54 protein-coding genes (1 of these 54 cut by a window edge) are annotated in these 50412 nt (G+C 41.2%); 39 read left to right on the top strand and 15 right to left on the bottom strand.

Features of this window, described 5'->3' with window-relative positions; all coding sequences use genetic code 11:
* The first annotated feature begins 312 nt into the window (after positions 1-312).
* The 6 genes from ACXADT_RS21395 to ACXADT_RS21370 all read left to right on the top strand — a co-directional run bounded on the left by ACXADT_RS21395 (position 313) and on the right by ACXADT_RS21370 (position 7250).
* A complete protein-coding gene (locus ACXADT_RS21395) occupies positions 313-1737 on the top strand; it encodes a cryptochrome/photolyase family protein (RefSeq protein WP_474832813.1) in 1425 nt (474 codons plus the stop codon).
* Between the two features lie 55 nt (positions 1738-1792).
* Positions 1793-3322, top strand: coding sequence for a spore germination protein (locus ACXADT_RS21390; RefSeq protein WP_474832811.1), 1530 nt, complete (start codon positions 1793-1795; stop codon positions 3320-3322).
* Between the two features lie 12 nt (positions 3323-3334).
* On the top strand, positions 3335-4420 hold the full coding sequence (locus tag ACXADT_RS21385) for a GerAB/ArcD/ProY family transporter (protein ID WP_474832809.1): 1086 nt from the start codon (positions 3335-3337) through the stop codon (positions 4418-4420).
* Positions 4417-5484 carry a Ger(x)C family spore germination protein gene (locus ACXADT_RS21380; protein WP_474832808.1) on the top strand — a complete coding sequence of 356 codons (1068 nt, stop codon included), beginning with the start codon at positions 4417-4419 and terminating at the stop codon, positions 5482-5484. The genes ACXADT_RS21385 and ACXADT_RS21380 overlap by 4 nt, the downstream gene beginning before the upstream one ends.
* 96 nt (positions 5485-5580) lie before the next feature.
* Positions 5581-6075 (top strand): Lrp/AsnC family transcriptional regulator, encoded by a 495-nt coding sequence (locus ACXADT_RS21375; protein ID WP_270180654.1) that lies wholly within the window; start codon positions 5581-5583, stop codon positions 6073-6075.
* A complete protein-coding gene (locus tag ACXADT_RS21370; RefSeq protein ID WP_474832806.1) occupies positions 6072-7250 on the top strand; it encodes an aminotransferase in 1179 nt (392 codons plus the stop codon). Before ACXADT_RS21375 ends, ACXADT_RS21370 begins: the two co-directional genes overlap by 4 nt.
* An 80-nt stretch (positions 7251-7330) precedes the next feature.
* Here the strand turns inward: ACXADT_RS21370 and ACXADT_RS21365 are convergent, their stop codons facing one another.
* Positions 7331-7561, bottom strand: a complete 231-nt coding sequence (locus tag ACXADT_RS21365; protein ID WP_270180656.1) for a hypothetical protein — start codon at positions 7559-7561, stop codon at positions 7331-7333.
* Positions 7562-7844: 283 nt separating this feature from the next.
* On the opposite strand from ACXADT_RS21365, the gene queD reads away from it, so the two are divergent.
* From queD to queC, 3 genes are read left to right on the top strand one after another with little or no spacing between them, the layout of a single operon-like run.
* Positions 7845-8318: a 6-carboxytetrahydropterin synthase QueD gene (gene queD, locus ACXADT_RS21360; protein ID WP_474832805.1), complete on the top strand. Its 474-nt coding sequence runs from the start codon at positions 7845-7847 to the stop codon at positions 8316-8318.
* Positions 8315-9043, top strand: coding sequence for a 7-carboxy-7-deazaguanine synthase QueE (locus tag ACXADT_RS21355; protein WP_474832803.1), 729 nt, complete (start codon positions 8315-8317; stop codon positions 9041-9043). Before queD ends, ACXADT_RS21355 begins: the two co-directional genes overlap by 4 nt.
* A gap of 2 nt (positions 9044-9045) precedes the next feature.
* Positions 9046-9720 (top strand): 7-cyano-7-deazaguanine synthase QueC, encoded by a 675-nt coding sequence (gene queC, locus ACXADT_RS21350; RefSeq protein ID WP_270180659.1) that lies wholly within the window; start codon positions 9046-9048, stop codon positions 9718-9720.
* A gap of 91 nt (positions 9721-9811) precedes the next feature.
* On the opposite strand, the gene ACXADT_RS21345 is transcribed toward queC, so the two are convergent.
* A complete protein-coding gene (locus ACXADT_RS21345) occupies positions 9812-10900 on the bottom strand; it encodes a citrate synthase (protein WP_474832801.1) in 1089 nt (362 codons plus the stop codon).
* A 115-nt stretch (positions 10901-11015) separates the two neighbouring features.
* On the opposite strand from ACXADT_RS21345, the gene ACXADT_RS21340 reads away from it, so the two are divergent.
* A complete protein-coding gene (locus ACXADT_RS21340; RefSeq protein WP_270180661.1) occupies positions 11016-11894 on the top strand; it encodes a LysR family transcriptional regulator in 879 nt (292 codons plus the stop codon).
* 52 nt (positions 11895-11946) lie between these two features.
* On the opposite strand, the gene ACXADT_RS21335 is transcribed toward ACXADT_RS21340, so the two are convergent.
* Positions 11947-12360 carry a hypothetical protein gene (locus ACXADT_RS21335; RefSeq protein ID WP_474814005.1) on the bottom strand — a complete coding sequence of 138 codons (414 nt, stop codon included), beginning with the start codon at positions 12358-12360 and terminating at the stop codon, positions 11947-11949.
* Positions 12361-12456: 96 nt separating this feature from the next.
* On the opposite strand from ACXADT_RS21335, the gene ACXADT_RS21330 reads away from it, so the two are divergent.
* Positions 12457-13281, top strand: coding sequence for an SPL family radical SAM protein (locus ACXADT_RS21330; protein ID WP_474814003.1), 825 nt, complete (start codon positions 12457-12459; stop codon positions 13279-13281).
* A 343-nt stretch (positions 13282-13624) separates the two neighbouring features.
* Here the strand turns inward: ACXADT_RS21330 and ACXADT_RS21325 are convergent, their stop codons facing one another.
* The gene (locus tag ACXADT_RS21325; RefSeq protein ID WP_474832800.1) at positions 13625-14785 is read right to left on the bottom strand and encodes a S1C family serine protease; all 1161 of its coding nucleotides are present in this window, start codon (positions 14783-14785) and stop codon (positions 13625-13627) included.
* Positions 14786-14807: 22 nt separating this feature from the next.
* On the bottom strand, positions 14808-15959 hold the full coding sequence (locus tag ACXADT_RS21320) for a zinc ribbon domain-containing protein (RefSeq protein WP_474832798.1): 1152 nt from the start codon (positions 15957-15959) through the stop codon (positions 14808-14810).
* Positions 15960-16431: 472 nt separating this feature from the next.
* On the opposite strand from ACXADT_RS21320, the gene ACXADT_RS21315 reads away from it, so the two are divergent.
* From ACXADT_RS21315 to ACXADT_RS21280, 8 genes are all read left to right on the top strand, one after another.
* On the top strand, positions 16432-17016 hold the full coding sequence (locus tag ACXADT_RS21315; RefSeq protein WP_474813998.1) for a TetR/AcrR family transcriptional regulator: 585 nt from the start codon (positions 16432-16434) through the stop codon (positions 17014-17016).
* A gap of 1 nt (position 17017) precedes the next feature.
* The gene (locus ACXADT_RS21310) at positions 17018-17347 is read left to right on the top strand and encodes a DMT family transporter (RefSeq protein WP_474813996.1); all 330 of its coding nucleotides are present in this window, start codon (positions 17018-17020) and stop codon (positions 17345-17347) included.
* A gap of 12 nt (positions 17348-17359) precedes the next feature.
* On the top strand, positions 17360-17677 hold the full coding sequence (locus tag ACXADT_RS21305; protein WP_270180668.1) for a DMT family transporter: 318 nt from the start codon (positions 17360-17362) through the stop codon (positions 17675-17677).
* A 57-nt stretch (positions 17678-17734) separates the two neighbouring features.
* Entirely contained in the window at positions 17735-17848 is a 114-nt protein-coding gene (locus ACXADT_RS21300; RefSeq protein WP_474832797.1) for an RAxF-45 family protein, read from the top strand.
* 162 nt (positions 17849-18010) lie between these two features.
* On the top strand, positions 18011-19876 hold the full coding sequence (abc-f, locus tag ACXADT_RS21295; protein WP_474832795.1) for a ribosomal protection-like ABC-F family protein: 1866 nt from the start codon (positions 18011-18013) through the stop codon (positions 19874-19876).
* Positions 19873-20679 (top strand): AAC(3) family N-acetyltransferase, encoded by an 807-nt coding sequence (locus ACXADT_RS21290; RefSeq protein WP_474832794.1) that lies wholly within the window; start codon positions 19873-19875, stop codon positions 20677-20679. The genes abc-f (ACXADT_RS21295) and ACXADT_RS21290 overlap by 4 nt, the downstream gene beginning before the upstream one ends.
* Positions 20680-20766: 87 nt before the next feature.
* Positions 20767-22353: an amidohydrolase gene (locus ACXADT_RS21285; RefSeq protein WP_474832792.1), complete on the top strand. Its 1587-nt coding sequence runs from the start codon at positions 20767-20769 to the stop codon at positions 22351-22353.
* A 141-nt stretch (positions 22354-22494) separates the two neighbouring features.
* On the top strand, positions 22495-24363 hold the full coding sequence (locus ACXADT_RS21280; protein ID WP_474832791.1) for a PAS domain S-box protein: 1869 nt from the start codon (positions 22495-22497) through the stop codon (positions 24361-24363).
* A 79-nt stretch (positions 24364-24442) separates the two neighbouring features.
* On the opposite strand, the gene ACXADT_RS21275 is transcribed toward ACXADT_RS21280, so the two are convergent.
* The gene (locus ACXADT_RS21275) at positions 24443-25546 is read right to left on the bottom strand and encodes a diguanylate cyclase (RefSeq protein ID WP_474832789.1); all 1104 of its coding nucleotides are present in this window, start codon (positions 25544-25546) and stop codon (positions 24443-24445) included.
* A 158-nt stretch (positions 25547-25704) separates the two neighbouring features.
* On the opposite strand from ACXADT_RS21275, the gene ACXADT_RS21270 reads away from it, so the two are divergent.
* The 3 genes from ACXADT_RS21270 to ACXADT_RS21260 all read left to right on the top strand — a co-directional run bounded on the left by ACXADT_RS21270 (position 25705) and on the right by ACXADT_RS21260 (position 27696).
* Positions 25705-26205: a carboxymuconolactone decarboxylase family protein gene (locus ACXADT_RS21270; RefSeq protein WP_474832788.1), complete on the top strand. Its 501-nt coding sequence runs from the start codon at positions 25705-25707 to the stop codon at positions 26203-26205.
* Between the two features lie 496 nt (positions 26206-26701).
* The gene (locus ACXADT_RS21265) at positions 26702-27271 is read left to right on the top strand and encodes a TetR/AcrR family transcriptional regulator (RefSeq protein WP_270180676.1); all 570 of its coding nucleotides are present in this window, start codon (positions 26702-26704) and stop codon (positions 27269-27271) included.
* On the top strand, positions 27268-27696 hold the full coding sequence (locus ACXADT_RS21260) for an OsmC family protein (protein ID WP_270180677.1): 429 nt from the start codon (positions 27268-27270) through the stop codon (positions 27694-27696). Before ACXADT_RS21265 ends, ACXADT_RS21260 begins: the two co-directional genes overlap by 4 nt.
* Before the next feature lie 46 nt (positions 27697-27742).
* Here the strand turns inward: ACXADT_RS21260 and ACXADT_RS21255 are convergent, their stop codons facing one another.
* Entirely contained in the window at positions 27743-29488 is a 1746-nt protein-coding gene (locus ACXADT_RS21255; protein WP_474832787.1) for an N-acetylmuramoyl-L-alanine amidase, read from the bottom strand.
* A 467-nt stretch (positions 29489-29955) separates the two neighbouring features.
* Between ACXADT_RS21255 and abc-f (ACXADT_RS21250) the strand changes: the two genes are divergently transcribed.
* Positions 29956-31617 (top strand): ribosomal protection-like ABC-F family protein, encoded by a 1662-nt coding sequence (gene abc-f / locus ACXADT_RS21250; RefSeq protein WP_474832785.1) that lies wholly within the window; start codon positions 29956-29958, stop codon positions 31615-31617.
* Here abc-f (ACXADT_RS21250) and ACXADT_RS21245 read toward each other — a convergent pair.
* Positions 31614-31796, bottom strand: a complete 183-nt coding sequence (locus ACXADT_RS21245) for a hypothetical protein (protein ID WP_270180680.1) — start codon at positions 31794-31796, stop codon at positions 31614-31616. The genes abc-f (ACXADT_RS21250) and ACXADT_RS21245 overlap by 4 nt on opposite strands.
* A 130-nt stretch (positions 31797-31926) precedes the next feature.
* Between ACXADT_RS21245 and ACXADT_RS21240 the strand changes: the two genes are divergently transcribed.
* From ACXADT_RS21240 to ACXADT_RS21230, 3 genes are all read left to right on the top strand, one after another.
* On the top strand, positions 31927-32658 hold the full coding sequence (locus ACXADT_RS21240; protein ID WP_474832784.1) for an MOSC domain-containing protein: 732 nt from the start codon (positions 31927-31929) through the stop codon (positions 32656-32658).
* A gap of 21 nt (positions 32659-32679) precedes the next feature.
* Positions 32680-33603 carry a DMT family transporter gene (locus tag ACXADT_RS21235; protein WP_270180682.1) on the top strand — a complete coding sequence of 308 codons (924 nt, stop codon included), beginning with the start codon at positions 32680-32682 and terminating at the stop codon, positions 33601-33603.
* Between the two features lie 222 nt (positions 33604-33825).
* On the top strand, positions 33826-35520 hold the full coding sequence (locus tag ACXADT_RS21230) for a M3 family oligoendopeptidase (protein ID WP_474832782.1): 1695 nt from the start codon (positions 33826-33828) through the stop codon (positions 35518-35520).
* A 31-nt stretch (positions 35521-35551) separates the two neighbouring features.
* On the opposite strand, the gene ACXADT_RS21225 is transcribed toward ACXADT_RS21230, so the two are convergent.
* Positions 35552-35836 (bottom strand): hypothetical protein, encoded by a 285-nt coding sequence (locus ACXADT_RS21225; RefSeq protein WP_474832781.1) that lies wholly within the window; start codon positions 35834-35836, stop codon positions 35552-35554.
* Positions 35837-35961: 125 nt separating this feature from the next.
* On the opposite strand from ACXADT_RS21225, the gene ACXADT_RS21220 reads away from it, so the two are divergent.
* Genes ACXADT_RS21220 through ACXADT_RS21210 form a run of 3 tightly spaced genes read left to right on the top strand, consistent with a single transcriptional unit; the run spans position 35962 to position 37409 of the window.
* A complete protein-coding gene (locus ACXADT_RS21220) occupies positions 35962-36450 on the top strand; it encodes an 8-oxo-dGTP diphosphatase (RefSeq protein WP_270180685.1) in 489 nt (162 codons plus the stop codon).
* Between the two features lie 13 nt (positions 36451-36463).
* Positions 36464-36871, top strand: a complete 408-nt coding sequence (locus ACXADT_RS21215) for a GNAT family N-acetyltransferase (protein ID WP_270180686.1) — start codon at positions 36464-36466, stop codon at positions 36869-36871.
* Between the two features lie 13 nt (positions 36872-36884).
* A complete protein-coding gene (locus ACXADT_RS21210; protein WP_474832779.1) occupies positions 36885-37409 on the top strand; it encodes a GNAT family N-acetyltransferase in 525 nt (174 codons plus the stop codon).
* Here the strand turns inward: ACXADT_RS21210 and uptA are convergent.
* Positions 37406-38002: an undecaprenyl phosphate transporter UptA gene (gene uptA / locus ACXADT_RS21205; RefSeq protein ID WP_474832778.1), complete on the bottom strand. Its 597-nt coding sequence runs from the start codon at positions 38000-38002 to the stop codon at positions 37406-37408. The genes ACXADT_RS21210 and uptA overlap by 4 nt on opposite strands.
* Positions 38003-38213: 211 nt before the next feature.
* On the opposite strand from uptA, the gene ACXADT_RS21200 reads away from it, so the two are divergent.
* The 6 genes from ACXADT_RS21200 (at position 38214) to ACXADT_RS21175 (ending at position 43244) form a co-directional block, all read left to right on the top strand.
* Positions 38214-38999 (top strand): hypothetical protein, encoded by a 786-nt coding sequence (locus ACXADT_RS21200; RefSeq protein WP_270180689.1) that lies wholly within the window; start codon positions 38214-38216, stop codon positions 38997-38999.
* A gap of 142 nt (positions 39000-39141) precedes the next feature.
* Entirely contained in the window at positions 39142-40269 is a 1128-nt protein-coding gene (gene sat, locus ACXADT_RS21195; protein WP_474832776.1) for a sulfate adenylyltransferase, read from the top strand.
* 51 nt (positions 40270-40320) lie between these two features.
* On the top strand, positions 40321-40920 hold the full coding sequence (gene cysC / locus ACXADT_RS21190; RefSeq protein ID WP_474832774.1) for an adenylyl-sulfate kinase: 600 nt from the start codon (positions 40321-40323) through the stop codon (positions 40918-40920).
* Positions 40921-41006: 86 nt separating this feature from the next.
* The gene (locus tag ACXADT_RS21185; RefSeq protein ID WP_270180692.1) at positions 41007-41579 is read left to right on the top strand and encodes a DNA-3-methyladenine glycosylase I; all 573 of its coding nucleotides are present in this window, start codon (positions 41007-41009) and stop codon (positions 41577-41579) included.
* Positions 41576-41935: a YdbC family protein gene (locus ACXADT_RS21180; protein ID WP_474832772.1), complete on the top strand. Its 360-nt coding sequence runs from the start codon at positions 41576-41578 to the stop codon at positions 41933-41935. Before ACXADT_RS21185 ends, ACXADT_RS21180 begins: the two co-directional genes overlap by 4 nt.
* Positions 41936-42014: 79 nt before the next feature.
* The gene (locus ACXADT_RS21175; protein WP_270180694.1) at positions 42015-43244 is read left to right on the top strand and encodes an MFS transporter; all 1230 of its coding nucleotides are present in this window, start codon (positions 42015-42017) and stop codon (positions 43242-43244) included.
* Here ACXADT_RS21175 and ACXADT_RS21170 read toward each other — a convergent pair.
* The 3 genes from ACXADT_RS21170 to ACXADT_RS21160 all read right to left on the bottom strand — a co-directional run bounded on the left by ACXADT_RS21170 (position 43188) and on the right by ACXADT_RS21160 (position 45075).
* On the bottom strand, positions 43188-43979 hold the full coding sequence (locus ACXADT_RS21170; protein WP_474832770.1) for an AraC family transcriptional regulator: 792 nt from the start codon (positions 43977-43979) through the stop codon (positions 43188-43190). The genes ACXADT_RS21175 and ACXADT_RS21170 overlap by 57 nt on opposite strands.
* Positions 43980-44008: 29 nt before the next feature.
* On the bottom strand, positions 44009-44626 hold the full coding sequence (locus ACXADT_RS21165; RefSeq protein WP_474832768.1) for an NUDIX hydrolase: 618 nt from the start codon (positions 44624-44626) through the stop codon (positions 44009-44011).
* 71 nt (positions 44627-44697) lie between these two features.
* Entirely contained in the window at positions 44698-45075 is a 378-nt protein-coding gene (locus tag ACXADT_RS21160; protein ID WP_270180697.1) for a thiol-disulfide oxidoreductase DCC family protein, read from the bottom strand.
* A 160-nt stretch (positions 45076-45235) separates the two neighbouring features.
* Between ACXADT_RS21160 and ACXADT_RS21155 the strand changes: the two genes are divergently transcribed.
* Together ACXADT_RS21155 and ACXADT_RS21150 are read left to right on the top strand one after the other, a co-directional pair.
* Positions 45236-46957 (top strand): pyruvate oxidase, encoded by a 1722-nt coding sequence (locus tag ACXADT_RS21155; RefSeq protein ID WP_474832767.1) that lies wholly within the window; start codon positions 45236-45238, stop codon positions 46955-46957.
* 41 nt (positions 46958-46998) lie between these two features.
* Entirely contained in the window at positions 46999-47379 is a 381-nt protein-coding gene (locus tag ACXADT_RS21150) for a gamma-glutamylcyclotransferase family protein (protein ID WP_270180699.1), read from the top strand.
* A gap of 33 nt (positions 47380-47412) precedes the next feature.
* Here the strand turns inward: ACXADT_RS21150 and ACXADT_RS21145 are convergent, their stop codons facing one another.
* A complete protein-coding gene (locus tag ACXADT_RS21145; RefSeq protein ID WP_270180700.1) occupies positions 47413-48297 on the bottom strand; it encodes a DMT family transporter in 885 nt (294 codons plus the stop codon).
* A gap of 243 nt (positions 48298-48540) precedes the next feature.
* On the opposite strand from ACXADT_RS21145, the gene ACXADT_RS21140 reads away from it, so the two are divergent.
* Together ACXADT_RS21140 and ACXADT_RS21135 are read left to right on the top strand one after the other, a co-directional pair.
* Positions 48541-49365: a DUF368 domain-containing protein gene (locus ACXADT_RS21140; protein WP_474832765.1), complete on the top strand. Its 825-nt coding sequence runs from the start codon at positions 48541-48543 to the stop codon at positions 49363-49365.
* Between the two features lie 150 nt (positions 49366-49515).
* Positions 49516-50037, top strand: a complete 522-nt coding sequence (locus ACXADT_RS21135; RefSeq protein WP_270180702.1) for a GNAT family N-acetyltransferase — start codon at positions 49516-49518, stop codon at positions 50035-50037.
* 44 nt (positions 50038-50081) lie between these two features.
* Here ACXADT_RS21135 and ACXADT_RS21130 read toward each other — a convergent pair whose 3' ends face one another.
* Positions 50082-50412, bottom strand: partial view of a GtrA family protein gene (locus ACXADT_RS21130; RefSeq protein WP_474832764.1) — the 3' portion only. 128 nt of this gene lie beyond the right edge of the window; 331 of the gene's 459 nt are visible here — the last part of the coding sequence; its start codon lies beyond the right edge, outside the window; its stop codon occupies positions 50082-50084.

Genomic DNA, 50412 nt, shown 5'->3' with positions numbered 1-50412 from the left:
GATTCCAGCCCCTAAAAGGTTTTATCTGATTGTGCTTTTGACTAATCAATCCCTATCACAACCGTTTCGCTGATAAAATTAAAATTTCGCTGATTAATGTCCCTGTTTCGCTGATAAAACGAAAAATTCGCTGATATCTCCCCCGATTTCGCCGATAAATCAAATATTTCGCTGATATCCGCTAAAAATCCCCCATCTCAACAACACAATTCCACCATACCCTTTCACATTCACACGCAAAAACACACAAAGCCTATTAGAATTTCACTTTTAGGGAATAAAAACGGTACGATAACAAAGAGAGGTGAGAAAATGAATGATATCGTGATCGTTTGGTTTCGACGGGATTTTAGATTAGAGGACAATACAGCATTACATAGAGCGATCGAATATTGTGAGGAACATGATGCACGTTGGGTTGGGGTGTTTCAATTGGATCCTCATTTTACACAGACGATCGACTCGCATCATGATTATTTTTTCCAGACGGTGAAGCAATTTCAAGAACGCTGTTTAGATATGAAGCTGCCATTTCAGGTTGTGTATGGAGAGGCAGTTGATGTATTCAAAAAAGTAACGAACGAGTTAGAAGAGGTAAAAGCTGTTTTCTTCAATCGAGATGGTGTGGGCTATGGAGCAAAGAGAGATGAAAAGGTGAGAGAATGGCTTGAGAGTGAAGGGATTGAGGCGCATGATTTTCAAGACTATCACTTGCATACAGGAGAGGAAGTTAAGAAGGATGACGGGACGATGTATAAGGTTTTCTCCCCTTATTACAAACAATGGAGTAAGCAGAAGAAACCTGAGGTCGTAAAAATCGACGGAGAAATGCTGAAGAAGTATGCACGATCATTTAATGAGAAACTTGATGAAAAGTCTTCAGAAAAGTTTTCTTCCTTGCTGAGTCAATGCGACCGAGAGTGGCAGGGCATAGGGGAAGAAAACGCTCGGAAGCGTGCCAAGGCGTTTGTAAGTGATCGATTAAAGGATTATGACAACAATCGGGACCTTCCTTATGTGGTTGGTACGAGTAGACTATCTCCTTATTTAAAAACAGGTTGTCTGTCGATACGTACGTTATATCACTTAGTTGCAGAAAAAGATAATACAGGAGTAGAAGCATATTTACAAGAGCTTGCATGGAGAGACTTTTATGGGATGGTTCATTATCACTTTCCTACGTTACGAGAAGAAGAGTTTCACTCAAAATATCGTGACCTTCCTTGGAATAATAATGATGAAGAACGGCTTCAAAAGTGGAAAGAAGGGAAAACTGGTTTTCCAATCGTTGATGCTGGGATGAGGCAATTAAACAATGAAGGATGGATGCACAATCGTCTTCGGATGATAACGGCTTCGTTTCTAACCAAAGATTATATGATCGACTGGAGACTTGGAGATCAGCATTTTGAAATGAAACTGATCGATCATGATGAGTCTTCAAATGCAGGCGGCTGGCAGTGGGCAGCATCGACTGGAACCGATGCTGTTCCTTACTTCAGAGTGTTTAATCCGACTACACAAGGTGAGCGTTTTGATCCGGATGGAACGTTTATTAAGAAATATGTCGAAGAGTTAAGAGATGTTCCCTCGGCTTATATTCATAACCCATCAAAGATGTCTCATGAGGAGCAGGTTGAAAGTAACTGCATGATTGGCAAAGACTATCCAGAGCCATCGGTGGATCATAAAGAGCAAAGAAAAAAAGTTTTAGCAGTTTATAAAGAACTTTCTTGAGCCAGGCATTTAGGTGCCTGGCTTTTGTATTTGGATAACGTAGATAGAAATGCGCATGCTACCTAAAAGAGACTTAGCAGCGGAGCTGATCGAAGTGAAGTGGTTTCAGAAAGCACCATTCAAAAAAGAGATGACATTAGATGAAATGTTAGAGGACTTAAGTAAGTCTTCGGATTTTGTGACTTATCATAACAAGAGAAGTGCAATTTCTTATACGATCATTTATTTTGCTTCCATTATTGATCCAGCACAGCTTCATCGAAATGTGCTGCCGAAGCTTAATGAATGCGAGATGAAATCACTTGAAGAGCTAGAGTCTAAGATTCCAATCCAGAACCTAGAGATCACATCGGATGCAAAGAAAATACAAGAGCGCTTGATGAATGGTTATTTAGCTGTACGCTTATCCAACGATTCAAATGTATTGTTGATGGATTTAAGTCTTACAAAATCTAGAGACTTATCTGCTCCTGAGATCGAGTTCAGTGTCATGGGACCAAAAGAGGGCTTAATCGAAGACCTTCAAACAAATATGAACTTGATTAGGAGACGAATCCCTCATCCCAAACTAAGAATGAAGCAGGTAACGATTGGAACTGTTTCAAAGACCAAAGTAATTGTTATCTACATTGAAGATATTGCATCAGAACAAAATGTGAATACAGTCATGCAACGACTTGAGGATATAGATTTCGATATCATAGCAGACTCATCCTTCCTCGGACAAATGTTAGAAGACAACTCTTTTTCCGTTTTTCCACAAATGATCGATACGGAACGGACAGACAGAATAACTGGGCACCTGAATTACGGAGCAATTACGATTCTTGCAGAGGGATCATCCAATGCATTGATCGGTCCGATTAATTTTGGACAACTTCTAGTATCATTCGAGGATTATTATTTAGGATGGAACATTGCATCATTCTTTAGAATTATCAGGATGTTTTCTATTATAATGTCGATCGTTGCAACTCCTTTGTATGTAGCTGTGTTAACGTACCATTTTGAATTGTTCCCTTCTAAACTTCTTGCAACGTTGATTTCTTCAAGGAGTGACATTCCATTTATCCCTGTTATCGAGGTGCTGTTCCTTGAGATCACCATCGACCTCTTGCGTGAAGCAGGAGCGAGAATGCCTTCTAAAGTCGGACAGACTCTCGGTATCGTGGGAGGTATCGTCATTGGAACGGCAGCTGTAGAAGCATCCCTTACAAGTAATATCCTTCTTATTATTGTAGCGCTGTCTGCGCTTGCGTCATTTACAACCCCTGTATATCGAATGACGAATACGATTAGATTCTTAAGGTACCCATTGATTCTATTTGCACATTTTCTTGGCTTGATAGGAATTGCTTTATTCAGTTTATTTGTTCTGGTTCATTTAATTAGACTTACTTCATTCGGAAGTCCATATCTTGCTCCGCTATATCCGCCGAGGCTTATGGATTGGTATGATTCGTTCTTTCGCTTACCGTATGTAATGCAAAAAAAGAGGGCTCATTTCTTTCGAACAGAAAAAGTTTCGAGGTTTCTTGATAAGAAGGAAAAAAAACGGAATTCACTGGACTTCGATGAGCAGTAGAGGGTGAGTATTTTGGAAAATAACCGTAAAAAAGATCTTCTTGTTTCCTCTTTTCTAGTGATGTTTATCATTCATAGCAATCAAGTTGGCGTTGGTATCCTTGGTTTTCCAAGGTATATCACACAATATACAGAGCAGGATGCATGGATCGTTGTCATTATCACGGGGCTCATTTTTCATGTGTTTGTGTGGATGATGTACGTCATACTAGGTGATGATAACGAAGATATCATCGATCTGCATAAGAAGTGGTTTGGGAGTTGGATTGGGGGCTTCCTCAATATCCTCTTTATGTTATATATGTTACTTGGTGCTGTCATCGTTCTGAGAACGTTTATTGAAGTGATACAAGCATGGATGTTTCCCGAACTGCAAACATGGATTCCAGCAATCATGTATTTGTTGTTAACCTATTATGTGCTGGCGGGTGGGTTTCGCACAGTAGTCGGCGTATCTTTTTTTGGTGTGATCTTACCTATATGGTTAATCACGACAGCGGTGTCGCCAGCGAAATTTTCATCTTTTACGAATTTACTCCCTGTTTTTGATCATTCTTTGAAAGAATTCGCAATGGGAATAAAGCAAATGACGTTGAGCTATCTAGGAGCTGAGATCCTATTGTTTGCTTACCCTTTCCTTAAAAATCCTAAGAAATCAAGGATTTGGGCTCATTTAGGCATTATGGGGACTACGGTCATCTACTTGATCGTGATGGTGATTTCCATCGCATTCTATAGCGATGAACAGCTGCAGCAGACGATTTGGTCTACGTTGGTTTCTTGGAAAATGGTTGAGCTTCCTTTCGTAGAGAGGTTTGAGTATATAGGGATTACGTTTTGGTGCTTTGTTATTTTTCCCAATCTCTGTTTATACATTTGGGCAGCAACAAGAATCGGTAAAAAAACGTTACATATCAAACAAAAACATTTTTCGATTGTCTTGCTGTTCCTCGTCTTCCTAGCATGTGTCATGATTGCAACGCGTGAACAGATCGACATGTTAAACACAGTTACTGCCTCGATCGGTACGTACTTTTTCTACATCTATGTCCCGATCATCTTCTTATATAGTGTCATTCGAAGGAGGGTGACGAGGTGAAAAAAAGGTTAGCTGTTTCACTCATGCTGTGTCTCTTACTAACATCTTGTGTTTCAACTGAAATCATCGATGAAGTACCCGTGGTATTTATTGCAGGATTCGATAAAGGAAGCGAAGGAAAGATTAAAGGAACCATTTCTCTTCAAAGATTCAAACCAAATCAGGAAGTGGAGACGAGAACTTTCCAGGCAGAAGCACATACATCTAAAGGACTCAGAAACAAGTTGAGTGGGGTGCCAAAGCCGATAACGATTGGAAAGATGGCTGTGATGCTATTTGGGGAAGAGGAAGCAGAGAGAGGCGTTCTAAGGGTACTGGACAGTTTCTTACGTGATCCTGCATCTGGGCGTTTAATGTATATAGGTGTAGTGGAAGGAAGCGCAGGGGACTTGATTACAGAAGAGTTCGAATACCTTCAAGGAATTGGACCGTTTCTGCAAATATTGATCAGACAGTCGATAGAGTACGGGAATATGCCACAAAACAATCTTCACTTATTCGATTATAAATATTATGGTAAAGGCATGGATCCTTATATGCCTCTTTTAAAAAAGAACGAGGATGAAATCATTGTCTCGGGTTTAGCTCTCTTTAAAGGTGAGAAGATGGTGGGGAAGCTAGATTTAGAAGAGATGTTTATGTTTACATTAATTAACAAAAATCATAAAGCAGGGTTATTTGAAGTTGCCCTTTCAGACGGTAATTTTGCGACGCTCCACAAAGTGAAATCTCATGTTGATTATACGATTGATAATGGAAACACTTCTCCTGAGGTCTCGATCAAAGTGGATATAAAAGCAAATATCGCACAGTATACTGGAGATAAACTAGACGACAAAATTAAGAAGATGATTGCGAAAGAGTTTGAAGAGAAAATTCAGAAAGACAGCTTGAAACTCATAAAGAAGTTTCAAGACTTACAGATCGACCCTCTAGCACTTGGGGATCGGGCTAGGAGCCAGACGAGGCAATTCAACTTTTCCAATTGGGAAGATCAATATACAGGTCTCGATATCAAGATTAAACCAACTGTTGGAATTTTAGAGTCAGGTATTATCGATTAACCGTCATGCTTATGAGTTTAACGCATTGCATCACTGATGAAATTACTTTTCAAGCATGATATAGTAGAAAAAATGCAGTGAACTGGGGGAACTAACGTGAATGAAAAAGAAATTGAAATCCTAGAAATTCTTGAAGATAATGCTCGCATCCCGTTGGAGGTGCTTGCTGATATGGTTGACTTACCCGTAGAGGAAGTGGAAAAGAGTATTCTTTCTCTAGAGGAACAAGACATTATTTTAAACTATTCATCCGTTATCAATTGGGATAAAGCGGCAGGAAAAGATGGTGTCGTTGCGATGATCGATGTCAAGGTAACGCCAAAAAGAGACGTTGGGTTCGATGATGTAGCTGAACGTATTTATCGCTTTCCTGAAGTGAAGACTGTCTACTTGATGTCGGGTGCTTATGATCTTTCCGTTCAAATCGAAGGAAAAACAATGAAAGAAGTAGCGTTTTTTGTTTCAAATAAGCTGTCAACGCTTGATTCTGTTCTTTCGACCACGACTCATTTTCTGTTGAAAAAATATAAGCATGATGGTGTTATTTTTGAGCCTGAACAGAAAGATAAGCGAATTGTGGTGTCACCATGAGTCAGGTTCAAAGCGACTATGTTTCAAAAAATGCTGCGAAGCTAAAACCTTCTGGCATTCGTAAGTTCTTTGATCTCGCATCTCAAATGGATAATGTCATTTCTCTTGGTGTTGGTGAGCCAGATTTTGTAACACCATGGAATGTTTGTGAAGCTGGCTATGCTTCCTTAGAAAATGGCTATACGGCTTATACCCCTAATGCGGGTTTGTTGAATTTACGTCAAGAGATTTCTTCTTACTTAAAAGAACAGTTCGCACTTTCGTATTCTGCTGAGACAGAAATCATCTGCACGGTTGGGGCAAGTCAGGCAATCGATTTAGCATTTCGTTCCATACTGGACGCTGGCGATGAGGTAATTATCGTGGAGCCTGGATTCGTTGCGTATTCACCTGCAGTTACCCTTGCAGGAGGGACACCTGTGCCTCTTGAAACGGTGGAGGAAGATGAATTTAAGCTTACACCTGAGAAGTTGAAGTCAGCGATTACAGAGCGGACGAAGGCAGTGCTCATCTGTTTCCCAAGTAACCCAACAGGCGCAACGATGATAGAAGATGAATTGAAGGATGTAGCCAAAGTTATTGAAGATCACGACTTACTCGTGTTATCTGATGAGATTTATGCTGAGCTTACGTATGATCAACCACATTACAGTATCGCTAGAATACCTGGAATGAGAGAAAGAACGATTTTGATTTCAGGGTTTTCAAAAGCCTTTGCGATGACCGGGTGGAGGCTCGGTTACGTGACTGGGCCTGAAGAAATTTTGAAGGTAATGCTTACGATTCATCAATATACGATGATGTGTGCTCCAACGATCGCGCAGCATGGCGCACTTGAAGCACTACGTAATGGTCGTGAAGATTTAGAGCGTATGAAGCGTAGTTATCGTCAGCGAAGGAACTTTATTGTGAAATCATTTAACAGGATGGGGTTATCTTGCCGCATGCCAGGAGGTGCATTCTATGCATTTCCATCTATTCAATCAACAGGAATGACTTCGGATGAGTTCGCGGAGAAACTGCTGCATGAAGAACGCGTAGCGGTTGTACCTGGTCATGTATTTGGAGAGGGGGGCGAAGGGTATGTCAGATGCTCTTACGCAACATCCCTTGAATCCCTTCAAGAAGCTGTGAAACGAATCGAGCGGTTCGTAGATAAATACGCGAGCAATTAGCGAAAGCCGTCCAATAAGGACGGCTTTAACTATTGCTTTTGACAAACAAAACCCTCCCTATTTAAAGGTGGGCTAACACATTAATGACCTGTTGAATCATGGTCATGCGTCTTCGCTTGCTTTGAAACGAGCTGTCGAAGTAGTTCGTTTTGTTCCTGGTCAGACGCAGTTTTTCGCTTCATGAATCCCATTGCTTTAAAGATAAAGACGATCGTTAAGATCACGATAAATAAAATGATTGCCATGTAAAGGAAACCGAATAAACCGAAAAGGATACCCATTCCTTCCATCATACCTTGGTTTTGGTTCATGATATGTCACCTCCTATAGATAGTTGTCCATCTACAAGTTTACATGATTGCAATTCATTTGTAATGCAATTGCTTTTACCTGCTATATTTCTTATAAGGGAGAGATTTACCAGAAGCTTTTCTCAAAAAACGTGTTATGATATTATTATCAGGTTGGAGAGTTCGGAATTCCCTCCTCTCGTAAAACAAAACTAGGGACCCATGAAATGTAGCATGCCTTCTCGTTGAAAGAAGGTTTTTTCATGCGTCTCCCTCTAATGAATAAAAGAAGGGAGCTTTTTTTATGTCTTTTATGATTCCTAAGAAAGTTGAATTGCTTGGAGAAGATATTCAAAAAAGCGAATTAAAATATCACAATAAGCGTGTGGCTGTCACAAAGGAATTTACGTTCGACGCAGCACACCACCTACACTGTTATGAAGGCAAGTGTAAAAGTATGCACGGTCATACGTATAAATTAGTTATTACGATTAGCGGGTATGTCAACGAAATCGGTATTTCAGTAGATTTCGGTGAGATCAAAGCATTATTTAAAGATGTGATCGATTCAAAGCTTGATCACCATTATTTAAATGAAGTTCTTCCAAACATGAATACAACAGCGGAGAACATGATCGTTTGGATTTGGGAACAGCTCGATACTGCTCTCGATAGCCGTAAAATGCGAGATAATGGCCAGCGTCTCGAAGAGCTCGTTCTGTATGAAACACCGACAAGTTACGCAACATTGAAGCGAGAATGGATGGAATCAGAATGATGAAGTGGACATTACCTGAACGATCAGAATATATGAATTGGAACCTTCCGATGGTTGAAGTGTTTGAAACAGTAGAAGGAGAAGGGACTAGGGCCGGATTTCCAACTGTTTTTGTAAGAGTGTTTCATTGTAACCTTCGCTGTACTTGGTGTGATACGCCTTATAGCTATGCACCTGATAAGGCTGAGTACACAGCTACGATTTCAGATATTATCGATCAAATCAAGCAGTATAAGAGCAGGCATATCTGTTTCACGGGCGGCGAACCGTTGATTCATCGTGAAAAGTCATATGCTCTGTTACAAGCGATGGTAGACCTTCCGCATATTGAAGATATTCACATCGAAACGAACGGTGCAATCGATCTTGCGCCATATGAACAAGTGAGAAGTGAAAATGAGGAGTGGGAAAGCAAGGTTCGCTTTGTGATGGACTATAAGCTTCCTGATTCCGGTGAGCAGCATCGTATGCTTCATGATAATTTCGCTCTGCTCGATGACCAGGATGAAATCAAGTTCGTTATTGGGTCTGACGAAGATTTCGATGTGGCGACAGAGGTTGTGGCTGAGCATCATGATAAAGGTCAGGTTCTTTATAGTCCTGTTTGGGAAACGATGCCACCGAATAAACTCGTTCAAAAGATACTCGATGCTGGACTGAGTAGAGTAAAGCTCAGCATGCAGCTTCATAAAATCATTTGGGATCCTAATAAAAGAGGTGTGTAGATTTGAGTAAAAAAGCAGTCATCGTATTGAGTGGTGGACTTGATAGTACGACCTGTATGGGAATGGCGAAGGAAAAAGGATATGAGCTTTATCCAATTACCTTCCACTATGGGCAAAAGCATAATCGTGAAGTGGAGCAGGCTAAGAAGGTGGCTGAGTACTATGAAGCACCAGACCATCGGATTGTAAACATTAGCTTTCTGAACCAAATCGGTGGGAGTGCATTAACAGATCAGTCGATCGATGTCCCAACTGACATGGATGAAGATGAGATCCCTGCAACGTATGTGCCTGCAAGGAATATGATCTTTCTTTCGCTAGCATCAGCTTATGCTGAAGTGATTGGAGCGGAGGCCATCTATATCGGGGTGTCAGCGGTCGATTATAGCGGTTATCCGGATTGTCGTCCTGAGTTTATCGAGAGTATGAATGAAACGGTAAACCTTGCAACAAAAGCAGGAGCAACTGGTAGTAACATGGTAATCGAGACGCCATTGATCGATTTAACGAAAGCTGAAACGGTTAAAGAAGGGTTAAGGTTAGATGTGCCTTATGAGTTGACCACTTCTTGTTACAACGGAGAAGAAGAAGCTTGTGGGGAATGTGATAGCTGTCGTCTTCGATTAAAAGGATTTGAAGAAGCAGGTTCAACTGATCCGATTCCTTATAAAGGGTAATAGATTAAAAGAAGCGCCTGGCTGGCGCTTCTTTTTGTTTCCCCCTTCGACAAATACCGGGCGGTGCCTGTCACTACGTAACTCCGGAAGGTCACTCCGCAGGGATTTCCCCAGTATAGGTGGAGGAAGGGCGGATGATGCTGTTGTTTTGGTTTTGTTCGTAGACATGTGCGACCCAGCCTGCACATCTTGCTGCGGTAAAGGTCGGAGTGAATAATTCTGTTGGAAGCTCGATCGAGCGCAGGATAGCAGCTGCATAGTATTCTACATTCGCATAAAGGTTTCTTCCTGGCTTATGCTCTTTTAGTAGTTCAACAGCTTTGTTCTCCACTTCATGAGCTAGCTTAAATTCCTCATCATCATAGAAATTTGAAGTGATGTCACTGAGCGCAGCAGCTCTTGGATCGCGTGTTTTATAGATTCGATGGCCGAAGCCCATTAGCTTTTCTTTATTTTCTAACTTCCTTTTTAAGACGCGATCTGCACTTCCTTCTTTCTTGATCTCTTCAAGTAAGTCGATTACTCCAGTAGGAGCACCACCATGCAATGGTCCTTTCATTGCACCGATCGCACCAGCAATTGCTGATACGAGATCACTTTCTGTTGAGGCGATAACACGGGCAGTAAAGGTTGAAGCGTTCAAACCATGTTCCATCGTTAAGACAAAATAAGCTGACAACGCCTTTACATGATTTTCATCAGGCGTTTTTCCTTTTAGCATGTACAAAAAGTTTGCAACATGCGAGAGCGAAGCATCTGGTTCAATGATCGGATCTCCTTGCAATGATCTGTAGCGATACGAAATAATCGTTGGGATGAGACCCACGATTTTGATTCCTTCTTGTTCGGTGGAAGGAAACGTGTCCGCCTTGTTACCCATGGATGAAACTACTGTTCGAATCGCAGCCATCATATCCATACTTTCAGATAGTCGGTCTAGTATGTCTTTTTGATAAGATTTGAGATATCTCGCTTCTAGAAGTTTAGTAGAAAATTCTTTAAGAGCCTTTTCACTTGGAAATGACCCATTCCACAAGAAATAAACGACTTCCTCAAACGATTTTTCTTTTGCTAAAGTGGAAGCCCACTCCCCACGATAGACGAGTTGGCCTCTTTCACCGTCAACAAGACTGATTTCTGACTCAGCAGCAACAATTCCCTTTAATCCAGCATGAACCATATCATCAACTCCAATCTATATTCTTGTTTTCAGTGTATCGTTACGCTATCATTATGACTAATAAATAATAATGGTATTATTGATAGAGAAACGTAATTGATTGGAGGGGGAAGAAATGAACCTGAACTGGCTTCGAACGTTCGTTGCTGCAGCCACCTATGAAAACTTCCGAGAAGCTTCTGAGAAGTTATATCTCGCTCAACCCACTGTAACGGTACATATTCAACAATTAGAAAAAGCGCTGAACAGTAAGCTCTTTGTGAAGAACGGGAGACGTGTGGTGCTATCTGAAGCAGGAAGACAGTTCCTACCTTATGCAAAAACAATGGTCGACCACTATAATAGCAGCCTTCAACATATGTCAGGGTGGAATCAAGGGTACGATAAGAAGATAACAATCGCTGTATCACCTTTACTAGCTGCGACCCTTTTGCCTTACGTCCTGCAGCAGTTTATGAAACAGCATCCTTCGATAGAAGTTGTGGTAAAGGTGAGTGAGTCTACTGATATTGGAGATAGTGTAGCTGATGGATCAGCTGACTTAGGGTTATCGAGGATGGCTGCCATACAGCAGCATCTCACCTCAGAAAAAATGGGTCCAGATCCAATTGTGCTCGTCGTTCCTCATGATGGTGGTGATGCCGAAACGAGCTTGCCATTAAGTCTTGAAGAGTATTGTAACCATACAACATTGCTAACGTATTCACACCCAGGGTATTGGGAAGAGCTATTGATCGAACTACGTGCAAGGTATGAAGGAATTCGGACGATGGTGGTCTCTCAGGTGCATGTAACAAAGCGTTTTATTGAAGAGGGGCTTGGATTTTCTTTTCTGCCAAGGTCTGCCGTTCAAAGAGAGCTGCTTGAAGGAAGGATGTTAGAAGTGGAAACGAGTGAAATAAAGCTTCCGACAGTGTATACGTATATGGTCTATCACCATATTTCACGAGAAGCGAGTCTATTTAAAGAGTTCCTAGAAAGATATATGCATTAAAATACCCGACCAGTTTCCTGATCGGGGTTAAACTGTCCATCGGACGTTTACATCAATACGTCGTCAATCCCCAAAGCTGCCAGCCTTTTTCAACCTGATTCGTTGCAAATAGGTGAATATGAACAGGGAAGTTCGTCGACTTCTTCGTCACAAGAACATCGACAAGGTAGCTTTGATCGGCAGTTTTTTTGCTACATGCTTTTACAGCTGGTTTATAGTAAGGAGAAGAACGATTTAGTTTTGTTGTGGACAACACCCGCCAACTTTTCGCATTTGGGTCTTGGGTCATTAGTGATGGAACGACTACCTGTAGTTTTGCCTGAAGTTCTTGGATTGAGCTCGGGTTATTCACCTTCTGAAGATTAGGGCATTCCTCTTGAAGGAGTTTAACTGGGAGAGCTGCTTCTGTTCCATTTGGTGAGATTAGGATACCCATCATTAGAAGGAGAGGTACTATCATCTTCATAATACGTAACCACCTTTCGATGTTTATATTCTCCATTTTCGGGGATTTTTATGTATAGAGATAAGAACCTACGTTCTTGCTAGAAGGAGGGATAGAATGAAGCCTTCCATTCAAAGCCGTACGTCCCGAACGATCTTGACGAAAGGGAGCGGTTTTTTAAATGGATATAGTCATACGCTGAATCCTTACGCTGGCTGTGCATTTGGTTGTTCCTATTGCTATGTGAGGAGAATGCCGATCGCTTTGTTTCGAGAGGAAGATTGGGGAGAGTGGGTGGACATTAAAGAAAATGGAGTCGCATTATTAAAGAAAGAGATTCCAAAAGCAAAGAAAAAAGGGAAAGTCTCGATCTTTATGTCCTCCTCTACAGATCCTTACCAACCGATTGAATATAAAACAGAATTAACTAGAAGCCTTCTTGAAGCTATGCTTGAAGAGACACCAGATTTTCTGTTTCTTCAAACAAGGTCACCTCTTGTGACAAGGGACATCGACCTGTTGAAAAAGCTTGGCAATCAAGTTCTCGTCAGCATCACGGTCGAGACTGATTTAGAGTCAGTAAGGAAGATTTTCGCACCTCAAGCGCCGCCGATAGGAGGGCGATTGAAGGCATTAAAAGAATTACGAGAGGCAGGTGTACCCGTTCAAGCTGCAGTCGCACCGTTATTACCATGTTCAGAGGACTTCCCGGAGAAACTGCATCGTGCTGTAAATCGAGTTACGCTCGATGATTTCTTTATGGGAGATGGAAGCGGTGGAAAAAGGACTGAACAGCTCGGAATTCGTAAATTGTTTGAAGAACACAATTTAGGGGATTGGTATGATCGGAAGACCTACCTAAAAATAAAGAATCGCTTGTTAGAGAAGTTTAGCGAAGGAAACATCTTCATTTCACAAGAAGGATTCTATCCTCCAAACTAAAAAGCATGGGGCTTGCCCCATGCTCAGTGTGTAGAGAAACTCTCGGTGTTTAGATGAAAGTAGTTGATCATTTCCATTCTAATTAATGTTGAAGGGTAGTGAGATATCTGTCTGTTAAACCATTGGACGGAACGTTCGTTTTGGATCAATTCTCATCAAGTAGGAGAGACGATCGCGGACTCCTGCGGTAGAACGGGCGGCCGAGACCGGGGTGTGGTTTTCACCTCGGGCTTGGACGTTCGTCCGCGGAAAGCATGCGATCGTCATCGACTACGGTATCGGGAGCACCGCAAATAGGTTCCTCGACAAGCTAAGCATGGGGTTTACCCCATGCTTTTATTTCTTATTTAAGCTTTTTCGCTGTGCCACTCAGAATCTTTAAATGATCGTTCTCATAACCCACTTGATAGGTCACATTGTACATAGATGTTTTTGTTTTTTGATCATCAGTCCGCTCTTGCGCTTCGATCGTTGCCGTTACTTTTACTTCTTCATTGTTTTCATTCAGCGTGCCCGCCATGTTCGATACTTCTACATCGAGGGTTCGAATATACCCGCTTCTAAATGTTTCGTAAGGCATTTCGTTTTGCCAGCGGCTGCCGAGAAGAGAGTAGGCTGTTACATAATCTTGTGTCGCGAGGCTTTCGTAAAAATACCCGATTAAGTACTGTGCATTTTCTTCAAAATCTTCGCCAGTGAGTCCTTGTGGAGTCGAGACAGACTCTTGGCTCTCGTCGTCGACAGTTACTTTTACTGGGTCGTTTGACCAGGATGTAAGCTGTTCGATCACATTCTTGATCGGAATACTGAACCCGATTGCTCCGGATTCAGTACCAGCTGAATTGATTGCGATCGCTTCACCTGTATTCGCATCAATAAGAGGACCCCCGCTATTTCCGTCTGTAATGGGAGCGGAGATTTGGTAAATGTTCTCATAACGATACGGTTCAAGAATGAACTCTCTGTCGAGACCGCTGATGATTCCAGTCGTAACGGTGTTTTGTAAGCCAAGTGGGCTTCCGAGCGCGATGATATCATCACCTACTTCAGCCATTCTTTTTTCTGCGACAGGTAAAGGTGCTGCATCTTTCAGACCAGGAACCCGTAAGACAGCTATATCGATTGTCTCACCCATACCGATTACTTGCGCTTCGAATTGTTTGGCATCGGATGTTTTTACGATGATTTTTTCAGCATCTTCAACGACATGCGCATTTGTAATCACATCACCAAGATTGTTATATAAAAAGCCAGAACCAGAAGAAGTTCCGTCTTTCAACTGAACGTTGATCTGCACAACGCTTTTCTGAGTATCATGAATGATGCTTTTTAAATCCTCACTATCTTCTTTGGAGCTTGTTGTCTCAGACTCCTCCCCTAAGGAAGAAGTGGCGTTGACAGTGGTACTGTCATAATGGTCATATAAATAATAAAAACCCACGCTGCCTCCTACTATTAAAAGTAATGAGGCAGCTAGGGAGATAATAGCAGATTTATTAATCATCTCGTTATGAAACTCCTTTCTGCTATTCTACGAACCACGTGAAGTGGTCGATTTTTACGGTGTATTCGTCTAGGTTTTTGACGTCTTTATCAATTTCATAAATTGTGAAATCAAATTTTCCTGTATCTTCAGGATAGAGTGTTTCTGGGTTTATATAGACTTCGCCCTTTCGAAAAACCTTACCTTCACTATCAAGTACTTGATAAGATGCACCGATCGATGAAACAGGAACAGTGGCTTTACTCTTAACATTGCCTGTGATTTTGAGCTCGTTATACTCGGTGACGGAAGTTTTAGCATCGACTAATTCTATGGCGTTGGTGCGGTTCATTTCTTCTTCTTTCGCTGCCGCTACCATTGCTTGCTCAATCCGTTTTTGCTGTTCTTCTTCGAATGCGTTCTTTCTCTTTTCTATAACGCTTTTTAAGTTTAATAATTTTTCGTTTTCACTATTGATCTGTAACCCATCTTCAACTGCATAGAGGGCTTTCGAAAACTGATTGTCTTTTAAATGTTTGTTCGCTTCATTCATAGAGAACTCAATGATCTGGTTACGAATTTGATTCGCTACTTCTTTCGCTTCATCAACTTCAAGCGTTTCTGCTCTAGTTAACACTGGCTTGAGGGCTTCGACCGATTTCTTTCCTTTCATATCAAACTTCAGTTCGGCTACCATGACGGTTGTTCTCGCTGAGGCGATATCATTTTGGAGATCCGTGACTAAAGGCCCTTTAAATTGGTTCAATTCTGTTTCGGCGTTGTCGACGAGTTCTAATGCATGAGAGTAGTCGTCTTTTTTGCGAGCTTTTTCAGCTGAGTTCAGCGTACTTTCAACTTCGATTGCTGTCTTCATCATGTTTTGATTGGTTTGTGCAGCGGGGAATTGATCACGCTGCGCTTTCGCTTCTTCAAATTTATTTTGCGCTTCTTTATAATTACCTTTTTCTGCTAGCTTTTCTCCTTGTTCAAATGAACGGATGGCTGCATTCGTTACAGACTCTTCATAGTAGTAATAGCTTGAGAGTGTAATACCGATTACAAAGAAAATCATAAGCGGTAACCAACGAACCAAGAAAGAACGTTTTCCCTTCGTTTGGGAGACGAGTTCTTTTCCACAGGAGAAACAAAATTGGTCGTTACTATCTCTTTTCTTTCCACAATGTGGACAATACATTCTTTATCTCCACCTGCTTTCAATCTCTTTACAATAACTATTTTGACACAAAAGCTACAGGAGGGAAATATGTTTTCAGAGGTTGTTGGTAAATTGAAATATAAAGAAATTTTAGAGAAAATATTTCCTTCAATCTTTCCACTGAATCAAAAGGCGTGTTTCTGAAACGTGATACAAAAAACAATACCTTAGTCCTGGATCTATTGATATGCTTTTGAGGGTAAACTGATCAACAGGTTCAAATGGAATGGGTTATCTTGCTCTGTTCGTGTCTATTACCATTTTGTTACTCTATTACCAGACCCCCTTTCAAATATTCCGTTACCAGGAAGACCGGCTATATGCCGGTCCTTTTTTTTGTTTTTAAGGAAACTTGCGTTGTGGATAAAAATTTGGTACACTAACTAACGGACGGTAGGTAACCGTTATTTATTTTGATGTTTACCTAACGAATGGTAGGGAGGTTGTCGATATGGCACAAGAAACTCAGAAGGTAATTAAGGAAAAAGCATTGATATTATTTGCTCAAAAAGGGTTTGAAGGAACCTCTCTCAATGATATTGCAGATGAAGTCGGAATTAAGAAACCTTCCCTTTACGCTCATTTTAAAAATAAAGAAGACTTATTTCTTGCCGTTATTAATAAAGTAACGATCGACTATAATACATTCTTTGAAGAGACGGCAAAGGAAATAGCTTCTCTAGATCCTGAGAAGCAACTTTATACGCTTTTGATAAGAAATACGGCGTATTTACAGAATCATGAATTAGGTCTGATCTTTAAACGGATGTTCTTGTTTCCACCTGAATCGTTGCGAAGTGATATTTATGACATGTTTGAAGCAACAGAGGGTGTAATGAAAGAAGTGGTTTATTCGATTCTCGGAAAAATGGATTCGAAACTTGACTGTGATCAAATATTCGATGCGTATTTATGTTTGTTAGACGGTGTGTTTGAGCAGCTCTTCTATTATTCAAAAGAAGAACATAGTAAGCGTCTTGAACATTCATGGGCATTATTTATAAATGGCATCAACTATATGAGAGTAGGTGATTGAGATGGCATGGATCTTTCTTGTAATCGGTGGATTGATGGAGGTCGGATGGGCGCTTGGTCTAAAGTATTCTGATGGATTCAGTAATCCAATCATCAGTGTATTGACAGTCGCAGGTATCGGGATCAGTTTCTTCTTTTTTGGTAAGGCCATTAAATATTTGCCGGTCGGAACAGCTTATGCCATTTTTACTGGTCTTGGAGCTGCTGGAACAACGATCGTAGGGATGGTTTATTTAAATGAAACAGTAAATCTGTTCAAAGTGTTCTTTGTAGTATTACTCATTTTTTCAATCGTTGGTTTGAAGTTAACCTCAAACCAATCTGAAGCGTAGGAGGGTTGCGAGATGGCATGGATTGCACTGTTGATAGCTGGGATAGCGGAAATTGGTGGGGTAACCAGTCTTAAGTTATCCAATGGATTTAGAAACCTCAAGGCATCTCTTATGACGATCGCCTTTGGTATGCTGAGCTTTTTTATGCTTTCCCTTTCACTTAAGGCACTGCCGGTCGGAACGGCGTATGCGATTTGGACGGGAATTGGTTCTGCTGGAAGTGTGCTGATCGGGATGTATTGGTTTAAAGAACCAAGAAATCGAATCCAACTCCTTTTGATTTCATTCATCGTTATTTCAGTAGTTGGTCTAAAAGTAACAGAGGGTTGATTTTTTCTGAAACTTTAGATAAAGTTAAAGTATTAAATGAAGGAGGTGAGGTAAGAGATGTTAAACGCTGTCGTTCGTGCGGAATTTGTTGATTATGCTAGCTGTTGCCGTGCGATTATTCATGATGGAGCTGCTAACGGGACACGTATGCCCTTTTTAGCAACTTCATAAGCACGACGATCGCGTAAGGCGCTCTTACCCTACTTCAGACGGAACTAATATAAGAGAGAGGAGCGGCGTAGTTTGCCGCTCTTTTTTATGCAAGAAGTAGCCACAGGTGAGGTGTATCCTTATCTGTGGCTTTTTTTATTATCGAAAAAGGATGGGATAATCATGATGGTTTGCACGGCACAATCGATCAGTAAAATGCTCGGTGGAAACACCGTTTTTGAAGAGATTACGTTTGAAATAAATGAAGGAGATCGGGTTGGAATCGTAGGAAGAAATGGGAGCGGTAAAACAACGTTGTTTAAACTGCTTGCTGGCGTTGAACGACCGGATGAAGGAGACATTCATTATAAGAAAGGCACTACGATCGGCTATCTAGCTCAAATACCTGAATACAAAGGTACTGCTAGAGATGTATTGAACGATGCCTTCAGCGACCTTGAAAATCTAGCTGACCGAATGAAAAAGCTCGAAGAGGAGATGGCGAAGGGAGCTAATGAAAAAGTAATAACAGAGTATGGACATGTCCTTGACGAGTATTCGAGGAGAGGTGGTTATGAAACAGATTCCAAGATGAAAACCGTAGCCAACGGTTTAGGCATCAGCCATCTACTAGATACTGCGTTCTCTCAGCTAAGCGGGGGAGAACAAACAAAGGTTTGCTTAGGATTGATCTTATTGAAAGAACCAGATCTTCTCTTACTCGATGAACCGACGAATCACCTTGATATAGACGCGGTCGAATGGTTAGAGGAGTTTTTACGAGCATACAAAGGTACTGTTCTCATCGTCTCGCATGATAGGTATTTCCTTGATGAAGTCGTTACTAAAGTGATGGATTTAGAAGACGGTGAACTAACAATATACGTCGGTTCATATAGTTATTTCGTTCAGAAAAAAGAAGAGGTGCTTCTAGCAGAATTTCAAGCTTTCCAAGAACAACAAAAGAAGATAAAGAAGATGAAAGAAGCGATAAAGCGTTTAAGAGAGTGGGCAAATCAGGCGAATCCTCCAAATGCTGCTCTTCACAAACGAGCAAGGAATATGGAACGAGCTTTAGAACGCATGGATAAGGTCAAACGTCCGATTCTAGAACGACGAAAGATGGGACTCGAATTTGACATGGCAAATCGAAGCGGGAAAGATGTGATCACGTTTGAAAATGTGACGGCTGGCTTTACTAGTAAACCACTATTAAAGAACGTTGATTGGAATATTCGCTATCCGGAAAGGGTAGCAATCGTTGGGAAAAATGGAAGTGGAAAGACAACGCTATTAAAAGTCCTACTTGGTCAGCACGAACCCGCCGATGGAAAAGTTGTACAAGGGTCCAGCTTGAAGGTTGGGTATCTCTCTCAGCACGTTTTTGAAGATCGGAAGGACGCGAGGGTGATCGACGTCTATCGCGAAACAGCGAAAGTTGCTGAAGGTGATGCACGTCATGAGCTATCCCGTTTCTTATTTTATGGATATAGCGTGTTCTCAAAACTTTCTTCTTTAAGTGGTGGAGAGAAGATGAGACTTCGTCTAGCTCAGCTGATGAGTAAAGATATCAACCTACTCGTTCTGGATGAACCAACGAACCATCTTGATATTGATTCTAGAGAAGTGCTAGAAGATGCGATCGAGCGGTTTCCTGGAACGATCATTTGCGTTTCACATGATCGCTATTTATTGAATAAGTGTTTTCCAATTACGTATTGGCTCCAAGAAGGGAAACTCTATCACTATTTAGAGTCATACAGTCAAGCAAGAGTGAAGCATATTGAGATGCTTTCTGAAAATCAGAGCGACTTGAAAGAAGGAAAAGGGTCTAAAGAGTATAAAGAGCCCGAGCAGAAAACACCTGTGAAGAAAGCAGCTACGATTGAGGAGAAAGTTGAACAAATTGAGGAAGAATTGTATAACCTCGAGGATAAGCTGCTAAGGACAAGCGATCAGAACGAACTCGGGACTCTTTATCGTGAGAAAGAAAAGATGGAAGAAAAACGAAACGAATTATACGAGTTGTTACAGGGGGAAGTAGAATGACTGAAAAGCGAACGACAGAAAGTATGATCGAACCACATACGATGGCTAGCTTAGTAGATGATTTCAGGGAGTTAGGTGTAAAAGAGGGGATGACCATTCTCGTTCATTCCTCTCTTAGTTCTCTCGGATGGGTATGCGGTGGTGCAGAAGCGGTAATACGAGCATTGGCCGATGCTGTCGGTCATGATGGCACGATCGTGATGCCCACACAATCTGCTGGAAATTCTGACCCCGCGAATTGGATGAATCCACCTGTTCCAGAATCGTGGTGGCCGATCATTAGAGAAAACATGCCTGCATTTTGTGAGGATACGACTCCAACAAGAGGAATGGGTGTTATAGCAGAATTGTTTCGAACGATGCCAGGGGTAAGGAGGAGTAACCACCCGACTTATTCCTTCGCAGCATTTGGAAAGTATCGCGACTACATCTTAGAAGAACAGCCGCTAGAAAGCGGATTTGGCGATCGGTCACCACTAGGGAAGATTTATGAGTTAAACGGTATGATCCTTTTGCTTGGAGTAGGACATGATAGCAATACTTCCCTGCACTATGCAGAGCATGCTAGACCGAATAAGCCTCTACAAACTAAAGCAGCTGCTTTATTAGAAAATGGAGAAAGGCTTTGGAAGGCATATGAGGAAATTGACTACGATTCAGATGTCTTCGAACAGATCGGGAAGGAATTCGAAAAAAGTGGGGACTTCAACTGTATGAAGGTTGGAAAGGCAACTTGTAAGTTGATCAACCAGCGAAAAATGGTCGATTTTGGACGAGAGTGGTATCGTGAACAAATCGATTAAAAGGTGTTTAAACGACTCCTCTTTACGAATAGTTGTGTCCCCACTCGGGTAGATAATAGAAAGACTGTGTTTTGAAAGGGTGGGGAGATGAAGGTAATTAACAATGTTGAACTATACCAACCAGGGAATGAAACAATCAAAGGACACCTTTTAATTGAAGATGGAAAGATTGCTAGAATTGAAGAGGGATTATATAAAGGTGATGAGAAAGATGTCATTGAAGGAGAGGGGAAAACCGTAGCTCCTTCCTTTAATGATACACATATGCACCTCCTTCGATATGGACTTATGAAGAAAGAATTGGATCTACGAGAGGTCACATCATGGAATGAAATGAAGGAAATTGTTCGAGATCGGTATACAGAAGAGAAGATGGAAGAGAACGATTGGATAATAGGACGAGGTTTGATCGATAGTCAATTCTCAGATATAGACCATCTCTTGACTGCTAAAGATCTCGAGGAATTAGAATACAAAAAGCCTATGTTCTTTCTGCATGAAGATGGTCATGAATGTATCGTGAATGAAGAAGCACTTAAAATTATTAGAAATAATGATGAACTAGAAGAAAACCATAATCGTTTTATTGAAAAAGACGAGAACGGGGAATGGACTGGACGCTTTAAAGATAGTGCTGTGCATTTCATTAAATTTCATTTTAGACAAAAAAGCGAAGAAGAAGTATATGAAGCGATTCATGATGCGGTTCCTCATTTGTTGAAACACGGGATTTCATCAGTGCATACCGACGATTTAAATTACACTGGAGCTTTCGAGCGTGTGTGGGACAGCTATAGAAGATTAGAAGATGAAGAGAAGCTGCCTGTTCAAGTTCACCTCCATCATTATGTGTACAACCTTGATGATATGAAGAAATATTTGAATAATCATAATAGGCGAACCGGAGATGGCACGGACAGGGTGCGAATGGGCGCATTTAAGATATTTTTAGATGGAACTCAGCGTCTCCATACTGCAGCTTTACGAAAGCCATATCATGATAAACCTGAAACTAGTGGTGCTTTAATTTATTCACAGGAAGAACTTAACGAAATGGTCCAAACTGCAGACGATCATGAGATGCAAGTGACGATGCATGCGATCGGAGACCGTACAGTAGAGCAAGCGCTCAAGGCTATTGAGAAAGTTGGCACTTCCAAAATGCGTCATAGGATCATACATGCCCAAATTCTTGCGCCTGATTTACTAGAACGGTTAAAGAAAGTAAAGCCATACCTTGAAACTCAGCCAGGGTTTATGATGGGTGAATATAATCAAACGGCTGATTGGGTTGGGAAAGAACAAGAAAAGTATTGTAATCCATGGAAAACAGTTAGTGAAATGGGCATCCCTTTTACCGGAAGCTCTGATTGTCCTATTGGTGAATTAAATCCATTCGTTCACATTTATGCGGCAGTTATGAGACAAGACGAGGATGGAAATCCGAAAGGCGGCTGGATTCCAAAAGAGCGGCTATCGGTAAGTGAAATCTATAAAGCCTATTCAGCTACAGGTGCAGAATTAGAATTTCAAGAAGAGTGGAAAGGCAAATTGGAGAAAGGGTTTACTGCGGATTTTGTTCTCTTATCAGATCATCCAGAAGGAATATCATCTCATAAACTGAAGGAAGTCAACGTCTTGCAAACTTGGATTAAGGGAGAAAGGGTATATTAGTGAAAGATAAGAAGGATCTCATTTGAGAATCCTTCTTTTTCTTGATTATTTTGCAGGAGATGGCAAGTCGAAGAAGAAAGTAATGTATAAGTTTTCTCCTTCAAAAGTCCTGAAAAATATAAATGTTTAACGGGAGGCCCTATGACTAGAGTGAATTACTATCCTACCGAACATGATGCTCAGCGACCTCCTCAATCAAATTCTAAACCGAAGAAAGAAATGAGTGCACTTAGAGATTTAATCGATTACTATAACAAGTCTTCATCAGCAATCGTAATACAAAAGGATTGGAAATGGGTGTATTTAAATGCCTCCGCTTTAAAACTACTAGGTTACTATACTCTCTCTGAACTCGAAGGGCGATCGATATGGGAAACAATCGATGAATCTCAAAGGACAGCAGTAACGAGTAGAATTCACTCGTTACAAAATGGTACGAACCCGGGACCTTCGACTCAGAAGTGGATAAAGCAAGATGGGTCTTACGTATATTTGAAAGTAATGGGCATTCCTGTAGCGAATGAACTCGGACAGTCTGTCGCTTTAATCGAGGAAAATGGAAGCAAAGAAAAGCTGATCGAGGAAACGCTGTACAACTACAAGCTTATTACGGAAAATATGAGTGATATTGTGAGCTTAATCGATCGAGACGGTAACTTCTTGTATGTTTCGCCTTCTTATCGGGACTATTCAAGGGATGGAATCGAGAATGAAATTGGTACTAGCTCATTTAAATACGTGCACCCTGAAGATTTAACTGCTGCAAAAGAGGCATTTGATCGTCTCCTAAAATACAAAAAGCCGATATCCGTGGACTATAGACTCTTGCGCATCGATGGTGACTATCGCTGGTTTGAATCAAGAGCTATCTGCGTTCAAAACGAAGAGCGCTATCACTATATCGTAATTTCAAGAGATATAACAAAGCAGAAAAATGCAGAACAGAAGCTAAGTGTGAGTGAACAAAAGCACCGCATGATCGTAGAACATAGTAGTGATATCATCTGTATGGTTAATTTTGAAGGTGTGATTGTCTATGCATCACCCTCGTACCTAACTGTACTGAATTATCTGCCGGAAGATGTGGTGGGGGAAGATGTTCTATCCCACGTTCACCCTGATGACTACGAGATGTGCATGAACGCACTTACGAAGCTCCGTAACTTTAAAGAGCCTGTAACCGTAACGTATCGAAAACTTCATGCCTCAGGTGAAGTGCTAACCTTTGAAGGAAAGGCAATGCCTGTTATTGGAGAGTGTGGTGAAGTGAATCGGTATGTCATTATTTCAAGAGATATTACGGAAAAGATAAAGATCGATCAATACAAGAAGAATATCGAGAAATTATCAGTTGTAGGAGAATTGGCAGCTGGTTTTGCACATGAAATCCGAACGCCATTAACATCGATCAAAGGATTTCTTGACTTACTTTCAATCGATAAAGATGAGAAAGAAAAAAAGTTTCACCGGATTATCAATAACGAGCTCAGTAAGCTAGAAGAAGTCGTAAACGGATTTATCTCTCTTGGTAAGCCTGAAGCGATCAATACATTTGAGGTTAGTCTCAAAATGGTGATGGAGAATGCGATATTAGAAGCTCAAGCAGAAGCAAATGAAAAAAACATTAAAATAAAGAATATGATGAAGAAGCCGGTCTTTACAATCTGTCGTGGTGATCAAATAAAACAAGTATTTTTCAATGTCATAAAAAACGCAATCGATGCAATCGAGCATGATGAAGGGAAGATTGTTATTTCAATCGATCAATACCACGATGAAATAGCGATTGTGATTCGTGATAATGGTAAGGGAATCGCTCAAGAGCGTATCCCCCATATAGGTACTCCTTTCTATACGAATAAAGAAAAAGGAGTAGGACTTGGAATGACAGTTAGTAATAAAATCATTTCGGAACACTTTGGAGAGATCAAGATAGAGAGTGAAAAAAACGTAGGAACATGTGTGACAATCTTGTTGCCCATCGTTCACAAAAATACTGAAACCCGTTAGGACTCTAACGGGTTTTTTCTTGTAACGGAGAAAGATATGACGCAAAAGTAAAGATTAGTAGTTTGTTAGGGTGAGTTTCCTACTGTGTGACTAGCTCATCTAGTTCAGTAGTGGAGCATACTCGATTTCGACCTTTACGTTTTGCAGTATACAACGCTTGATCTGCTTTACTATATAGTTGATCACCTATTGAAACCGTATCTGGGTAAGTCGCAACCCCTACAGACGCCGTAATATAGATCGTGTCCATTTGAGTAGCTTTAAAAGGCTGTGCCTCAATAGAAGTTCGAACATGTTCGGCAATTCGTAATGCATCTTGATGATCTGTGTTCTTCAGTAGGATGGTGAATTCCTCGCCGCCGTTTCTAGATACTGTATCTTCTGTTCCTACAGTTTGGCGAAGCGTTACGCCGAATTGTTGTAATACGGCATCACCTGCAGCATGCCCATAGGTGTCGTTTACTTGTTTGAAATAATCTATATCGATGATTAAGAGCGATAAGGGCTTTCTTTTTGTATTGCTTTCTTTGATAGCACTATTCATTGCTTCGTCAAAGCTTCTCACATTATTTAAACCAGTCAGAGGATCTATTGTAGAGCTCAGCTGGTATTGTTTGAAAAGGTGGTTGATCCGTCGTAAATATTCTGATGTATAGATCGCCATCATTCCACAAACGAAAGATGTAATCCAAAAGAGTAAATTGATTTTGTTAAGTGGATCTATTTTCAGCAACAAGGATGTGATAATTGTGAACATAACATTGGAGTATAGGAGCATGAAGAATACTTTGATCCTTGTCTCAATCTTCCATTTTCTGAACAATAAGTATCCAATATATAATGAAATGAAGAGAATAAGAGAAGCATAAGAAGAAACTGTAACTCCGAATGAAAATCGTACGAGTTGGATGATGATCAAGGCGACTCCGCCTGGTAAGTAGCCTCCATAAAGCGTCACCAAGAGAAAGGGCACGTGTCTCATATCGATGATGGTATTGGAACCGACTTCAATCCCAAAAACCATAAGTATACTGCCAGTTATCCCGGCAAAAAATCCACTGATTATTTTTCGTTTAGTGGAAGAGGTATGGGTGAGGTTCTCGTCTTTATAGTGCTGATAATAGATAAATAAAAGTGCGAGCATTATCATCATATTACCGAAGTAATCCTGAACCAATTGCATGTGTAACCACCTCAATATGTAGATACTAATAGTTTACCATGTTAATCAAATGATGGGAAAATCTTCTTGTCATTCGAAGTACTTTTTCTTACGAACTTACTATTTCGTGAAAGTTTGATATGATAGCAGTTACTCGTGATGAAAGGTAGGGAAACGTAATGCCTTGGATTAAACCAGCAAAACAATCTGAACTAAAGGAAATGGCAATTTATGAAGAGTTAGAAAAACCTGTTCCTGTATTCAATCGTCTTATTGCGAAAAGCCCCGAGATCTTTTCGACATTTATGCCGCTCGCGAAAGCAATAAAGAACGGTGTGTTGAATGACTTCGAAACGGAGGCGGTGGTTGTATACGTCTCAAAACTGAATGGGTGTCACTATTGCTTTGAAGGACATAGTGAGTTGTTAAAGGATATTAGTGAAAATGATAACATTGTAGAAGAGTTGACGTCATACCGTACTTCAGACGCTATTCCAGAACATGTGAAAGATATCTTGAACTATGCTGAAAAGCTAGTGTCGAGCCCTAGTGAATTACAAAAGGAAGACTTGGACAAGTTACGTGAACATGGCTACTCGGAACAGAATATCGTAGAGATTAACCAGCTGATCGCTTATACATCTTACACGAATCAAACGTCGATCGGACTTGGGTTATAAGAAAGAAAACGCTCAGGTAATAAAACCTGAGCGTTCATGAGGGAAGGAGTAGCCTATGTCATAATTCGGTGCTTCCGATTCCGTAGTCGATGACGATCGCATGCTTCCGCGGACGAACGTCCAAGCCCGAGGTGAAACCCACACCCCGGTATCGGCCGCCCGTTCTACCGCAGGAGTCCGCGATCGTCTCTCCTACTTGAAGAGTATGAATCCCAAACGAACTCTCCGTCCTAAATATAGAATTACTGACCTTCCTTTTATCCATTAACGACTGAGGATTTTACAAGCTTATGCTCAGGTTAAAAAAACCTGAGCGTTTTAGTTGGCACATCTTATAGGATGATGTTACATTTATTCTGTACCAACCGGTTGGTTTTGAAAATTGAATATGTCAGCCTTCCTCTCATTGAGCAGGTGGTGCATGTCTCTTAGGTTATAGCCTATGGTAAAATGACACCAACTAGTGGGTTTTACTAACGATTAGAAGGTGATATCTATGACAAAAAGAGATGAAATCATTAACGCGACTGCTCGACTGATCCATTCAAAGGGATATGAAAGTACGAGCCTTAAAGATATTCTATCCGAATCAGGAATTGGAAAAGGTCAGTTTTATCATTACTTTTCATCAAAAAGGGATCTTGGAATCGCAGTTGTTGATCACTTTGTTGAAACATGGAATCAACATTTGATAGAGGACATTCTTAGAACGGATCAGAGCGGTCGAGAAAAGCTCGATACGATGCTTCATTGGGCTGTGCAATACCATGAAACTCAGGCGAACATCCATGGTTGTCCGTTTGGAAATCTTGCTCTTGAGATGAGCGAACATGATGAAGTGTTTCGAGAAAAGGTGAATGGACTTCTTCATTCGTGGATTGAAAACCTTGAAGAAGCATTGAGAGAGTTCGTCGACGGAGATCCTAAGAAACATGCTCAAACCATTGTAGCTCAGTTAGAAGGCGGCATACTTTTAATGAAAAGTTATCAGGATGTGTCTATCCTGAAAAATATTGCAGACACGATACGTGTTCACTATCTAAATGAAAAGGAGTTTTACACATGATCGAAAAAATTACAGCAGTATCTAAAGGAATGAATACAGAAGGTCTTTCTCACGGTCATAAGATCGTTATCGACGAGCCAGCAAACATGGGTGGTACTGACGAAGGTGCAAACCCACTTGCGACACTACTTGCATCATTAGCTGGTTGTGAAAATGCGATCGCAAACTTCGTAGCGAAGGAAATCGACTTCGACCTTCAAGGAATTGAATTCGCGATCAATGGTGAACTAGATCCAAAAGGAATGATGGGAGCAGAAGGCGTTCGCCCTTATTTCCAAAAGATCAACGTTGATGCAAAAGTAAAAACATCTGAAAGCGAAGAGCGCGTTCAAGAACTTCAGCGTATCGTAGATTCTCGTTGCCCTGTTTACACGACTCTTGAAGCTGCTGATGTTGAAATGACTGCTAACTGGACAAAAGCATAAGCATAGAAAAAGCGTACATCCCTTAACGGGATGTACGCTTTCTTTATTAGTTCTTGTAATAATCGATTACACCTTGATAGATACCTTCTGCTAGTTTCTCTCTGTAGGATTGCGTTAAGAGGAGCTTATATTCCTCATTATTCGATAGGAATCCAACCTCTACAAGAACAGCAGCCATCGTTGATTCACGAATAACAGAAAAGCTTGCGTGTTTCACACCTCGATCTCTCGCGTTCGTTACTTCGATCAAACGCTTTTGGATGCTTGCTGCAAGTGCTTTACTTTCTTCTGAGCTATATTTGCTGTACCAATATGTCTCGATCCCATGAGCTGCTTCAGGACCTGCGTTTGTATGAACACTTATGAAAGAGTCAGCATCGATATGGTTTGCCATATCTGAGCGATCCTCAAGTTCAAGAAACGTATCGTCTTTTCTCGTCATCACAACGTTTGCTCCAGCTTGTTTTAACTTTTTCTCTAAGAACGTGGAGACATCAAGATTGATATCCTTTTCTAAAAGGTTCCCTCTGCTTGCACCTGGATCATGATCACCGTGTCCTGGGTCAACAACAATCGTAAGGCCATTCAATACATCACTCGTCTTCATAAGAAGGTAAGCTCCATGAACGTAAGCAAATTGACCATTGTACTTAATCTTCACCCAGTCTCCTTCAAATCCATAGATCGTCACTTCAGAATGCTCTAGAAGAGCTCCGATTTTCGTACCAGAAAGGGTTGGAGCAGTTCTAACGTTTAGGCTTGAAGCCGTTACGACAGCAGTACCTAATGCAACTTCTTCAGTAGTTTGCTTGCTTTCGTAAGAATCGACTACTTTAGATGGAAGTGCTCCTTCCCCACCTAGAACTTTTATTGATTTAGCATTATCTTTCAAATATGACTTTACATCTGTAACAACACTAGAGTGGTGAGACAACACGATCGGTGCATCTAGTTTTTGTGATAGTCCAGCTGCTGCAACTGCATCCGGATAGTCTTCTTTATCATTCTGTGTAGACGTTCCTCTTACAACAATGAAAGAAGAGCTAGATTTAAAGAATGCTTGATTAATAGCTAGGTTTGTTTGAAAACGATCGTCTCCAGACAAACGAGTCACACTTTTACCCTGCTGTTCTAATGATGTTTTGACAGATTGAGATAGTACAGAGTCTCCACCGATTAAATAAACATATTTTACGTTAGATGGAAGAGACGGTGCTTTTGTTTTTGATGTTAAGTAAATCGGGTAATGTTTGATTGCAGCTACACTAGACGCCGATAAAGAGTCAGCGACAGTTTGCCCGTTTACAACGATCGCTGTGTTAGACTTGTCGAGTCCAGCTGCTTTGTTGATGGCTTCAGCAGTAGTATAGCGATCCGATCCTTCTAAACGAACGACTGAATAATGTTTCTTCAATTCATTCTCTACTCCAGAACTAATAGCGCCTGTTCCACCTAAAATATACACTTTCTTTGCATTGAGACGATCCATCTCTTTTTTTACACGATCGTCAAGTTTTGTTGAATGTGTTAGTAGGATTGGAGCTTGCTTTACTCCTACTAACCCTGAGCTTGCTAGTGCATCGTAAGGCATATCCGCTCTTGTAAGAATAACTGCTTTTTCGGATGTTGCGAGTTGACTTGGCCAAGACTCTTTGGATACTTCGATTGCTGTACTGATACGGTCTACTCCACTAATACGATCTACGTTACTATTAGCAGAAGTTTCGCTTGGTAGAGTAAAGCCGAATAGCAGTGCGATGACTCCTAGAAACAGAATGATACGCTTTTGCAACATAATTCCCCCTATTTTTGTTCCTTTTACCTCAGTGACGATAGATATGTAAAAAAACGATCCCCCTTTATCTATAAACGCTATCGATGACTTGCATAATGTATATATCGGTGGGGAATTTAAGGGTTTTTAGTAGACCATTGTACTAATTACAGGTTTTATATCGAATTTTGTTTTTAGTAAAAAGGATTTGAAGTGTTGACTAAATATTCCTAATTCTTTAAACTGAGTTCAACACATAACGGAAGGAATGGTTAAGGAGCAATGAAAAACTAATCTTATTATTCTAGATCAACTTTCAAATACTGAAATTGAGATTCTGGAGAATAAGATTAGTCTGTCCTTTTTTACCATTCGTTGAGCATGCTTATTTGGCTATGCTCAGCCTTCTTTGGGAACAGGTCTGACGTATCTCTCCAGAATTGGGGAGTTTTTTTAATTCCCTAAGAAAATAGGGAGGCGTTATGATGACGAATATGATTTCGGTAAGAAATTTAACTAAAGCGTTTGAGGAAAAAATATTGTTCGAAAATGTGAACCTTACTATAGAGCATGGCGAGAGAATCGGGATCGTCGGAGCGAACGGAGCTGGAAAGACGTCGCTTGCCAATATCCTGACTGGGTATTCTAAGCAGGACGATGGGGCAGTCGATGTGAGAGGTTCGGTTGGCTATTTGCAGCAATCGACTGAAATGGAGGCTTCCAATGCCTCCTCGATAAATGGTGAATTCCTAAAACGGACGAAAGAGCTCGGTATGGTCAGGGAGTATTCAGGAAGTGAAACTCACTTGAGCGGAGGTGAGAAGCTAAAGATCTCACTTGCGAAAATATGGGCAGCCAATCCTGATATCCTCCTGTTGGATGAACCGACAAATCACCTTGACCTAAAAGGAGTGGAATGGCTGATCAATGAGCTTTCTTCTTTTAAAGGAGCGGTATTGATCATCTCACACGACCGTTACTTTCTAGATAGAACCGTAAATAGGGTTATCGAAATAGAAGATCGGCAGGTTCATGAGTATGTAGGAAATTATTCCGACTATCGTGCTGAGAAGAAACGGAGATATGATGAGAAGCTTCATCATTACCACGTTCAAGAAAGTGAACGAAAACGAATTGAAAAGCATCTGGCCTCTTTAGAGAATTGGTCAGAAAAAGCTCATAATGATTCAACAAAACAAGAAGGTAAGAAAGAGTATTATCGTATGAAGGCGAAAAAAATGGATAAGCAGGTGAAGTCTACTCGTAAGCAGCTTCAAAAGAAACTCGATGAAAGTGGGATCGAGCGACCGAAAGATGAGCAGAAAGTGCGTTTTCAATTCCAAGAAAGCACGGGTCACGGTAAGAGAATAATTGAAGCGAGCGATATAGCAGTCCGGTTTAACGATCGTACGCTTTTCGACAAAACCTCTTTTTATATAAAAAAAGGGGAAAGAGTCGGGATCGTAGGTGATAACGGATGTGGAAAAACAACGTTATTACGTCTTTTTGTAGAAGAAAAAGAATGTTCAGAAGGGGAGGTATGGCGAAGTCCTTCGTTATCGATCGGCTATCTTTCTCAAGATGTACATGACCTGCCTGAAGACAAGGATGCGATCGAAGCTCTTGGTTATATAACGAGAGACGACATTTATCAAGCGAAAACGATACTAGCAACGATGGGACTTGAGCGAACGAGGCAAACGATTCCCATACGAATGTTGAGTCTCGGTGAGCGAACGAAAATTAAGCTAACCGGTATACTTATGAACAAACATGATGTGTTAGTCTTGGATGAACCGACAAATCATTTGGATTTGCCTTCTAGAGAACAATTGGAGGAAACGTTGATGGAATTTGGTGGAACCGTGATCGTTGTATCACATGATCGCTATTTCATGGATAAAATGTGCGATCGTCTACTCGTCCATGAGGAGAACAGGTTTCATCGAGTTGAAATGGGGCTATCAGAATATGAAACAAAGAAAAAAAGCACGACTGATCCTACGAGTGAGGAGCAGAAAATGCTTTTAGAAAATAGCATATCAGCTATTATTAGTGAGATTAGTTTACTGCTTCCAGGTGATCCTAAAATAAAGGAGCTGGATGCTGAGTTATCAAAGTTGATGAAGAAAAAACGAGAGAGTTAGACATCCTCAACAGCAAAGAACTTATCAATTGAGTAGAGGTCTGCTTTGGGATTGTCGCGGAGAAGCAGGAAGCCTTCCCGGTGAGCTTCTTCAAAATTATCGTATTCATCTTCAGATCGATAGATCTCTTTACGGTTTTCGTTATACAACGTAATAGAGTAATATTCTTTTATTTCCATCTTCCTCATCTCCTTCCTATTGGTTATTACTAGTTTTATTCAAATCTAGTAAAGTTTATACTAATAAATTTATGAAAGAACGTTGAACGGGTATACTAATGGAAAGATAACTAGTAGGGAGGTTAATGCGATGCACGTAGGTACGATTTCAGAGATCACCAGACACCCGGTCAAATCAATGCGCGGAGAGAAAGTAAGTGAAACGAGAGTTATGAACTATGGTTTGTATGGGGATCGTAGCCATGCACTCATCGATGAAAAAGAGTCGTTTCTTACGATTACACAATTTCCTGACATGGTCACATACAAAGCTTCCTTTGACGGACCGGATTCGCTCACGGCTTTTCCTGAGCCAATCGTTACGACAATGTCAGGAGAAAGCTATAGATGGTCAGATTCTGAATGGCTTGAAGAAATGGAAGAACGTTCTTCTAAAAAACTCCAAAAGGTCTCTTATCACCCAGAACATGTGCCGACTGGTGCGATCGAAGAGGCGAACCTTTTGATGGTTACGGATGCTTCCCTCGAAGCGTTATCAGAGGCTTGGGGGAAACATGTTGATGATCGTAGGTTTCGCCCTAATTTGAAGCTTGAATTAAACAGTCAAGAAGCGTTCATTGAACAAGAATGGATCGGGAGTACCCTTCAAATCGGAGAACATGTTAAAGTGATGGTCACTAGTCCATGTGAACGCTGTATGATTATTACGGTGGATCCTGAAAGTGGTCTTAGACAACCAGATCTGTTGAAGAGAGTTGCAAAACATCACCGAAATCATTTTGGGATCTACTTACGTGTTATCGAGACTGGACCGATTAAAATTGGTGACGACGTTCACTTGATCGATCGCGACTCACTATAGATAAAAGAAAGAAGGAATACTTTGAAGAATTTTGTATTGTATGGTGGGCTGCTTTTACTCATGGTCATATGGGGATTTAACGTAGTTGCGATTAAATTGCTCGTCAACACCTTCACACCTGTGATGATTCAATCGATTCGTATTTTTACTGCTGGATTAGTCGTACTTGCTGTTGTTCTCATCGGAAAGGATTTAAGAAAGATTTCCTTTAAAGAAGCAGGGTACATCAGTGCGGGGGCGATTACAGGAGTGGTGTGCCATCATTCCTTCCTAGCGCTAGGGTTAACGAGCACAACCGCTTCAAACGCAGGACTCATATTGGGACTTGTTCCACTCATGACAGCATTCTTTGCTGTTTTATTTCTAAAAGACAAGATGACGTTCACAAAAGGAGCTGGTATTCTACTCGCGCTTGTTGGTGTTTCGTTTGTCGTATTGAGTGGACATAATCAGCCAGGCTCTGTCTCCAGTGGGGATTTTCTCGTCTTCTTATCGGTAGTGACACAGGCGATCAGCTTTATTTTCATTAAAAAAGGAACGGAGACGATGGGACCAAGGCTTATGACGGGGTGGATGCTTCTGGTTGGCTCCTCTACGTTATTTATCATTGCGCTCGTCATCGAGCCGAGCGGTGTTGGGACCTTAACACAATCACAGTGGCCGATCTGGAGTGTTTTTGCAGCATCTGCTATTTTTGCTACAGGGTTAGGGCATATGTTTTATAACAAAGCGATCTCCCATATCGGTCCAGGGGAAGTGGCGATCTTTAATAATTTGACTCCATTTTTTGCTTTGATTGGATCAGCGATTTTCCTAGGAGAGCAGATCGGATTGTCTCAAATAGTAGGGTTTGTGTTGATCGTATGCGGTGTCATGCTGGGGAATGGAACGGTTCAGTATGTGATGAGAAGGAAACAGCATACTTATTCTGGTGTAAAAGGTTAAAATTTCTTGTGAATATGACGTTAATTCACCTGGTTATCCGGGTACGAGCATTAATGAAGCCCCCGTCCCATGGATGGGATGCTTCGATTTCCACACAGGAGGGAACCCATCCATGGGATGGGGTCCCATTTTTTTTGCCCTCAGGCTGTCATATACTGTCAGAATTTTCTGTGGTAAACTAGTAGGTGCGACTAAACGGAAACTTGCAGAGGGGGAGACAGATTGAGTACTTTTTATGTAGAACGGTTTGATTTTACGAAACCGGACCAATTAGAAGAACGTTTCGATAAGCTGTTACAAGAGGAGATAACGTCAGTAGATGAGCTTGAGAAGTGGGTATTGCGTCTGTCAACGTTAATGGATGAGATAGCTGAAGGATTGAGCGGGCATTACATCGATTTTCAATGTCATAGCAGCAGTGAAAAAGCGAAACAGACGATCGAATACGATCAAGAATACATAGAACCGATCATCAAACGGTACGAAGGGCTTTTTGATAAGAAATTTCAAGACTCCCCTTATCGATTAGAACTGGATCAAACGGTTTATAAGCAATTTTTATTAAGAAAAGAAAATGCAATCGAGCTTTTTAACGAAGAAAACATAGACTTAGAAATAGAAGAAGATAAACTTGTAAACAAGTATTTTGAGCATACTGGTTCTCTTTCGTTCATGTATGAAGGTGAAGAGAAGACGCTTAGTGAAATGGGTCTGTACCTACAAGAATCAGATCGAGATGTTCGTAAAGCGGCTATGACTGAAATCTATACCACGCTTTTAACAAAGAAAAACGATCTCCAACATATCATGGATCAGTTGATTCAGCTTCGCCAAAAGAAGGCAGAGAATGTGAACCTTGATAACTATCGGGATTATATGTTTAAAAAGTACGAGCGCTTTGATTATACACCAGAAGATTGTAAGAGCTTAGCTGAAGCCGTTCGAAAGCATGTCGTACCGCTTAAAGAAGAGTTACAAAAAGAGCATCAAAACGAGCTTGGACTACGTGACTACAAACCATGGGATCTTAAAGCAGTTCCAGCAGGAAAGAAACCATTGAAACCATTTGGTAATACAGAGGATCTCGTGAAAGGGACTTCTGAGATCTTTATGCAGCTTTCGAATCGTTTTTCTGAGCTATTGCTAGAAATGAATGAAAAAAGTGCGTTAGATTTAGAAAGCCGAAAAGGTAAAGCGCAAGGAGGCTTCTGTGAATACCTTCCTGTTTCAGAGCTTTCATTCATCTTTATGAACATCACGAGCTCTCAGGATGACTTTGTAACCCTCCTTCATGAGATGGGGCACTGTATTCACAATGACTTTAAGCGAAATCAGATGTTATCAGACTATCGTGATACCCCGATGGAGTCTTCTGAACTTGCAAGTATGACGATGGAGCTTCTTACGATGGACTACTGGGATATCATGTATAAAGATAGCGATGAGCTTCATCGCGCCAAAAAGGAGCAGTTAGAAGGGATCATTCACTTTTTACCGAGTGGGATCGTGATCGACCAGTTCCAGCATTGGATGTATGAGAATCCAGAGCATACTAGTGAAGAGCGGAACGAGAAGTTCATGGAAATCTCTGAAACGTTTGATTCTTCATTTGTCGATCGAAGTGATGACGAAGAGTGGATCAAAAATAAATGGCTGATGACGCTGCACATCTTTGAAGTGCCGTTTTATTACATCGAATACGTAATCGCACAGCTCGGTGCAATTCAAATGTACCGCCAATACAGAGAGAACCCTGAGGAAACGTTAAAGAACTACAATCGAGCACTATCTTTGGGAAGTTCTGTTTCACTCTCAGAGGTATATGAAGCAGCTGGTATTCACTTCGACTTCTCTGAATCAATGATCAAAGGGTTAATGGAGTTTGTTTCAAACGAATTAAAGAACCTGAAAGCATAAGAGCACTGCGTCCCTCACGAGAGGGGCGCTTTTATGTCTCAGAATCGATCGTCCAAATTTTGCACGTTGGGCAATGAATGATTTCGAACCGATTTTCTTTCAGTTCATTCATCCAGTCTTCCCAGGATTCATGTTCGGGGTCGATCTCTAACGTTTTGACCGTTTGTAACTCATCACCGTCTGAATTGGTACACGTACATTCTACGATCGCAACTTGTGAATCTTGAAATTCTTCTTCCTTCGTGTTTTTTACAGACCAGTTGATGAGTCGTTTGTCCATCTTCTTTCTACTTTTGTAATCTCTTTCTTTTAACATTCGATCGCCTCCCTTTCCTATTACTTGTGATACCCACTATCGACAGAAAAAAATCCTTCAAACTATAGGCTCTCTCTCTAAGGTGGTATATACTGACAGCATAAACAAATAGATAGGAGAGTTCGATGGAGACAATACAAGCAACGTTGTTATCGATGGTTGTTGTACATAATGAAAAAACAGATGAGATCCTTCTATTAAATCGTCCGAAAGAAGCGGGCTTTCCAGGATATATCGGTGCCGGCGGGAAAATTGAGATGTCGGAGAGCTTCACTGAAGGGGCATCGAGGGAGTTATTCGAAGAAACGGGTCTGCATGCTAAAGAATCAGATATGATTTTTAAAGGAGTAGACGAATTTATTATTAGAGAAGACAAGTATCGGTATATTGTCTTCAATTATTTAGTAAGGAATTTTACTGGAACGCTATTATCCAATCCGCCAGAAGGAGAACTGAAGTGGGTTTCTCGGAAGGATATGATGAGTCTACCGATGCAAAATTGGTTTAAGCGTAGACTGCCAAAGTTTTTTGAAGAAGGTACGTTTGAAGTATCTGTTGAATATGAGAAGGGCAATACCAATCCGTTAAAAGAAACGATCAGAAACCTTAAGTGAAGGGGAAGATACTATGATAACGAGAGAAGATGCAGCGAATGCTGAAGTCAAGGAGAAGCTCATCGCCTACAACATGTCCAAACTTCCCGATTCCGTCAAAACACCATTAGAATCTGTAACGTTTGTTAGTCGTGAAGAGGGAGAGCTCGTTGGCGGAATAACCGGTACGATGTTCTGGCGTAATCTTCATATCGACTTTTTGTGGGTAAAAGAAGAGATGAGAGGCAGTGGTCTAGGGCGAGAGCTGTTACGGAAAATCGAGACGTATGCAAAAGAAAATGGATGTCATCTAATGTTACTCGATACCTTCAGTTTTCAGGCTCCAGGATTTTATATGAACGAAGGTTTTGAAGTTTGTGGAGAAGTTAAGGATCACCCAAAAGGCTACACGTTGTATTATTTAATGAAAAGACTTACATAAGAGGAGTGAGGATATGTCATCTATTAAACTAAGAGAATTTCGTACAAATGATTGGGAAGCTGTTCACCGATACGCTTCTCTTGATGAAGTATGTAAGTACCAGCCATGGGGGCCAAATTCTGTAGCTGATTCGAAAGCCTACGTAGATGACATCCTATTCGCTTCCAAACAGACTCCGAGAACGCGCTTTGCTTACGCAATAACTAAAAATAATAGCGTGATCGGTGCTTGTGAAGTGAATTTGCGGAATGCTCAAGAGAAGATTGGTGAACTCTCTTACATTCTTAATCCTGAATGGTGGGGGAACGGAATCGCAACGGAAGTAGGGAAAATGCTTCTATCATTCTCGTTCAAAGACCTTGAGTTGCATGGCGTTATAGGCACATGTGATGAGAGGAATATAGCATCGAGTAGAGTCATGGAGAAGATCGGGATGAAGAAAGAAGGCTTGTTGGAAAACCATCTTCTTATCCGAGATGGATGGAGGAACTCGCTACGATATTCCCTAACATATGAAGAGTGGGCGAGTGCCAATTAGACATGCTTCCGTCTTTTCCAAACGAGTAAAGCACAGTAACAAACGAGAAAAAAAGCTGCGCCTAGACTTAGAGGTAGCGTATATATTTTTGCTGCTGAGTGGATGTGCTGCCAGTTTCTACCGAGTTTTAACCCGATATATAAAAACAATATCGACCATGGGATCATCGCGAGCATCGTATAAAGTGTAAAGCGGATGAGAGACATCTTTGCGATGCCTGCTGGTATGGAGATGGCGTGTCTGACAACGGGGATGAACCGTGCGGTAAAGATAACACTAACGCCATTCTGTTCAAACCATCTTTCTGCGAGATTCATATGTTTTTTGGAAATGAATAGGTATTTTCCATATTTTTCGAGGAAAGAGCGACCGCCGTATCGTCCTAACCAGTATAAGAAAAGCTGAGCGATCGTACCGCCGATGATTCCGGCAACGACTGCTCCAGTAAAGTGAATGTGTCCCTTTGAAACCATATACCCCCCGTATGCCAGAACAAGTTCGCTTGGAATCACTTCTATCATTAAAGCAATTGCGATACCAGGATATCCTAGCGTAAGCAACCAGCTTAAGCATTGGACAATATAAGATTCCACTTGAATGATCTCCCTTCCTATTGGCTGATCCTGTCCTTATGTTTATTTAAATTCCATCTGGGTTATTCATACTAAATGAGACAAGGTGCTCATAAAATAGATGTGTCGGTCGAATAGTCTTATACCCGGGGTCTGTGCGATCCGGGTACTGCTCGTTCTCATAGAGAATGACAATAGAGTAGAGAGGTGAAATGTAAGGATGATAACATCCATGAAAAAGTTTCTCGGTACGTTGGACCAACCCCTTGAAGCAAAGACAGGCAAAGAAAAAGTACTCACCATCCTTTCGATAATAGGATTCATACTACTTTTATACGCGGTGGCTTTTTCTCCATTTCTATTTAGATTATTTATCACTTGCTTAAGTGTCGGTGTATCGTTATATGTCATGAAGAAAATTCAAGATTTCGACCGAGTGTTAAAAGGTGGCGAACAAGAACAGGAAAAAGAGGCGGCTGTTAGTTCAGAAGCACAGCTAACGTTCGAATGGCAAGATCCTGAGAATGAATCTGTTGAAGCCGCGAAAGAACGTGAGCTTGAAAAGATCAATAGTGACAAAACACAGCTCTTTGAAGAACTTCTCACGAAAGCTGATCTAGATGAACTTGAAAAAGCAACCTATAGAGAGCAGCTTAAGCAAAAAGAAACGGACAGTAACCGTATCAAGCAAGAGCTTCTCGTATTAAAAGATAAGATTCAGCAGGTCGTCAGCGAGAAAAAAGGATTGTTCATCAAAGAAACGCCTGATATGAAGCTTGTAGCAGAATTGATTGGTGTCCATGACATCGAATCTAGTACATTCGTTGAATTAAACGAGAGGTTACAAGATGTTTCTGAGGAGATCCCAGAACACAAGCGAGAAACGCTAAAAGAGCACGAAATCGTAAACGAGGATTTTGAATTAACAAGGTTTGGCTATAAAGAGCTTATGAAGGAAGTAAGGAAGCTTGAGAAAAAAACGAAGTATCAGGTGAATGATGAGAAACCTGTCCAATAAATGGGCAGGTTTTTTCTTGTTCTAAGAACTTGAACAAGTATGGTTCGAAAATACAATGCTGTCTTAGGAGTTTGTCCCTTTCATAATCGTGTTTTTTACATACAGTAAACTATATTGATAAAAAGCAAGGGCGTGAAAAGAAATGATTGAACCACATGGAGGGACATTGATTAATAGATATAGACCGGAATATGATTATAGTTCTATATCGATCGAAGTAGCACTCGATGCCGTATCTCTTTCTGATTTATATTGTATCGGTATCGGCGCGTTCAGTCCTTTGCTTGGGTTTATGGGGCGCGAGGATTACGTGAGTGTATTAGATTCGATGACATTGAAAGACGGGACGGTATGGAGTTTACCGATCGTTCTTCCGGTCAGTAGTGAAAGAAGAAAGGAGTTAACTGAAGGAACGAAGGTGAAGCTGGCCTATGATGGTCAAGTTTACGGTGTGTTAGAGGTAGAGGAGACGTTCGAAGTGGACCTTGATCGTGAAGCGATAGCTGTATACAAGACAAATGATCAGAACCACCCAGGAGTATCTCGCCTCATGAAACAGTCAAATGTGTATGTGAGCGGTCCGATCACCTTGACGAAATTTCCCGACCTGCAGTTTCTGGACTATCAGCTCACCCCATCTGAAGTTCGTTCCAAAATCAAGGAATTTGGATGGAATACCGTTGTTGGATTCCAAACAAGGAACCCTGTTCATAGAGCGCATGAGTATATTCAGAAATGTGCGCTTGAGATGGTGGATGGCTTGCTTCTGCACCCTTTGGTTGGTGAAACTAAGCAAGGAGACATACCTGCAGATCTACGTATGAAAAGCTATGAAGTTCTTTTAAAGAAGTATTATCCAAGCAATCGGACACTCCTCTCCTGCTTCCCAGCAGCGATGCGTTACGCAGGCCCGAAAGAAGCTGTATTTCATGCAATCGTTCGCAAAAACTATGGTTGCTCACACTTCATTGTAGGCCGCGATCATGCGGGAGTAGGAGATTATTACGGCACATATGAAGCACAGGAGATTTTTTCAAACTTTTCGAAGGAAGATATCGGAATCCAACTTCTCTTCTTTGAGCATGCGTTCTATTGCAAAACGTGCAGTGCGATCGCAACGTACAAAACGTGTCCACATGATGATCACGAGAAGCTTATTCTCTCAGGTACGAAAGTAAGAGAGATGTTACGGAAAGGGATAACACCTCCAGCTGAGTTTAGTAGACGGGAAGTCATTGAGGTGCTGATAAAAGGAATGAAAGATTCTTGAGAACAACGATGAATATGGCAGCAGGCGCACATGTCAGAAAGGAGAGTAAGGATGGATAAAAATATTCATTGGCAAAGTCATTCTATCCAGAAGTCAGATCGTCAGCTTTTACACGAACATAAGAGCTATATCGTATGGTTTACAGGGCTTTCGGGATCAGGAAAGTCAACGGTAGCTAATGAACTTGAAAAAGCATTGCATTCAAGAGGGGTTTCTACTTTTCTATTAGATGGTGATAATCTAAGGCACGGACTAAATGCAGACTTAGGATTTCAAGAAGTTGATCGTAAAGAAAACATCAGACGTGTAGGTGAAGTTGCGAAACTTTTTGTTGAAAGTGGGACGGTGGTTCTAACGGCATTCATCTCTCCTTATCAGAGTGACCGCGAGATGGTCAGAAATCTAGTAGAAGCAGATGAGTTTATTGAGGTGTATGTGGATTGTCCGATCGAAGAATGTGAGAAGAGAGATCCTAAAGGTCTCTATGAAAAAGTTCGTACAGGAGAAATAAAGGAGTTTACCGGAATCAGTGCTCCATACGAAGCACCAAAATCCCCTGACGTGGTACTTTACACAGCTATTCATAGTGTTCCAGACTGTGTGCATCAATTAGTAAACTACTTACGTTCAAAGGGTTTGCTGGCGCGATAATCGAACTAAATACTAGTAAAACGTTGAAAACGCATCTTTTATGCGTTTTTATTGTTGTATAAAGTAGATTGTAAGGGGGAAAACGAATGAAACGATGTGCGTGGGTGTCAGATGAAAAAATCTATATCGATTACCACGATCATGAATGGGGAGTTCCTGTTTATGATGATCATAAGCTTTTTGAAATGTTGATCTTGGAAGGCGCACAGGCTGGATTGAGCTGGATCACGATCTTAAAGCGACGAGAAAACTACCGTGAAGCTTTCGATCATTTTTCCGTAGAGAAAGTGGCATCTTATAGCGAAGAAAAGATACAAGATTTGTTATCGAATGAAGGTATCATACGGAACAAACTCAAAGTTCGTGGTGCAGTGAAAAATGCAAACGCCTTTATCCAAATTCAAAAAGAGTTTGGAAGTTTTTCATCTTACATATGGTCATACGTTGATGATGAACCGATCATCAACAGATGGCGTTCGAGTGAAGAGGTACCTGCACAGTCGGACTTAAGTAAAGCCATCAGCAAAGACTTGAAAAAAAGAGGCTTCACCTTTGTAGGTCCAGTGATTATTTATAGCTTCATGCAGGCGGTAGGGTTAGTGAATGACCATACATTAAATTGCTTCAAACACCCAGAGAATGGGGCGGGACAATCGTGATTTTAAAAAAGATCGTCTGTACCGTAAAGAGTGGAAAAGAAGTCGTTTTTTCAAAGGGTCAGGAAAAGTGGAGCGCCATAGCGGAGTGTTCAGGATTCATCGCTCAACACGGGGGCTGGGTAAAGGAACGAGAGAACGTAGCGGTGATAGGGGCTTTATGGAGAAATCATAAAGCATATGATGACTTTATGGAGAACGTTCATGATTCGATCTATGAACAGGGCCAAGAAGGGTCAATAGATGAAATCGAAGTTCGTATAGAGGAATGTGATTGGCAAGATGGAGAGAACACATTAAAAGAATGGCTCATGTCACAGCGTGTATCTCTCGAAAAACGGTGGTCTGTTGTGAAGTAACATCTTGCTGTAAGAGATAGCAAGATTACATAAGAAAATACACCTCCATTTTCCTTATGATGAAAATGGAGGTGTTCTTATGTATAAAGAGGTTCTCTTAAATAAAACGATCCGTTACTATCTGCTTGGGGGAGGAATATCGAAGCTAGGTGATGTTCTATCAGGGATGGCTTTCTTATTTCTCGCTTATGACTTAACAGGATCCAAAACATTAACGACTGGAATGGCCATCGCGGAAACGGCTCCATATCTTCTATTTGGATTGGTTGGAGGAGTAATCGCTGACTGGGTCCAAAAGAAAAAGTTGCTCATCGTTCTAGATTTAGTAAGGATTCCACTCGTAGGGTCTGTGGTTCTTCTCTACTACATAGACGCCTTACACTATATCTTCTTACTAGTGATCAGCTTTCTTATCCAAACGATCGGGTGTTTCTTTAATCCAGCTCATCGTGCTCTCCTCCCACTCATTACGAATGAAGAGCAAAGAACCGTTGTGAATAGCTTGAACGATACGCTCAGTAGAGGCGTTACAGTTCTCAGTCCAGTCATTGCGATTTGGCTCCTCTCTTCTTACGGTGCAGTGCATTTCTTTACGATCGATGCTGTGACCTATGCGATCAGTTCATTCTGTATTTGGCGTTTACATGTAACGGAAGTAAGGAAAGTGGGCAAAAAGTCAGTGAAGATGGCAGTAAGTGCCATTGTGGAGTTTAGTAAATGGGCTAGAAACCATGTGTCGATTCGAAACCTCTTTTTCTTTACATTTATGATCGTCTTCTTAAATACGTGGGTGTGGGAAGTGGGCATGTTACTCGCACTGTCGGAATTAACGGACAGAAGCGAAGAAGTATTTAGTATGGTTCAAGGGGTTTTTGGGGCAACGGTTATTGTTGCGAATATGATCATTCCATTTGTTTTTAAGAAGATGAACCTAGGAACTTATATGATCGGTTCATCGATATGGGGTGGTGGCGTGCTATACTACGGCTTATTCTATGATGTAGAGCATTTCGTAATCGGAGCGATGTTAGTTGGGATCGGTATTCCAATCGCGGGGCTAGCTAGAGTATATATTCTTCAGACGCTCGTACCAGAAGAGATGTTAGGGAGAGGGTTTAGTACGAACGCTGTTCTTCTCTATCTTGCGAACACGGTATCGCTCGCATTATTTGGAGCACTCGCAGCTTTCATCCCGATCCAAACGCTTATGGTTGGAAGCGGCTGTCTCATGATCGCTGCGAGTGTAGGGTATTTAGTGGCGGTGAAGGCGAAAATGGGAAGGCGTTCTTCCGTACAGTTTTTTAAATAATTTATTATACGAAGAAAGGTTCGTAAATCCAGACTGTAACGCGATTTCTAAAATCGTATCATTGGAATGATAGAGCGCTTCTTGACTTCTTATAAGGCGATAAAGCTGAAGCCATGAATAGGGTGCGATGCCGTATGTCTCTTTAAAAACGTGTGCGAATTGATACTTTGATAATCCGCATAGTCTTGCGAGCTCGTCTAGGGTCCAGTTTGCAGAATAATCATCCTTGATCGCTTCGATCGCTTTAGAGAGTGAAGGTGAAGAATGGTATGACAAGTGCGTCTGATGTGAGCCAGGTCCATGCTTCATCAGCAAAAGAACGAGTTGAGGAACGCTGTGTTCTAGGAAATAAGAAGCCTCTTCTTGAGTGGCGTCCTGCATCGTCGCTCTTACGAAAGAAGCCCACCGTTCGATTTGTGGATGGTAGTAGTTTATTCCCGCAAATTCTGGAATGCTGCTTTCAGCGTATAGCTCCTTCATCACACGATAGAAGAGCGACTGATCGAGTTCGATCAAGAACTTTTCGTTCGTCACCTCTAACTGCCTGTGAGGTTCATTAGGGTTTACGAGGTAAAACTGTCCTTTATTAATCGAAATGTCTCCTCGTTGCGTTTGATAGCGCCCTTTTCCTAGATGTGAAAAGATAAACTTATAGCAGCTGTCACTACGCCAATTCCGTTCATGAAGGTGATTGTTTCGCAGTAGCAGTATCCCGTTTTCGTATGGCGTGATCATCGTTATACTCCTCTTTCTTTACAACTATTTTAATCATAGACGACAGGTTTTGAAGGGTTCTTTAGAAAATCGAATAACAAAGCAATCTGAGATTCTGTCGTCCGTCCCGTCGAGAGGGGTGGCAGATTCTTTCTCGAGAAAAATCCACTTCCACTCGTTTCGATGCTATCAGTTGGAGAACCCCCGATTCGTTCACATTGAAAAATAATCTTATATGTATGATAAGGAGATGGTGGATGAGGGTGCTTCGATTTATCGAGTATGGCGAGAAGTCTTACTACGTTCACGTGATACCCAGTTTCCTCATATACCTCCTTTACAGCTACTTCCGCTGCTGTATAGCCAATGTCACTCCATCCACCAGGAAGAGACCACTTTCCGTCTTCTTTCTCTTGTACTAATAGTATTTTTCCGTGTTGAAAAATTGCCGCACGAACGTCCACTTTAGGTGTCTGATAACCTGTTTCATTCGCGAATAAGTTTTCGATCGTTGCCATATCGTATTTCGTATATGTCTCCATTATTTCTGTACTTAATTTACGCAGTTCCAAGTACCGCTCATAGTCATATGGATCTTTCGTATATGTTAATCCAGCTTGCGCGATGGACTGCATTTCTTTTGCCCAGTCTAGCCATTTCTCGCTCATGAAGGTTCTCCTTTAGTAAAGTTTTCTGCTAGGAACTACTTCTCGAGCGACAGAAAAAAACCTGCTTATGATCACTCATAAACAGGTTCAGGATAACGACCAAACCATTCGTATCGGTGTTTTGAAAACCATTTATAAAGTGGCGAACCGATTCGATCGAGGTAAGGCAAATATAAAAATAAGCTTAATGGTATCGTGATCGGTAATGCTAGGAGCAGCCTTCTGACTGTAGAAAATCCTGAATATAGTCGGCCTGATGCCGTCAACATATGTATTTCATCATACATAAGATCGTGGCGATATTGCATATAAGGATAAGCTTCAGGATTGCTTTCTACTTCTTGTACAGAAATCCATTCGATTTGTCCACGCCAGTCCAGCTTTTGAAGAGTCTTTTTCACATTAAAACAAAGTGGACATTGTGCATCATAAAAAACGAGATGTTTCATAAGGGAGCCTCCCAATCGGAAATTTGGAATCCTATTCTTTACATTTCACTTTATTGAAGGAAATTAAACAATAGAACCCTCCTTTGTAGTAAAAAAGTTTCGCAATACCTCTGAAAGGGAAGGTGAAACATTATGAAATGATGCGGAGGAGGAATAAAAAATGTTTGATAAAAGTACGGGAGAGATCCTTTTAGATACGTTATCAGAATGGGGAGTCGATCATGTATATGGGCTTCCGGGTGACTCGATCAACCATTTTGTTGATAACCTACGTTCTGCTGAAGATCGTATGAGATTCATCCAAGTACGCCATGAAGAAGTTGGTGCGCTATCAGCTGCTTCGTATGCGAAGATAACCGGTAAGATCGGCGTATGTTTGTCCATTGCAGGTCCAGGTGCGATTCATCTTCTGAATGGGCTATATGATGCGAAAGCGGACGGGGTGCCGGTTCTTGTCATAGCGGGACAAGTCGACAGTACGCAGCTTGGGACAGATCAGTTTCAGGAAGTGAATCTTGAGAGAATGTTCGACGATGTATCAGTGTTCAATAAACGGGTTCAGTCTGCAGAAACCTTACCTGACTTGGCAAATCAGGCGATTCGAACAGCTGTTGAAAAAAAGGGTGTGGCTATCCTTACGATTCCCGACGACCTTGCAGCCGAAAAGGTGAAACAGAAGGTTAAAAATACATCACTGATACATTCGAAGGCTGTTATTCATCCCGACAATTCAAACTTACAGGATGCACTACAGCTACTGAATGATGCAAAGAGACCTGTGATCTTAGCAGGTAAGGGTGCAAAGCATTCAAGAGAGGAACTGTTACAGTTCGCTGAGAAAATCGCTGCTCCAGTCATTTTGAGTCTTCCAGGAAAGGGCACGATTCCCGATGTTCATCCTTACAATTTAGGTCAGCTAGGTCAAATAGGAACAAAGCCAGCATACGAAGCGATGGAAGAAACAGATCTTCTCATCATGGTAGGCACGTCGTTTCCTTACAGAGACTACTTACCGGACGATGCGAAGGCGATTCAACTCGATATCGAGCCAACTCAAATCGGAAAACGATACCCTATTACAGTAGGGTTGATCGGAGATGCGAAGTGGACGCTCTCTTACTTAGCTGAACACTGTCACTATCAAGAAGACAGGGACTTTATTGAGAAGTGTCAGGAGAATATGAAAAACTGGTGGACACATCTAGAAAAGATTGAAGCGGAAAAATCATCACCGATAAAGCCTCAGGAAATCATGCCACAGCTGCAAAAAGTCGTCGATGATGATGCAATCTTATCTGTGGATGTTGGAAATGTAACGGTTTGGACAACGAGACACTTCCGCGTAACAAATCAAACGTTTATTCTCTCCTCCTGGATGGCTACGATGGGCTGCGGCCTGCCAGGAGCGATCGCGGCAAAGATCGCGCACCCTAAACGTCAGGCTGTAGCGATATGTGGAGACGGCGGATTCTCCATGGTCATGCAGGATTTCTTAACTGCGGTAAAATATCAGCTGCCCATGATGGTCGTTCTATTTAATAATGAACGTCTCGGCATGATTAAATATGAACAACATGCAATCGGTAATTTGGATTATGAAACAGAGCTTAAAGACTTTGATTACGCAGCTTTCGCTCGTACAGCAGGCGGGGAAGGATATCGTGTTGAAAAGCATGAAGAACTACTGCCAGCTTTCGAAAGAGCGGCAAAATCAACTAAGCCTGTTATCGTCGACATCATGATTGAAGACCAAGCTCCTCTTCCAGGTAAAGTTACGTATGAACAAGCTTCAAGTTATTCAAAATACATGTTGAAGAAGGCCTTCGAAGAGCAGGAACTCGACATGCCGCCGCTGAAGAAAGCGTTGAAGCGAATTTTCTAAAAGCAAAAGTCCGCCAATGGCGGGCTTTAGGAGTCGGTTACATGCATATCGTATTTGTATATGGAACATTAAGAAAAGGTGAAAGTAACCACCGTGTTATTGAAGGAGCAAGGTTGCTTGAATCGTACAGTTGGACGAGCGGGAAGCTATATGACACAGGTGCAGGTTATCCTGCGCTGTTTCAATCAGAAGAAGGGGTCGTCTACGGAGAAGTCTATGAAGTGAACGACACGTTTCTCTCACGAATCGATGTGCTAGAAGGGTTTCAAGAGGGAAGAAGAGCGAACCTGTATGACAGGATCATTCAACCAGTCTATTCGAAAGGGAAGCAGTACGATGCGATCACCTATGTTATGAAAACAAAACCTTCAACTTTTAGGAAAATCGATAGTGGTAATTGGACAGAATATAGACGAAATTAAAAGAGGTAGCGTCTTATCAGACGCTACCTTTTCTTAATTAGAAGTGCGCAATGCTCTTTTTTCGATCTTCGCTTCATGGTTGTTTCGTAAGAACATGTAGAATGAAGCAGAGAAGATCACGATATAACCGAGTATACTTAATAGATCAGGAACTTGTCCGAAGAGAACGATACTGATCAAAGCTGAGTACACGACCGTGGAATAAAAGAAAATCGAAATCTCTCTTGCTGGTGCGAACTTATAGGCCATTGTGATACCGAACTGTCCTAGTGTTGCAAAGGCCCCTGCAAGAAGAAGGTATATGAGCTGAATGGTTTCCATCGGTTCATAAAACACAATAACAAACGGTAGTAGTACCACCGTTGAGAAAAATGAAAAGTAGAAAACGACCGTATAGAACTTCTCCTTTTGACCAAGCACACGGAGAACGGTGTAAGCTCCAGCCGCAAAAATCGCAGATAGTAAACCTGAAATATATGGGATTGTTTCAATTGAAAATTGCGGTTTAATAATCAATAATGTACCAATGAATGCAACGATGATCGCAACGATCTGAAACGTCCTAGCTCGTTCTTTCAAAAAAAGTGCGGAAAAGATAATAAGCAGGAATGGGCTGAGCTTGTTGAGCATATCGGCATCTGATAACACAAGATGATCGATCGCATAAAAGTAAAAAAGTATTCCTAACGTTCCGAGTGTGGAACGTAGTAATAAGAACTTTTGGTTTTCTTTTTTGCCGAAGAGGCGTTCTTTATAATACATAACAAATCCAAATGATATAACAGCAGACACTGCATTACGAAACATCGTCTTTTGTACCGTCGGTAGATCACCTGACAGCTTTACAAAAGCGGCCATCATCGCAAAACCGAACGACGATACGAGTAACAAAAGGATGCCTTTATTTCGATCACTCATCAAATTCCTCCAGTGTATAAAATCAAAAATTACCTCTATCACTTTACTGTATTTCGTGGTGGATTATCAACTCAAGACGTTTCGCAATTAGGCAAAAATTGAAGGTTCGTTTCGAAGGTTTGTAGGATTAGGATAACCCATACCTACTAACTAAAACCGAAAGAAAGGTTCCGCTCAAGGTTACAAGTAAATGCATGCAGGGTATGGAACCATTACATATATGGATAAAGGAGAAGCATAGTCATGTTTAGATGGAAGAACATATATAGAGGATTATTAATGGGGATCAGTGACTTGATACCTGGTGTTAGTGGAGGTACCATTGCGATGGTACTCGGGATTTACCGCCGTTTGATCAACGGCATCAACGGCTTGATGAGTAAAAATTGGAAGAAGGAACTTGGATTCTTCATCCCTCTTCTTATCGGGGTAGCTCTTGCGATCATCTTAGTGAGTAAGGTGATGGAACACTTATTAAATCATTATCCCCAGCCTACATTTTACTTTTTTATTGGGCTGATCATTGGGGTCATTCCATTTCTATTGAAGAAGGTTGAGTTTAAAGAAACGTTCAAACCTCGTCATTATCTCCTACTTGTGATTGCAGCAGTGTTGATTGCTTCTACGATCGTTTTTAAAGGAGACCATTCCGGAGCGGTGAAAGAAAGCCTACAGCTTAATGATTATATCGTTCTATTCTTTTCAGGGTGGCTTGCGAGTACTGCGATGATTTTGCCTGGCGTAAGTGGCTCGTTCGTATTGTTGCTGTTAGGTTCGTATCAGACCGTTATTCACGGGCTGTCTTCTTTTCAGATTCCGCTTATTCTGACAGTAGGAGCAGGGATCATTATTGGATTAAGTTTAACAGGAAAGGCGATTTCTTTACTGTTGAATAAATACACCGTCTCGACATATGCCGTTATGATTGGACTCGTTATCGGCTCAGTCGTTGTTCTTTATCCAGGGTTCAAGCCTGATGCTACTATTGCGACTGCGAGTATCATGACACTGCTGCTCGGTCTTGCAGCTGCTTATTTGCTTGGAAAAATAGAGCATAAGCAAGGTTGATAGAGAACTCCAGAGGAGCACCGCTTGCTTTCCTGCGTACGGGAGAGTCAAGCGGTCTTCACTCTTGGAACCGTCTGTTCTACTATTGAAGGAATTCGATTAGGTGATAGGGAATACAAACACAACCTTTTTTCGAGAGAGGAGTCCTCAATGAAAACGCACTTTACTAAGATTGAACAACCTACAACACTCCTCGTCGATATGTATAATCGATGGGAGAATGATCGGTCGTTAGTTCCGTTGATTCGTCCTAACAAGAACATAAAGGAACTAGAAACCCGTAGAAAAATAACAATGATCGATCTAACAGAGCGGTTGAATCACTTACATATTTATTTGATTTATTATAATGATGTCTTGGTCGGGGAAATGAACTATATGGTCGATCCGAACCACCTTCTGAAAAAAGTGCGCAAAACGGCTTGGATCGGAATAACGATTGGAGAAGATGAAGCACGTGGACACGGTGTAGGCTATGAAGCGATGAACTTTTTAGAAGAAGAAATAAAAAAAGCTGGACTCAAACGAATTGAACTTGGTGTGTTTGAATTTAATACTCGAGCACAGCAACTGTATAAAAGATTAGGATATAAAGAATTCGGACGTCTTGACGATTTTACATATTGGGACGGAAGAATGTGGGCAGATATTCGAATGGAAAAGTATGTGTAGAGTTGAATTAGAAAAAAGCGAATCCAGCAGTGGATTCGCTTTTTTTAATTTTGATGTTGCTTCTTCGTACGAGGAAAGACGATATGCTTCATCATAAAGAAACTTGAGGCGGAAGAAAGAAACATCGCGAGCCCTTTTGCGATATTCCGTTCGATATAGTTTGGGAACGAGAGCCATTTGAGGTCAAACAGAAACAGAGCACCATAGAATACGAGGTTACTGACTCCAAGAGCGATCACGGCTTGTACTAAAAACAGGATGACCTGTTTTCGGTCATGAATGGCTTTGGAAGGGAAGGTTAGCTTCGCATTCCAAAAGTAGCTGTTTGTGATCGCGAGTGTATATGCAATTGTGTTGTAGAAAATGAGCTGGATT

It is taken from the genome of Anaerobacillus sp. ABR4_321, from assembly GCF_056158505.1.
This window is presented reverse-complemented; position numbering and strand designations above follow the sequence as displayed.

Bases quoted from the DNA above. Each gene is read 5' to 3' on its own strand.
- ACXADT_RS21160 (WP_270180697.1), bottom strand. From the start codon at position 45,075: ATGAAACATCTCGTTTTTTATGATGCACAATGTCCACTTTGTTTTAAT.
- ACXADT_RS21260 (WP_270180677.1), top strand. From the start codon at position 27,268: ATGATCGAAAAAATTACAGCAGTATCTAAAGGAATGAATACAGAAGGT.
- ACXADT_RS21275 (WP_474832789.1), bottom strand. From the start codon at position 25,546: ATGCAATTGGTTCAGGATTACTTCGGTAATATGATGATAATGCTCGCA.
- ACXADT_RS21145 (WP_270180700.1), bottom strand. From the start codon at position 48,297: ATGAGTGATCGAAATAAAGGCATCCTTTTGTTACTCGTATCGTCGTTC.
- ACXADT_RS21310 (WP_474813996.1), top strand. From the start codon at position 17,018: ATGGCATGGATCTTTCTTGTAATCGGTGGATTGATGGAGGTCGGATGG.
- ACXADT_RS21355 (WP_474832803.1), top strand. From the start codon at position 8,315: ATGATGAAGTGGACATTACCTGAACGATCAGAATATATGAATTGGAAC.
- ACXADT_RS21340 (WP_270180661.1), top strand. From the start codon at position 11,016: ATGAACCTGAACTGGCTTCGAACGTTCGTTGCTGCAGCCACCTATGAA.
- ACXADT_RS21330 (WP_474814003.1), top strand. From the start codon at position 12,457: ATGAAGCCTTCCATTCAAAGCCGTACGTCCCGAACGATCTTGACGAAA.
- ACXADT_RS21200 (WP_270180689.1), top strand. From the start codon at position 38,214: ATGAAAAAGTTTCTCGGTACGTTGGACCAACCCCTTGAAGCAAAGACA.
- ACXADT_RS21370 (WP_474832806.1), top strand. From the start codon at position 6,072: ATGAGTCAGGTTCAAAGCGACTATGTTTCAAAAAATGCTGCGAAGCTA.
- ACXADT_RS21220 (WP_270180685.1), top strand. From the start codon at position 35,962: ATGGAGACAATACAAGCAACGTTGTTATCGATGGTTGTTGTACATAAT.
- ACXADT_RS21215 (WP_270180686.1), top strand. From the start codon at position 36,464: ATGATAACGAGAGAAGATGCAGCGAATGCTGAAGTCAAGGAGAAGCTC.
- ACXADT_RS21265 (WP_270180676.1), top strand. From the start codon at position 26,702: ATGACAAAAAGAGATGAAATCATTAACGCGACTGCTCGACTGATCCAT.
- ACXADT_RS21290 (WP_474832794.1), top strand. From the start codon at position 19,873: ATGACTGAAAAGCGAACGACAGAAAGTATGATCGAACCACATACGATG.
- ACXADT_RS21300 (WP_474832797.1), top strand. From the start codon at position 17,735: ATGTTAAACGCTGTCGTTCGTGCGGAATTTGTTGATTATGCTAGCTGT.
- cysC (WP_474832774.1), top strand. From the start codon at position 40,321: ATGGATAAAAATATTCATTGGCAAAGTCATTCTATCCAGAAGTCAGAT.
- ACXADT_RS21285 (WP_474832792.1), top strand. From the start codon at position 20,767: ATGAAGGTAATTAACAATGTTGAACTATACCAACCAGGGAATGAAACA.
- ACXADT_RS21175 (WP_270180694.1), top strand. From the start codon at position 42,015: ATGTATAAAGAGGTTCTCTTAAATAAAACGATCCGTTACTATCTGCTT.
- ACXADT_RS21305 (WP_270180668.1), top strand. From the start codon at position 17,360: ATGGCATGGATTGCACTGTTGATAGCTGGGATAGCGGAAATTGGTGGG.
- queD (WP_474832805.1), top strand. From the start codon at position 7,845: ATGTCTTTTATGATTCCTAAGAAAGTTGAATTGCTTGGAGAAGATATT.
- ACXADT_RS21365 (WP_270180656.1), bottom strand. From the start codon at position 7,561: ATGAACCAAAACCAAGGTATGATGGAAGGAATGGGTATCCTTTTCGGT.
- ACXADT_RS21170 (WP_474832770.1), bottom strand. From the start codon at position 43,979: ATGATCACGCCATACGAAAACGGGATACTGCTACTGCGAAACAATCAC.
- ACXADT_RS21280 (WP_474832791.1), top strand. From the start codon at position 22,495: ATGACTAGAGTGAATTACTATCCTACCGAACATGATGCTCAGCGACCT.
- ACXADT_RS21150 (WP_270180699.1), top strand. From the start codon at position 46,999: ATGCATATCGTATTTGTATATGGAACATTAAGAAAAGGTGAAAGTAAC.
- ACXADT_RS21325 (WP_474832800.1), bottom strand. From the start codon at position 14,785: ATGATTAATAAATCTGCTATTATCTCCCTAGCTGCCTCATTACTTTTA.
- ACXADT_RS21270 (WP_474832788.1), top strand. From the start codon at position 25,705: ATGCCTTGGATTAAACCAGCAAAACAATCTGAACTAAAGGAAATGGCA.
- ACXADT_RS21140 (WP_474832765.1), top strand. From the start codon at position 48,541: ATGTTTAGATGGAAGAACATATATAGAGGATTATTAATGGGGATCAGT.
- ACXADT_RS21245 (WP_270180680.1), bottom strand. From the start codon at position 31,796: ATGGAAATAAAAGAATATTACTCTATTACGTTGTATAACGAAAACCGT.
- ACXADT_RS21210 (WP_474832779.1), top strand. From the start codon at position 36,885: ATGTCATCTATTAAACTAAGAGAATTTCGTACAAATGATTGGGAAGCT.
- ACXADT_RS21240 (WP_474832784.1), top strand. From the start codon at position 31,927: ATGCACGTAGGTACGATTTCAGAGATCACCAGACACCCGGTCAAATCA.
- sat (WP_474832776.1), top strand. From the start codon at position 39,142: ATGATTGAACCACATGGAGGGACATTGATTAATAGATATAGACCGGAA.
- ACXADT_RS21335 (WP_474814005.1), bottom strand. From the start codon at position 12,360: ATGAAGATGATAGTACCTCTCCTTCTAATGATGGGTATCCTAATCTCA.
- ACXADT_RS21155 (WP_474832767.1), top strand. From the start codon at position 45,236: ATGTTTGATAAAAGTACGGGAGAGATCCTTTTAGATACGTTATCAGAA.
- ACXADT_RS21345 (WP_474832801.1), bottom strand. From the start codon at position 10,900: ATGGTTCATGCTGGATTAAAGGGAATTGTTGCTGCTGAGTCAGAAATC.
- ACXADT_RS21390 (WP_474832811.1), top strand. From the start codon at position 1,793: ATGCTACCTAAAAGAGACTTAGCAGCGGAGCTGATCGAAGTGAAGTGG.
- ACXADT_RS21135 (WP_270180702.1), top strand. From the start codon at position 49,516: ATGAAAACGCACTTTACTAAGATTGAACAACCTACAACACTCCTCGTC.
- abc-f (WP_474832785.1), top strand. From the start codon at position 29,956: ATGACGAATATGATTTCGGTAAGAAATTTAACTAAAGCGTTTGAGGAA.
- ACXADT_RS21165 (WP_474832768.1), bottom strand. From the start codon at position 44,626: ATGAGCGAGAAATGGCTAGACTGGGCAAAAGAAATGCAGTCCATCGCG.
- ACXADT_RS21315 (WP_474813998.1), top strand. From the start codon at position 16,432: ATGGCACAAGAAACTCAGAAGGTAATTAAGGAAAAAGCATTGATATTA.
- ACXADT_RS21225 (WP_474832781.1), bottom strand. From the start codon at position 35,836: ATGTTAAAAGAAAGAGATTACAAAAGTAGAAAGAAGATGGACAAACGA.
- abc-f (WP_474832795.1), top strand. From the start codon at position 18,011: ATGATGGTTTGCACGGCACAATCGATCAGTAAAATGCTCGGTGGAAAC.
- ACXADT_RS21320 (WP_474832798.1), bottom strand. From the start codon at position 15,959: ATGTATTGTCCACATTGTGGAAAGAAAAGAGATAGTAACGACCAATTT.
- ACXADT_RS21185 (WP_270180692.1), top strand. From the start codon at position 41,007: ATGAAACGATGTGCGTGGGTGTCAGATGAAAAAATCTATATCGATTAC.
- ACXADT_RS21395 (WP_474832813.1), top strand. From the start codon at position 313: ATGAATGATATCGTGATCGTTTGGTTTCGACGGGATTTTAGATTAGAG.